Source organism: Actinoplanes sp. NPDC051537, assembly GCF_055586105.1.
This window is the reverse complement of the sequence record NZ_JBVJIU010000017.1, coordinates 169,635-225,311: the sequence shown is the minus strand read 5'-3', so window position 1 is coordinate 225,311 and position 55,677 is coordinate 169,635. Positions and strand designations below refer to the sequence as shown.

Genomic DNA, 55,677 nt, shown 5'->3' with positions numbered 1-55,677 from the left:
CGCCGTTGTCGACCGCCGGCGCCCGGCTCGACTACCGGATGACGCTCACCACCACCGGGCCGGTGACGGTGTCGGCCTACCTGTCGCCACGCAACAACGTGCTGCCCGGCGACGGCCTCAAATACGCGGTGTCGATCGACGGCGAGACGCCGCAGGTGGTCAACATGACCAAGGCGACCGGCGCCAACGACACCACGATGAACCGGCAGTGGGCCCGCAACACCTCGCAGAACATCAACGTCACCAGCACGACCCACACCGTGGACCGGGCCGGCACGCACACGCTGACCTTCTGGGCCGTCGACCCGACCGTGATCGTCCAGCGGCTGGTCGTCGACACCGGCGGCGTGAAGTACAGCTACCTGGGACCGCCCGAGAGCCGGAGGGCCTGACATGCGCCGCAGAACAGTTCTGGGCCTGGGCGGGGCGGCGGTCCCGGCCGCGCTGATCGTCCCCGGACGGGCCGCCGCCCACGGCTCGCGCCGGCGGTGGATGCACACCTGGGTGTCGATGCCGCAGCTCACCGAGCCCGGCAACCTGCCGCCGGCCCCGTTCACCGGCCCGTCGTCGACGCTGGTGGACACCACGCTCCGGCAGACCGTGCACGTGACCGTGGGCGGCTCCCGGCTGCGGGTCCGCTTCTCGAACGCGTTCGGCGGGGCCGCGCTGCCGATCACCTCGGCGGCCGTAGCCCTGCCCGCCGGCGGCAAGGCCGGGGTGCCGGCGATCGTGGCCGGCAGCAGCCGCCCGCTGACCTTCGGCGGCCGGACCTCGGTGGTCGTCCCGGTCGGCGCCCACGTGGTCTCCGACCCGGTCGACCTGCCCGTGCCGTCCGGCGCGAACCTGACGATCAGCACCTACCTGGCGGCCGGGCAGGCGACGCTGAACTTGACCTCGCATCCCGGGTCACGGACCACGACGTACCTCCTGAACGGGAATTTTGTCCTTGCCCCCGATGTGCCGGGTGCCGCGACCGGCGCGCACTGGTATCTGATCAGCGGCGTGGAGGTCCTGGCCAACGCGCCGGCCATCGCGATCGTGGGCGACTCGCTCACCGACGGACGGGGGTCCACGACGGACGGCAACGACCGCTGGCCCGACCAGTTGTTCGCCCGGCGCCCGCGCGCCGCGGTGCTCAACCAGGCGGCCGGCGGCAACCGGATCCTCAACGACGGCCTCGGCCCCAACGTCCTGGCCCGCCTGGACCGCGACGTGCTGGCCACCAGCGGCGTCGACCGGATGCTGATCTTCGAGGGCGTCAACGACATCGGCACCGCCGAGGCGTCGGAGGCCGCCCAGAAGCAGGTGGCCGACGACCTGCTCTTCGCCTTCGAGCAGGTGGCGCTGCGGGCGCACGCCCGCGACATCGTCGCCTACGGCGCCACCATCACGCCGTTCGGCGGCAACACCGGCTACGACGACCCCGGCGGCCTGCGCGAGTCCACCCGCCAGACGGTGAACGCCGCCCTGCGCCACGGCCGGATATTCGACGAAATAGTGGATTTCGACGTGGCGGCGCGCGATCCCGCGAACCCGAGGCAGCTGAACCCGCTCTACGACACCGGCGACCACCTGCACCTCAACCCGGCCGGCTACGGAGTCCTGGCAGCGGCCGTCCCGCTGCGCTGGCTCTCGTAACCGCCGGCCTCGACAGGTCCCGCGCGATCCCCGGGCTTACGCGGACCCGGGGCTCGCGCGGGACCGCCGTCAGCTCTGCTCACCCATGCGCGCGTGGGTCGTGCAGCTCTGCTCACCTATGCGCGCGTCGGTCGTCCAGCTCTGCTCACCTATGCGCGCGTGGGTCGTGCCGCTCTGCTCACCTTTGCGCGCGCGTATCGGTAAGCAGAGCTGCAGGTCCACGCCCCACCACGCGCGTGTCGGTAAGCAGAGCTGCAGGTCCACGCCCCACCACGCGCGTATAGGTGAGCAGAGCGATTCCGCTCTGCTCACCTATGCGTGCGTCGGTGAAGCAGCTCTGCTTACCTATGCGCGCGTCGGTCGTGCAGCTCTGCTCACCTATGCGTGCGGCGTGGCCCTGATTCAGCGGAGATCGAAGGCGGCGCGGAAGGCCGCGATGGTGGTCTCCGGGTCGAGCACCACCGCGTTGTGGATCGTGTCCATCGCGGCCAGCAACGGGTCGTCCTGGCGGGCGGCGATCGTCTCGTGCAGCGCGATCACGGCCGGGTCGATGCGCGGCGGGTCGGGCGGCCCGGGCGGGCCGAAGGAGACGGTCGTCGAGGAGGTGAGGCTTGCGCGCGGGACGTCGCGCCAGCGGGCGAAGGCGGTGCGGAAGTCGGCGAACGAGGGAGTGGGCGGATCACCGCGTTCGAGGGCGGTCAGCTCGGCCTCGACCCAGTCGGCGGCGATCAATCCGGCGCGGGTGCACCAGTAGCGGGCCGCCCACACCGCCATCTCGCGCTGCACCCGGGGGCCGGCCTCGGCGATCCGGTCGACCAGGTCGCGGTCGTGTTCGACCAGGCCGCGGGCGTGCGCCTGCACCTCGGGGTCCAGCAGCCGCTGGTCGGTGGGAACCCGGCCGGCCCACCTGCGTTCCTGATCCTTGCGCCGCCACTCCGCCTCCTGCCGCTCCCGCGCCTCCCGCTTGCGGCGCATGGCGGGCCGCTCGGCCGGCGGCGCGGGCGGCGGCGGAACGGCGACGTCACGCAGCTCCGGGAACTCCCGCCACAGGTCCGCGCGCAGCTCGGCCCACGTCCCGCCGCCGGCGCCGAGGGCCGAGGCGAACTGCCAGCACAGCCGGTCGGTGGCGTGCTTCTGCTCCTTCGGCCACAGCGCCGACCGGACGGCGTTGAGCTGGGCCGCCTCGTCGTTGTTGAAGGGCGGCAACGCCGTACGCAGAAGGGCTTCGGTCCTTTCCCGCACCAGCCGCACGTCGGGCTCGGGCGCCCACTCGCCGCGGTGCATCCGGTCGCGGATGGGGGCGAACCACGGCTCGCCGAGGATCCCGGCCCGCCGGAACGGCCGGTCCTTCGCCCACGCGGTCATCCGGCCGATCAGGTCGGCGGGCGCGTGGGCGATGGCCCGGGCCAGGTCGCGGTCCTCGTCGTAGAGCGACGTCCCGGCCGCGCCGAGCGCCTTGATCTTCCGGTCGGTGACGCCACGCCGGCCCCAGCCGTCCAGGTCGTCGTCGCCCCAGTCGTCCGGGTCGGCCGCGTAGGCCGCCAGCTCCGCGCGGACCTCGGCGTACCAGGGCTCGGCCGTGACCCCGCCGCCGACCCCGGCGCAGCGGAACGTCGCACGCTCGAGGAACGCCGCGTCCCAGCGCACGCCGGTGATCCGCTCCAGCAGGGCGAACGTCCGCTCCCGGAACCGATCGTCGCCGGGGTCGGGCTCGAACCCCAGCTCGGCGAGCGCCGCATCGAGCCGCCCCGGATCGTCGCCGTGCCGCTCGGCCGGATAGCCGGGGTCGAATCCGACCAGGTCCCGGCCGCCGATCGCCCAGGCGAACCGGGGCGTGGTGTTCTCGTTGAAGTAGAACGACGCCATCTCGCCCGCCGCCGACAAGATGCGCACCGCGTCGTCGTCGATGCACCGGAACCCGTTGGGCTCGATCACCATGGTCCAGTCGCCGGCCCGGGTCGCCGCCACGTAGTCCAGCCCGCTCGCGTGGGTCGCCCCGTGCTCGTCGACCCGGTCCGCCACGGCGTCGGCCGCGCCCAGCGCCACCTCGGCCGACACCATCGTGACCGGGTCCGCCCCGCCGAGCCGGGAGATCACCTCGTCCGGCCCGAGGCCCCGGACGAACGAGAGACAGAAGTTCAGGCCGAGGGCGTGCGTCTCCACCGCCCACGCGTAGTCGTCTGCGTCCACCCGCCCAGCCTGCCCTAGATCGCTCCCGGACCGCGGCCGGCTCCGGGAAACGCGCGGTCCTCGTAGCATCAAGGTCATGGGCCGAGACTGGTTTGCCGACGCCGTCCTCTACGAGGTCTACCCCCAGTCGTTCGCCGACTCCGACGGGGACGGCATCGGCGATCTGCGCGGCGTCATCGCGCGCCTCGACCACATCGCCTCGGTCGGGGCGGACGTGATCTGGTTCAACCCGTGCTTCGCGTCGCCGTTCGTCGACGCCGGCTACGACGTCTCGGACTATCTGACGATCGCTCCCCGCTACGGGACCAACGACGACATGGTCGAGCTGGTCGCCAAGGCGGGGGAGCGCGGCATCCGGGTGATGCTCGACCTGGTCGCGGGGCACACCTCGGTCGAGCACGAATGGTTTCGGCGCGAGCTGGCCGCCGACGGGCCCGACCCGGCCGGCGATCGCTACATCTGGTGCGAGGAGCTGCCCGACCGGGCGTGGTCGCGCGACATGCCGGGCACGCCGGCCTGGGTTCGGTCGCCGGGCCCACGCAAGGGCTACTACCTCAAGAACTTCTACGACGAGCAGCCGGCGCTCAACTTCGGGTGGGTGCGGCGGCCGGGGGACGAGCCGTGGCGGGACGCGATCGACGCGCCCGGGCCGCGCCGCAACCGGCAGGCGCTGACCGACATCATCGCCTTCTGGCTCGACCGGGGCGTCGCCGGCTTCCGGGTGGACATGGCGTTCTCGCTGGTCAAGGACGAGCAACTGGTCGAGGGCGTGGCCGCGACGGTGGCGCTGTGGCGGGACATCCGCGAATGGCTGGACGCCGAATATCCGGACGCCGTCCTGATCCCGGAGGGCACGGAACCGCGTACCGGCGGACCGCTCGCCTTCGACGCCGACTTCTTCCTGGTCATCCACGACGAGCACGGCAGCCTCTTCGACAACCACTACGCCGGCCTGCTGCCGTTCCACGAGCCCCGTGATCCGTTCTTCGACGCCGCCGGGGCGGGCACCACCCGCGTCTTCCTCGACGCCTGGGACGCCGCGCGTGCCGTGGACCCGGGCCGGCCGATCGTGATCTCGACCGCCGACCACGATTACGACCGGCTGTGCTGCGGGCCGCGCACCGCCGACCAGCTCGGCGCGGCGCTGACGTTCCTGTTCACCTGGGGCAGCGTGCCCTGCCTGTACTACGGCGACGAGATCGGCATGCGGTTCCTGCCGGGCCTGCCGAACGTGGAGGGATCGGTCTGCAACCCGGCGTACAACCGGGCCGGCTGCCGCACCCCGATGCAGTGGGATGACGGGCCGAACGCGGGCTTCTCCACCGCTGAGGCGGTCCGGCTCTACTTGCCGATCGACCCGTCTCCGGACCGCCCGACGGTGGCCGCGCAGGAGGCCGACCCGTCGTCCACGCTCCACCTGGTGCGCGCCCTGACCGCCCTGCGACGGGCCACCCCGGCCCTGCGCACCCGGGCGACGACCCGCGTCATCAGCGAGGGCTACCCGTTCGCGTACGTCCGCGGCGAGTCCCACCTGGTCGTCGTCAATCCCCGCCGGGAGCCGGCGACCCTGACCGCTCCCGAGGCGGAGGGCGCCACCGCGCTGCTGGCGTCGGGCGTGTCACCGACCGCCGGCGGCCTGTCCGTGGCCGGCTTCGGCTACGGCGTTTTCAAAGCGGTCTGATTCAAAGCGGTCTGATTCAAAGCGGTCTGATTCACCGGGGTCTGATTCAAAAAGGCCTAAAACGGCTACTCGAAGCGCGACACGTCGCCGGCGCCGGCTCGGATGATCTCCGGATCGCCGTCGGAGAGATCGATGACCGTGGTGGGGACGACGCCGCACTCGCCGGAGTCGAGGACCGCGTCGACGGCGTGGTCGAGGGCCTCCTTGATCTCCCAGCCCATCGTCATCGGCTCGTCCTGGCCGGGCAGCAGCAGCGTGCTCGACACCAGCGGCTCGCCCAGCTCGGCCAGCAGCGCCTGCGCCACCACGTGCTCGGGGATGCGTACGCCCACTGTTTTCTTCTTGGGGTGCAGCAGGCGCCGGGGCACCTCCTTGGTGGCCGGCAGGATGAACGTGTACGGGCCCGGGGTCGAGGCCTTCACCAGGCGGAACGACGCGTTGTTGATCTGGACGAACTGGCCCAGCTGGGCGAAGTCGCGGCACATCAGCGTGAAGTGATGGCGGTCGTCGAGGTGGCGAATCTCGCGGATCCGGTCGAGGCCGTCCTTGTTGCCCATCCGGCAACCGAGCGCGAAACAGGAGTCGGTCGGGTACGCGATCAGCCCGTCCTCGCGGATGAGCTCGACCACCTGCCGGATCGCGCGCGGCTGCGGGTTCTCCGGGTGCACGTCGAAATACTTCGCCACCCGAGCAGCCTAGTGAAGGCCACCCGACCGCAACTGGCTGTCCCTCCGGCGTGTCCGCGCTGGCAGGGTGAATCGCGTGCGGAACGTAGCCGTCCTGATGCCGTCCTCCGTTCGCCCGTTCGAGCTGGCCGTCTACGCCGAGGTGTTCGGCGTCGACCGGACCGGCCGGGGCGTGCCGCCGGTCGACTTCGCCATCTGCTCCGAGCGGCCGGGCGTGCCGGTGCCGACGTTCGGCGGCATGCACGTCACGCCGACCGCGGGCCTCGACCGGCTCGCCGCCGCCGACCTGGTCGCGGTGGCCCCGCCGGAGGAGCCGTCCCGCGAGATCGGCCCGGCGACCGAGTGGGCGCTGCACGCGGCGGCGGCGCGGGGCGCCCGGATCGTCGCGGTCTGCACGGGCGTGTTCACCCTCGCCGCGGCCGGCCTGCTCGACGGCCGCACGGTCGCCACCCACGGGATGCACGCCGACCGGATGCGCGACTGGTTCCCGCGGGTGACGGTCGACCCCGGCGTGCTGTACGTGGACGACGACCCGATCTTCACCGCGGCCGGCGCCGCCGCCGCCATCGACCTCTGCCTGCACCTGATCCGCAAGGACCACGGCGCCACCGCGGCCGCCGCCGTCTCCCGGGGGATGGTGCTCGGCCCGCACCGCTCGGCCGGTCACGCCCCGGTGATCGAGGAGCGGCGGGGCCGCGAGGAGGGTCTCGACGAGCTGCTCGCGTGGGCTCTCGGCAACCTGCACGAGGACCTGTCGATCGACGTGCTGGCCCGGCGGGCGTTCCTGTCGACCCGCTCGTTCGCGCGCCGGTTCCGGGCCGCCACCGGCACCACGCCGTACGCGTGGGTGCTGGAGCAACGGATCCGCCTGGCCCAGCAACTGCTCGAGTCCGAGCCCGGCTGCGGGGTCGAGGAGGCCGCGGGTCGGGCCGGGTTCAGCTCGGCGGCGCTGCTGCGGCAGCACTTCCAGCGGCGGCTGGGCTGCTCGCCGAGCCAGTATCGGGAGCGGCACCGCGAACGGTTCGTGCCGTCATCGCGTGGATGACGGCGGCCATGTCGAGCCCGCCGTGGCCGAGCTCCTCGGCCTCGGCGAAGAGCTCCCGGCAGACGTCGAGCAGGGGCGACGCGATGCCCTGCGCGGCGGCGGCGTCGACGATGAGCCGGTTGTTGTAGTGCACGTCCCGGATCGAGGCCTGCACCCCGTAGTCGCCATCGACGATCTTGCCGGCCTTCCCGCGGGACACGTAGCTGGCCATCGGCCCGGCGTCGAGCACGTCGCGCAGCACACCGAGGTCGAGGTCGTGCCGGGCGGCGAAGTGGAAGGCCTCGGCGAGCGCGGTCACCATGCCGATCAGGTAGGTGTTGACCGCCAGCTTCATGCGCAACCCGTTCGGGATCGGCCCGCAGTCGATCACCTCGCGGCACATCGGGGCGAGCAACGGCCGTACGCGCGCCCGATCTTGATCTTGACCGGCCAGCATCGCCACCAGCTGACCGGCCTCGGCCGGGCCGCGTGATCCGGACACCGGCGCCTCGACGTAGCGCCCGCCCGCCGCGACGATGCGCTCCCCGAGATCGGCCGAGTAGTCCGGCGAGGTGGTGCCCATGTGCACGACCGTCCGCCCGGCGACGTAGGGACCGAGCACGCCGTCGATCGCCTCGGCCCCAGCCAGCATGAGAAAGACGATCTCGGTGCGTTCGAAGACCTCGCGCGGATCACCCGCGGACCGGGCGCCCTCCAGCGGCACCCCCGAGCGGGTCCAGACGACCAGCTCATGACCGGCCGCCACCAGGTTCGACGCCATCGGCCGGCCCATCACCCCGAGACCGAGAAAACCCAAGAGCATGCCCATAACGTACGGGTGGGGAAGCGCGCCGGCCGCCGGAAAGCAGCGCCGGATTCCGGCCAACCCGCGAACCGTGGCGCGATCGCTCGACCCGGACCATGCTGGGGTCGTGGAAACTGAACTCTTCATCGGTGGCAAGTGGGTCCCGGCGTCCTCCGGGAACCGTTTCGAGGTGCTCGACCCGGCGACCGGAGACGTGATCGCCTCGGTGGCGGACGGCGGCGAGGCGGACGCGGTCGCGGCGGTCAACGCGGCGGCGGAGGCGGGCGCGGCCTGGGCCAGGACCCCTCCGCGCGTACGCGGTGAAGCCCTGCGCCGCGCGTTCGAGCTGATGACGGAGCGGGCCGGCGAGCTCGCCAAGCTGATCAGCCTGGAGAACGGCAAGGCGCTGGTCGACGCGAAGGGCGAGGTCACGTACGCGGCCGAGTTCTTCCGCTGGTTCGCCGAGGAGGCCGTGCGCGGCGAGGGCATCGTCAGCACCGCGCCGAGCGGCGCCAACCGGATCCTCGTGGTGCGCCAGCCGGTAGGCGTGTGCGTGCTGGTGACGCCGTGGAACTTCCCGGCCGCGATGGCCACCCGCAAGATCGGTCCGGCGCTCGCCGCCGGCTGCACGGTGATCCTCAAGCCGGCCAGCGACACCCCGCTCACCGCCCTCGCGATGGCCGCGATCCTGGCCGAGGCCGGCGTCCCGGACGGGGTCGTCAACGTGCTGCCGTCGCGCAGCTCGGGCAAGGTCGTCTCGAAGATGCTCGCCGACCCGCGGGTCCGCAAGGTGTCCTTCACCGGCTCGACCGAGGTCGGCCGGATCCTGCTCGCCCAGGCCGCCGAGAACGTGGTGAACACGTCGATGGAGCTCGGCGGCAACGCGCCGTTCCTGGTCTTCGCCGACGCCGACCTGGACGCGGCGCTGGACGGCGCGATGATCGCCAAGATGCGCAACGGCGGCGAGGCGTGCACGGCCGCCAACCGCTTCTACGTCGAGGCCTCGGTGGCCGGCGAGTTCTCCCGCCGCCTCGCCGAGCGGATGGCCGGTCTCGTGGTCGGGCCCGGCACCGACGAGAAGACGCAGGTCGGCCCCCTGGTCAACGAGGACACGGTGGCCAAGGTCGACGGTCTCGTGAAGGGCGCGCTCGACGGCGGCGCGACGGCCGTCACCGGCGGCCGCCGTCCGGAGGGGCCGGGCTTCTACTACCCGCCGACCGTTCTCACCGGCGTGCCGGGGGACGCGCCGATCCTGCGCGAGGAGATCTTCGGGCCGGTCGCCCCGATCGTGGAGTTCACGAGCGAGGACGAGGCCGTGCGGTACGCCAACGACACCGAGTTCGGGCTGGTCGCGTACGTCTTCACCAAGGATCTCGCCCGCGGTCTGCGGGTGAGCGAGGCGATCGAGGCCGGCATGGTCGGGCTCAACCGGGGTCTGGTCAGCGACCCGGCGGCGCCGTTCGGCGGGGTCAAGCAGAGCGGCATCGGGCGCGAAGGCGGTCACGAGGGCCTGCTCGAGTACCTGGAATCGAAGTACATCGCCGTCAACTGGTAGTTGGCTGAGAGATGGGCCGGAGGCATTGCCTCCGGCCTCTCTTGTATTGCTATTGTGCTAGGAACCTAGTGGAATAGGGATGGCGATGTTTAGGGGTACACAGTGATCGAGTTCCACCTCGACGCCCGCTCGGGCGTCTCGCCCTACATGCAGCTCATCCAGCAGGTGCGGCACGCCATGCGGCTGGGCCTGCTCAAGGAGGGCGACAAGCTCCCCACCGTCAAGGACGTGGTCGCCCGCGTAGCGATCAACCCGAACACGGTGCTCAAGGCCTACCGCGAGCTGGAGTACGAGGGTCTCGTCCAGCCCCGGCCCGGCCTCGGCACCTTCGTGACCCGCACCCTCGGTGGCGACGCCGAGCTGGCCGCGCACGAGCCGTTGCGCCGCGACCTCGAGGGCTGGCTGGCCAAGGCACGCGACGCCGGCCTCGGCGACGAGAGCATCGAGGCGTTGTTCGTGAACACATTTCGCCGCTTTTCGGCGGACCGAGCGGAACGAGCGGGACGGGGATGACGATGACGAGCGTCGTGGTCACTGACGGCCTCACCAAGCGGTACGGCAGACGGACCGCGTTGTCCGACTGCACCCTCGACGTACCGGCCGGCCACGTCGTCGGCCTGGTCGGACCGAACGGCGCCGGCAAGTCGACGCTGCTCCAGCTGGTCTGCGGCCTGCTCGCGCCGACCGCGGGCGCGCTGTCGGTGCTGGGCGCCCCGCCGGTCAGCGGCTCGCCCCGGATCGGCTTCGTCGCCCAGGACTCGCCGGTCTACGGCGGGCTCACCATCGACGACCACCTGCGCTTCGGCGCGCACCTCAACCCGTCGTGGGACGACGCGCTGGCCCGCGACCGCATCGAGCGGCTCGACCTCGACCCGCGGCAGAAGGCCGGCAAGCTCTCCGGCGGCCAGCGGGCCCAGCTCGCCCTGACCCTGGCCATCGCCAAGCGGCCCGACCTGCTGCTGCTCGACGAGCCGGTGGCCGCCCTCGACCCGCTCGCCCGGCGCGAGTTCCTCCAGGGCCTGATGGAGTACGTGGCCGAGGCCGGCACCAGCGTGGTGATGTCCTCGCACCTGGTCGCCGACCTGGAACGGGTCTGCGACCACATGATCGTGCTGGTCAGGTCCCGGGTCCGGGTCGCCGGCGACGTGGAGGAGCTGCTCGCCACCCACCACCGGCTCACCGGCGCGCGCATCGATCCGGCCACGCTCGGGGGCGGCCGGCAGGTGGTGCACGCCCGGCACACCGACGTGCAGTCGACGCTCGTGGTGCGCAGCTCCGCCCCGATCGAGGACCCGGCGTTCACCGTCGACCGTCTCGACCTCGAGGACCTCGTCCTGGCGTACATGACCGAGGCCGCCGGCGGTGGCCGTGACCGCGTACTGGAGAAGCAGCGATGATCTGGCTCACCTGGCGTCAGTTCCGCATCCAGGCCCTGATCGGGGGCGCGATCGCGGTGGCGGTCGCCGCCACCTTCCTGGCCACCCGGGGCGCGCTGCTCGACCTCGCCCGTGACCTCGGCTACGAGGGCTGCACCAGCAACTGCGAACAGCTCGCGGCCCAGTTCGGCAGGCGGGTCGACGCGAGCATCTACGGCCGGCTGCTGTTCAACGGCACCCTCCTGCTGTTCCTCATGCCCGCCCTGATCGGCCTGTTCTGGGGCGCCCCGCTGGTCGCCCGCGAGCTCGAGACCGGCACCCACCGCCTGGTCTGGAACCAGACGGTGAGCCGGGGCCGGTGGCTGGCCGTCAAGCTGGCCGGGATAGGCCTCGCCACGGTCGCCGTCGCCGGGCTGCTGAGCTGGGCGCTCACCGCCTGGGCCAGCCCGCTCGACCGGGCCCAGGGCTGGATGCTGCCGGAGACGTTCACCGCCCGGGGGCTGGTGCCGATCGGCTATGCGGCGTTCGCGTTCGTGGCCGGCGTGACGATCGGCATGCTGATGCGCCGGACCGTCCCGGCGATGGCGGTCACCCTGGTCGTGGTCGCCGCCGCGATGTTCCTCTCGGTGGCGTTCCTCCGGCCGCACCTGGCCGGGCAGAGCGTCTACCAGGGCGCCCTGACCGCCGACAAGGTCGGCGGGATCAGCCTCAGCATCAACGACCCGAGCCGGGACATGCGGGTCGAGGCCGAGGTGCCGGTGAAGCGGGCGTGGGTGCTCAGTAACGAAGTCGTCACGTCCTCGGGCGCGGAGTTCCACGGCCCGTACGACCCGGCCACGTGCGGCCCGGACGCGGCCGGCGGCCCGCGGGACTGCGAGAAGTGGATTGCTTCGCAGAATCTGCAACAAAAGGTGATCTACCTGGGTCCTGATAAGTTCTGGCCGCTCCAGTGGCGCGAGCTGGGTGTCTTCCTGGTAGCTTCGGTCGCTCTCGGGCTGTTCTGCTTCTGGTGGATCAGGCGCCGGGTGGCGTAGGGTTCGACGGCACTTGGTTGGCGGCACTGTGGGTAGTCGGCCGACGCTTACGCACGGGAGATGAACTATCTTCTCCCGTGCGCCGTACCCCTTGTCGGGCGCATCGCGTGTTGCTCGATACTGGGTCGACGTTTCGGCGGACCACACAGGTCGGGATCCACCTGAGAGGACTTCTCGGAAATGCGCAAGAAGCTGCTGGCGCTCGCGACGATCGGGCTGCTGGCTACGGCCACCATGACAGCGTGTGACGACTCGGATCAGTCGAGTGACGCCAGTGGGGGCAGCAGCGACTCCGGCGGCGGGTCGGGCAAGGCCCGGGTCGGCGTGATCCTGCCGGACACCAAGAGCTCGCAGCGCTGGGGCACCGACGACCCGAAGTTCCTCAAGGCCGCGTTCGACGCGGCCGGCGTCCCGGTCGAGATCAAGAACGCCGAGGGCGACCGGGCCAACTTCGTGAAGATCGGCACCGACTACATCAACAGCGGTGTCAAGGTGCTGATCATGGCGAACCTCGACTCGGACACCGGCAAGGCCGTGATCGACAAGGCCAAGGCCAAGAAGATCCCGGTGATCGACTACGACCGGCTGACGCTCAACGGCGGCGCCGACTTCTACGTCAGCTTCGACAACGAGGCGGTCGGGCGGCTCCAGGCGTACGGGCTGGTCAACTGCCTGACGGCGGACAAGAAGAGCAACCCGATCGTGGCCGAGGTGAACGGCTCGCCGACGGACAACAACGCGACGCTGTTCAAGAACGGGTACGACTCGATCCTGCAGCCCATGTACGACAACGCCCAGTACACCAAGGGCCCGGACCAGTCGGTGCAGGACTGGGACAACGACGAGGGCGGCAAGATCTTCGCCCAGATGCTCGATCAGCAGCCCAAGATCGATGGCGTGCTGGCGGCCAACGACGGCCTCGGCGGCGCCGTGATCAAGGTGCTGCGCAAGAAGGGCCTGAACGGCCGGGTGCCGGTCACCGGTCAGGACGCCACGCTCGAGGGCCTGCAGAACCTCCTGCTCGGCGACCAGTGCGTGACGATCTACAAGGCGATCAAGCCGGAGGCCGAGACCGCGGCGAGCCTCGCGGTGAAGCTGTTCAAGGGCGACAAGCCCACGGTCGGCGGCCAGATCAAGGACCCGGAGTCCGGCGCGTACGTGCCGTTCGCGAGCCTGACCCCGAAGTCGATCACGGTGAACAACATCACCGAGGTCCTGGCCGACGGCTTCGTCGACAAGAAGAAGCTGTGCGCCGGCAAGTTCGCCGCGCTCTGCACGGAGCACGGCATCAAGTAACCCGCGTCTCTCGCGAAGGCCGGGCTCGGACGAGCCCGGCCTTCAGTGTTCCTGAGCCGGTTCGTCCGCCGGGGACTCGAGCCAGGTCCGGATGGCCGCGGTCTCGGTGTCGGACAGGACGACCTCGGCCTCGGCGCGGCTGATCACGTTGCCGACGAACGCGGCGCCGATCTCGGCCGCGGTCGGGGCCGGCTGCCGGTGCAGCGGGGCGCCGCCGTACGAGGTGCCGCGCACCACGAACGCGACGGCGCCGCGGGGAACCGGGAACCCCTCCTCGTGCAGCCGGTCGCGAGCCCAGCTCGTGCACTGGGTCAGGTTGAAGGCGTGGGTCTGCGCGTACTCGCCCAGGACCTGGTAGATCATCGGCCACCACCCCTGCGGCAGCCGCGGCACGTTGAGCTGGTCGGCGAGGCGCTCCACCGGCGCCGGCAGCGTGATCCGGCGCGACGTGCTCTCGGACGTGCTCGGCGGGGTGTGCCGGCTCTCGTCGAAGAGGAAGTGCTGGGCGACGCGCAGGTGCGGGAGCTTGAGGCTGTCGACGGCGCGGGCGAAGCTCCCGAAGCCGAACCAGTCGCTGTCGCTGACCGCCTGGCCGAGCTGCCCGCGGAGCCGGTGGGCGAGCGACGCCATGTTCAGCGGCTCGGACGCCTTCTCGTACTCGCCGGTCATCAGCGACCGGAACGTCTCGTACGCCTCGGTCCGGTCGCCCTCGGCGTCCTCGACGTCGCCGGTCTCGAGCGACTCGTCGTCCACGTCCACCGGCTCGCCCTGCACCAGGGCCAGCACCCGCTGGCTGTCGAGCACCTGGTCGGCGATCGAGGTGAACGCCTCGGCCGCGTCGGCCGGCGAGACGATCATGGTCCGCCGGTCGGCCCGCCGCAGCCGCTGGAGCAGCGGGGTCATGTCGGAGTCGCCGGAGGCGATCACGAACTCGTCGTAGCGGGTGTCGTCGGACAGGGCGTCGAGGGCGTCGACGACGATCCGGATGTCGGCCGCGTTCTTCGTCCCGCCGTAGCGCGGGCAGTCGATCACCTCGAAGCCGGCGCGGACGAACCGCGGCCGGTACTTGGAGAAGTACAGTCGGGTCTGCTCGCCGGTGGGCTCCGGGTGGAACACCCAGCCCGCGGGGTTGAGGTAGCAGCGCAGCACCAGCCAGCGCCGCGGCGCGTCCATGGTCAGGGTCGTGGACAGGCGCTGGAGCCAGCTGCCGGGCTCGTTCGCGAACTCGACGGCGACCTCGGGATCGAGCTTGTAGAGGCCGCTGAAGACGTTGTCGAAGTCGAGGTAGAGCGCGGCGCGGACGTGGCCCATCAGCCCGCCAGCCGGATGCGGACCCGGCGGTTCTGGCGGCCCTTGCTCTCGACCTTGACCACCTCGACCCGGCCGACCTGGGCGGTGGAGGCCACGTGGGTGCCGCCGTCGGCCTGGACGTCGAGGCCGACGATGTCGATGACGCGGATCTCCGGCTGCTCCAGCGGCGGCAGGGCGTCCTGGGTGCGCACCAGAGTCGGTATCCGCAGGGCCTCCTCGCGGGGGAGGATCCGGGCGACGATCTTGCGGTCGGCCGCGATCTCGGCGTTCACGGCGTCCTCCAGGGACTGCTTGAAGCCGGGCGGGACCTCGGGCAGGTTGAAGTCCATCCGGGCCTCGCCGGGCTGCATGTTGCCGCCGGTGACCAGGGCGCCGAAGTCGCGGAACACCGTGCCGCAGAGGATGTGCAGGCCGGAGTGGGTGCGCATGAGCGTGCTGCGGCGGTCGTCGTCGATCGCGCCGCGCACCGAGGCGCCGACCGGGGGGACCGGGTCGCCGGGGGCCGGGATCAGATGGAAGTCCTCGCCCTTGCGCGTGTCGACGATCCGGGTCTGCACGCCCTGCCAGAGCAGCACCCCGTGGTCGGGCGGCTGCCCGCCGCCGCCCGGGTAGAAGGCGGACCGGTCGAGCACGATGCCGGCCTCGGGATCGGCGGGATCGGACCACACCACGGTGCAGTCCCACTCGCGCAGCGTCGGGTCGGTCCAGTCCAGGCGGGCGCTCATGCCAGCAGCTCCTTCACTCGCGGCACGACCTGGGTGGCGTACCCCTCGATGGCCTTGATCTGCAGCTCGTGCGGCAGGGTGCCGGCCGAGTACTTGAGGTCGAAGCGCTGGATGCCCAGGTCCTTGATGGTCGTCGCGATCTTCTGAGCGACGGTCTCGGGGGAGCCGGCGTGCCAGGCGCCCTCGTGGATGTCGGCCTCGAAGCGGTCGCGGGTCAGCGGGGGCCAGCCGCGCTCGCGGCCGATCCGGTTCATCATCACGCGCACGTGCGGCCAGAGCTGCTCGGCGGCCTCGGCGTCGGTCTCGGCCACGAAGCCGGGGGCGTGCACGGCGACCGGCAGGTCCTCGGGCTGCTCGAACTCCTTGAGCGCGCGCCGGTAGAGGTCGACGTAGGGCGCGAACCGGGCCGGGGCGCCACCGATGATCGCGAGCACGAGCGGGAAGCCGTACTCGGCGCAGCGGATCACCGACTCGGGACTGCCGCCCACGCCGATCCAGGTACGGATGCGGCCGGACTCGGTCTTGGGGTAGACCTGCTGCTCCCGGAGGGCGGCCCGGACCTTCCCCTCCCAGGTCACCGGGCCCTCGCCGAGCAGCTTGGCCATCAGGTCGACCTTCTCCGCGAACAGCTGGTCGTAATCGGTGAGGTCGAAGCCGAACAGCGGGAACGACTCGGTGAACGAGCCCCGCCCGAGGGTGATCTCGGCCCGCCCGCCCGACACCGCGTCGAGGGTGGCGAACCGCTCGAAGACCCGGACCGGGTCGTCGGAGCTGAGCACGGTGACCGCGGTGCCCAGCTTGATGCGCTCGGTGCGGCTCGCGATCGCGGCCAGCACGATCTCGGGGGCCGAGACCGCGAAGTCGTCGCGGTGGTGCTCGCCGAGGCCGAACGCGTCGATGCCGAGCCGGTCGGCGAGCGTGGCCTGCTCGACCACGTTGCGGATGACCTGGGCGTAGGGGAGGCGCTTGCCGTCGGGGCCGGCGGTGACGTCGCCGAAGGTGTCGAGACCGAATTCCACCATGATCACCTTACCCGCGGCCCTTGAGGCGGCGGCCCATCTCGCGGGCGATCTCCTTCTGGGCGTCCCGCTCGGCCATGACCTGCCGCTTGTCGTACGACCGGAGGCCGCGCGCCAGGCCCAGCTCGACCTTGGCCCAGCCGTCGCTGAAGTACATCGACAACGGGACCAGGGTGAGCCCGTTGCCGTCGCGCAGCTGGCTCAGGATCTTCGCGATCTCGATCCGGTGCAGCAGCAGCTTGCGGGTGCGGCGCGGGACGTGGTTGGTCCAGCTGCCGTAGCCGTACTCGGCGATGTGCAGGCCGTAGAGCAGGATCTCGCCCTCGTACTCCTGCGCGAACGCGTCGACGAGCGATGCCCGGCCCTCGCGCAGCGACTTCACCTCGGTGCCGGCCAGCACCAGGCCCGCCTCGTAGGTCTTGAGGATCGCGTAGTCGTGCCGCGCCTTCTTGTTCGAGGCGATCAGCTTGCGACCTGTCTCTTTTGCCACGCCTCAGCCTAGGGCATCGCCCGGTCACGGCAGGGCGCGAGCCCTACGGGACCGGCCTCCGCATCGAGTAGGAGACGCTGCTCAGCCGGTGTGGCTCGCCCACCACGTGGATGGCGTTGCGGGCGTACGCCTGCCAGCCGGCCGCCCCGGCCCGGTTGAGGTGGCGCAGGTCGTCGAAGCGCTCGTCGGTGCCCCACCGCAGCACGCCGCCGGGGTGGTGGAAGGTGGCCGTCCAGTCCATGTATCGGTCGGTGCCGAGCGTGCCGGCGGCGCGGTACTCCAACCGCGCATACTCCCAATTGGTCACCCATTCGATTATGCCGTGACCGCGATGAGGTCGCTGTCCGATCCCGACAGGGGAAGTCTGACGTTTAGCCGCCGAATGTGACCTGTACGACTCTTCCCTGAGATAACCCTGAGCTTGGCGAATATGGGGTTGGGCCGCGCCATGTGCCCGGCATACCCTTCGCCCGTCAAAGGGCTTACGTCTCGGGGGGAGACGACGGGATGGCTACGGGTGGGATAGCAAGGCTGGTCTGCGGCCGATGGTCTAAATGGATCGTGCTCGGCATGTGGGTCGTGGTGCTGGCGATCGCCGCGCCGCTCGCGGGCAAGCTGACCGGTGTCCAGAAGAACGACAACTCGGCCTGGCTGCCGGGTGGGGCCGAGTCGACCGCGGTGATGGACCTGCAGAAGCAGTTCCAGCCGGACGACATCGTCCCGGCGATCATCGTCTACGAGCGCACGGGTGGCATCACCCAGGCCGACGTCGACAAGGCCACCGCCGACGCGAAGGCGTTCGCGGGGGTGCCGGGCGTCGTCGGCGACGTGACCGGCCCGATTCCGTCGCAGGACAAGCAGGCCCTGTCGACGTTGGTGAACGTCAAGGTCGACGAGGACGGCTGGGACAAGATCGTCGATGTCGTCGACAGCCTCAAGGCGATATCCGGTACGGGTGGTGGCGGGCTCGCGGTCTACCTGACCGGTCCGGCCGGAAACGCCGCCGACTCGGCCGGAGCATTCGAGGGCATCGACGGGACGCTGCTCTACACGACACTGATCGTGGTCGCGGTGATCCTGCTCATCACGTACCGGAGCCCGGTTCTCTGGCTCTTCCCGATCATCACGGCGGGCGTGGCATTGACCAGTGCCCAGGCCGTGATCTACCTGCTCGCGAAGCACGCGGGTCTGGTGGTGAACGGCCAGAGTGCCGGCATCTTAACCGTGCTGGTCTTCGGCGCGGGCACCGACTACGCGCTGCTGCTGGTCGCGCGCTACCGCGAGGAGCTGCGCAAACACGAGGACCGGCACGAGGCCATGGCGATGGCGCTGCACCGGGCCGGCCCGGCGATCATCGCGAGCGCCGCGACCGTCGCGATCGGCATGTCGATCCTCACGCTCGCCGAGCTCAACTCGACCGCGGGCCTCGGCCCGGTGGCGGCGATCGGCATCGTGGTCGGCCTGTTCGCGATGATCACGCTGCTCCCGGCCATGCTGGTGATCTGCGGCCGCTGGCTGTTCTGGCCGGTCAAGCCGAAGTTCGGCACGGCCGAGCCGACCGCGACCGGCTTCTACGCCCGGCTCGGCAACCGCATCGCCCGCCGGCCGCGCGCGGTCTGGATCGGCACGGCGCTCGCGCTCGGTGTGATGGCGCTCGGCCTGATCCAGCTCAAGGCGGACGGTCTGACCACCGCCGACAGCTTCACCACCAAGCAGCCCTCGGTCACCGGCGAGGAGGCGCTGGCCCGGCACTTCCCGGCCGGTGGCGGCCAGCCGGTCACCGTGATCGCCAACGCCGACCAGGCCGACCAGGTGAAGCAGGTCTTCGCCGGGGTGCCGGGGATCAGCTCGGTCGCCGATCCGGTGGTCAAGAACGGCCTGGTCCAGCTGGACGGCACGCTTTCCACGGCGCCGGACAGCCAAGCCGCGCAGGCCACGGTCGAACGGGTGCGCGACGCCGTGCACGCGGTGCCGGGCGCGAACGCCAAGGTCGGCGGCGCGACCGCGATGGTGGTCGACATCAACGCGGCCAACCGGCACGACAACCGGTTGATCATCCCGCTCGTGCTGCTGGTCGTGCTCGTGATCCTCGCCGCGCTGCTGCGGGCGATCATCGCGCCGGTGATCCTGATCCTCACCGTGGTGCTGTCGTTCGCGGCGGCGCTGGGCGTGAGCGCGCTGGTCTTCCGGCACGTGTTCGGCTGGCCCGGCGAGGACACGTCGTTCCCGCTGTTCGTCTTCGTGTTCCTGGTCGCGCTCGGCATCGACTACAACATCTTCCTGATGACCCGGGTGCGCGAGGAGGCGCGGGCGCACGGCACCAAGCGGGGCGCGGTGATCGGACTCGCCGCGACCGGCGGCGTGATCACCTCGGCCGGCATCGTGCTGGCCGGCACGTTCGCGGCGCTCGGCAGCCTGCCGCTGGTCGCGTTCGCCGAGATCGGCTTCGCGGTCGCGTTCGGCGTCCTGCTCGACACGCTGATCGTGCGGTCGGTGCTGGTGACCGCGCTCAACCTGGACGTCGGCCGGTGGATGTGGTGGCCGAGCAAGCTCGCCCAGGTGCACGACGAGCCGGTCGAGCCCGGCCCGCGGGAGGAGCCGTTGTCATCATCTGAACCCGAACTTACGCACTGAGTCCCGTTCCTTGCAGGGTCGGGGGACCACCGACCCTGCAAGGAGGCGAGATGAAGGCCGTCCGGGTCCACTCCTACGGAAAGCGCCCTTCTGTCGACGAGATCCCCGAGCCTCGGGTGTCCGGTCCCCTCGATGTTCTGGTTCAGGTCGGCGCGGCCGGGTTGTGCCGCACCGACCTGCACATCGTCGAGGGCCAGTGGGCCGAGAAGTCGGGTGTGCAACTCCCGTACGTGATCGGTCATGAGAACGCCGGCTGGGTACGCGAGGTGGGCAGCGCCGTCACCAACGTCGCCGTCGGCGACGCCGTGATCCTGCATCCGCTGGTGACCTGCGGGCTGTGCCGGCCATGCCGCTCCGGCGACGACGTGCACTGCGAGAACTCGCGGTTCCCCGGCATCGACAGCGACGGCGGCATGGCCGAGCTGCTGCTCACCACCGCCCGCTCGGTCGTCAAGCTCGCCGACGGGCTCGAGCCGGCCGCCGTGGCCGCGCTCGCCGACGCCGGCCTCACCGCCTACCACGCCGTCCGCAAGGCGGTGCCGCTGCTCTACCCGGGCACCACCTGCGTCGTCATCGGCGCCGGCGGCCTCGGTCACATCGGCATCCAGTGCCTGGTCGCGATGACCGCCACGCGGGTCGTCGTGGTCGACCCCAACCCGGCCGCCCAGGAGCTCGCCCGTTCGCTGGGCGCGCACGAGGTCACCGACCGCACCGACGACCTGGCCGACAGCGCGCACGTGGTGCTCGACTTCGTCGGCGAGAGCGGCGCCGAGAAGCAGGGCCTGGCCATGACCCGCCGGGCCGGCAGCTACTTCGTGATCGGCTACGGCGGCACGATCGACATCCCGACCATCGACCTGATCTCGACCGAGCGCAACATCATCGGCAACCTCGTGGGGTCGTACAACGACCTGTCCGAGCTGATGACGCTCGCCGCCCAGGGCCAGGTCACGCTGCACACGCGGACCTATCCACTGGCCGCGGTCAACGAGGCGATGGACGATCTGGAGGCCGGCCGGCTGCAAGGGCGCGGGATCCTGGTGCCCTGATGTACTCCCGGGACGGCGAGAGGTATTTCGTGGTCGACGGGCACGCGCATTTCTGGGACGGCAGCCCCGCCAACCAGAAGAACCGGTACGGCGAGGGGTACATCAACTGCCTGCACGGCTATCACACGAATCTCTCGCCGCCCGCGTACCGGTGGCCGCTGGAACGGTTCGAGCGCTGTTCCGACGACCGGATCGTCGGCGACCTGTTCGACGCGGGATATGCCGACGTGGCGATCCTCCAGTCGACGCACCTGACCGACTGGTTCGTCAACGGCTTCAACACGACCGAGCAGAACGGGGAGCTGGCCGAGCGCTATCCGGGGCGGTTCATCGTCAACGGCAGCTTCGACCCGCGCGAAGGAGAGGCGGGGCTGGAGGACCTGGAGCGGCTGCACGAGCGGTGGCAGCTCCAGGGGGTGGCGCTGTGCACGGCGGAGTGGCGGGGTGACAGCAAGGGCTGGAAGCTCAGCGACCCGTGGGCGTACCGATATCTCGAAAAATGCCTTTCGCTCGGCATTCTCAACATTCACGTGCACAAGGGACCGACGGTCTACCCGATGAACCGCGACGCCTTCGACGTGGCCGATGTCGACGACGCGGCCACCGCCTTTCCCGGGCTGCGGTTCATCGTCGAGCACGTCGGGCTGCCCCGGCTCGAGGACTTCTGCTGGATCGCCACCCAGGAGCCCAATGTCTACGGCGGGCTGGCGATGGCGATGCCGTTCCTGCATTCGCGGCCGCGCTATTTCGCCCAGATCATCGGGGAGCTGCTGTACTGGCTCGACGAGGACCGCCTGCTGTTCGGCAGCGACTACGCCGTCTGGCACCCTCGCTGGCTGGTCGAGATGTTCGCGGCCTTTCAAATTCCACCGGACATGCAGGGTGAGTACGGCGTTCTGACCCCCACGATCAAACGCAAGATCCTGGGCTTGAACGCCGCACGCCTCTACGACCTCAAGGTCCCCTATTTGACGGCTAGCTCGCCCAGCTCCGACCAGTCGTCCTGATCGATCGACTGGCTGATGATTTTCGGGGTGGCGACGAGGTACTGCGGAAGGTCCTGCTGGGCCTGCTTGAAGTGGGCCGAGCCGACGTGGGCCGCACCCGCGTCGCCGTCGCGGAACGCCTCGACCAGCACGTACTCCTGCGGGTTGTCGAGGCTTCGGGACCAGTCGAACCACATGCAGCCGGCCTCGCCGCGGGTCGCCCGGGTGAACGGACCGGCGATCTCCGGCCACTGCTCGGCGTGCTCCGGCTTGATCAGGAACTTGGCGGTAATGAAGATCATCTCGGTTGACCTTTCGCGCGATCAGCCATCGGGGTTCCCTCCTCGACGGCGTGGACGGACGCTGGGTGCATGAGCGGCAAGGGCGCCGGCCTCCTTCAGTCGGTCGAGCGGGCGATGCGGGTCCTCGATTACATCGCCGCCTCGTCCGGACCGGTCGCGGCCCGGGACGTCGCCGCGTCACTCGGCTTGACCCTCCCTACCACCTACCACCTGCTGACGACTTTGGTCACGGGCGGATATCTTGTTCATCTTCCTGAGGAAAAGGCGTACGCGCTGGGGCATCGCGTGGACGACCTGGCGCGCGGGCTGCACCGGCAGATCGCGGTGCCGCCGGAGGTGCGGCGGGTCGCCGCGGTCGTGCACCAGCAGGCGCAGGCGGCGGCCTACTACGCGGCGCTGCGGGACGCCGAGATGATCGTCGCGCACGTCGAGGAATGCCCGACGCATCCCCGGATCCAGCCGCTTGACGTCGGATTCCACCAGGCCCCGCACGCGACGGCCTTCGGCAAGCTGATGCTGTCGGTGCTGTCGCCGGACGAGCGCTCGGCGCTGCTGGATCACACCGGGATACCGTCGGTGACCGCGTCGACGGTCACCGATCGTGCGGTGCTGTTCCGGCAGTTGCGCCAGGTGCAGGGGACCGGGCTGGCGGTCGAGGTCGACGAGTTCCAGGCCGGGCTGAGCTGCATGGCGGCGCCGGTGACCGACGCGGCCGGCCGGTTCGTCGGCGCGGTGGCGATCTCGATGCCGACGGCCCGGTTGCGGTCGGACCGCTGGACCGCCGAGCGGGCCGTGCGGCTGGGCGCCGTGCGGGCGACCCGGGTGGTGGCCCTGACGGCGGCGGCCCGGTCCGGCCGGCTGAGCTGACTTCTCCTCGCTCATCCCCCCGGCATGATGTCCCGCCGGGGTTGGTCTCCGAGACTCTCGGCATGGGCCTGTATGGATTTGTCCGGCCGTTGCTGGCGACGGTGGCCGTGGCCGGGGTGGTCGGCCTCGCTGCCGCCTGCGACGCCGACGGGGGTGGGGTGGCGTTGCCCTCGTCGTTGCCGTCCATCACGCGGACCGTCGACCGGGAGGCGACCACCTCGGCATCTCCCTCGGCTTCTCCCTCGGATAAGCCCACCGCCTCGGAGAAGCCCACCACCAACGCGCCGCCTCCGCCCACCACCAAGCCGGTGAAGACCACGGAGCCGGCCGCGCCACCTCCGCCGACCACCACCGCGGCCGCTCCTACGTCCTCCGCGGCCGCTCCTACGTCCTCGGCGGCCGCTCCTACGTCCTCGGCGGCCGCTCCTACGTCCTCCGCGGCCGCTCCTACGTCCTCCGCGGCCGCTCCGAAGACGTCGTCCGCCTCGCCGACCCCGGTGGCGGCCACGACCGAGGACACCGGCATGGGCGCTCTCGGCTGGCTGCTGCTCCTGCTGATCCTGGGGCTCGCGATCCTCGTACCGGTGCTGCTGGTCAACCGGTCCCGCCGCGCCGCCGCCTGGCAGAACGAGGCGGTCGTCCTCGCGACCGACGGCCGGAACCTGATCGCCACCCGGCTTCCGCAGGTGCTCAGCGCGCGGGAGGCCGCGGCGCGGGCCCTGGCCTGGCCGCCGGTGCGGGCCGAGATCACCGAGATGTCCGCGCGATGGGCGGACCTGGCCGGGCGGGCCACCGACGACTACCACCGCGACTCGGCCGGGCGGCTGAGCATCATGGCGCAGGACCTGGTGACCGGCATCGACGCCGAGAACGAGGCCCTGGCCACCGGCCGCGACTGGCGCCGGATCAGCTCGCGGGTCGACCAGATCGTCCGGGCCCTGGACGAGGCGCTGGCCGCCCTGGAGATCCCGCAACCGGAGCCGACGACGGGCGGGGCCGACCCGTACCCGGCGTGATCTTTCAGCTTGGTGGGTGTTCCATCCACACCGTCTCGGGCCAGCCCTCGCGCTCGCCCGGCTCCCGGCGCAGCTCGACGAACCCGCGCCGCCGGTAGAAGCGCGCCGCCCGGTCGTTGCCGTCGACGTACTCCAGTCGCACCGGCCGGCCGGGCGCCCGCGCCAGCAGCGCCGCCATCAGCGCCTGGCCGGCGCCGGTGCCCTGGGACTCGGGCAGCACATAGAGCTTCCAGATGATCGGCACGTCGCCGCGCAGGTCGATGTTGCCGACGCCGACGAGCTCCGGCCCGTCGGCGGCGACCAGCATCGTGGTGTCGCGCAGGCTGCGCTCGACGGCCTCGGCCGACCACCAGGTGGCGAGGCCGTTCCGCACGTACTCGTCGCCCGCGAAGCCATAGGCCGACGGCCAGGTGCGATGCCCGATGCCGACGATCGCCTCAAGGTCGCCGCTCGCGGCGTCTCTGATCTCCACACCTGGAATTCTGCATGGTTCATGGAGGGAGCGTCGCCCCCTCCATGAACGCGCCGGTGTCAGCCGGTGAAGGCCGCGTCCGACCGGGCGGGCGCTGGCTCGTCGCCGCTCTCGGCCTCGGCCTCGGCCGCACCCGGCTCACGGTGCGCGACCATGCGCTCGGCCGCGATCGCGATGACGGCCCCCGTCAGCGTGGCGGCGATCGCCGTGATCGCAATGGTCCGCCCCACCCGGCGAGCGTCCTGGCCGCGCATGATCTGCATGGCCATTCCCGCCCGATTGGCGTAGACCGGCACGAGCTGCCGGAACTCCCCGCCACTGACCCGAGCGGCGGCGAGCGCGTTGTCCACCACGTCCCGCAGCTCCATCTCACGTCGTCTCATCGGTCTTCCCTTCGCCGTACGAATGTGCGAGGTACGAAAAGTCAGGTGCCGAGAAGCCGCCCTTTGGCCGCGGCGAACTCCTCATCGGTGAGAACGCCCTCGGCGTGCAGCGCCGCGAGCCGCTCGATCTGCGAGGCCAGATCGACCGCGGGCGAGGTTCGCCCGGCAGCCGCCTTCGGCCCGTTGGGTGCGTTCGGCCCGTTGGGTGCGTTCGGCCCGTTGGGTGCGTTCGGCCCGTGGGGTGCGTTCGGCCCGCTGGGCGCGACCGGGGCGTTGGGCGCGGTTTGCGCGACGGCCGCGTTGGGGGCGGTTTGCGCGACGGGCTTGATTTGCCCGACGGGCGCGGTTTGAGCGGCGGCCGCGTTGGGCGCAGTTTCCGCGACGGGCTTGATCTGCGCGACGGGCTTGATCTGCGCGACGGGCGCGGTTTGCGCGACGGGCGCGGCCGAGGCGGCGGGCGCCGCGGATATCGGCTTCGGGCGGTAGATCGGCTGCGCCTCGTAGCGGGACTGCGTCTCGTCGCCGGGCTCCGGCTCATAGGCGGCTTGCGTCTCGTAGCGGTCCGGCGAGTCGTAGTCGGCCGGCGACTCATACGCGGTCGGCTCGTCGTAGTCCGGCTGCATCTCGTAGCCGGGCGGTTCGTCGCGATCCGGCGGCATCTCGAAGCCGGCCGGCCCGGCGTCGGCGGGGCCCGATTCGTAGCCGGGCGCTTGGTCGTAGCCCCGCTCCGAGTCATCGACGGAAGCATCGTCGGCGCCTCGCGCGAGTCTGCCCCGCAGCAGCGGCGCACCCCGGCGCATGACTCCCGAACGGCGGAACACGACGCCTCCTCTCAGCGCCCGGCCACGGCCTCGGCCGCGTGCTCGGCCGGAATGGGCGCCGAGGCGATCAGCACCCCGTCCTCGCCGGCGATCCGTTCGGCCAGGTCGGCCGACCACCGATGCTCGACCAGAAGAGCGAGCGCGTCCTCTCCCGAGGCCACCGCGGCGGCGATCTCCCGCATGTCCTCTTCGGAGATGAGCCCCTCGATCGGCGCGTCCCACCCGGCCGGAAGACCGTCGAGCCCCGGCAGATCGGCAAGCTCGACCGCGGAGACGGCGCCATCGGGATCCGTTCGCACCACAAGGGCATCAATCAGCCGTACGTCCGCGGAAGTCGCCAGCCGATCAAGCGCAACCGAGACGCCGGCCGGAAGTCGCGCGGGTGGAAAGGTCAACACGACAAGCTCCAGCGGTCCCCAGCTCATGCCGCAACCCTCCCGAACCCCACCCCGAACCCGCCTCACCCCACCCGGATGAAACCGGCGCCCGCCCTCCCGTCGGCCAAGCGGCGCCGCAGCAGGCCCCCAAAGCGGGTCATTCCGGCCGCGAGAGCTTGCGGCGCTGGTCGCGATGGCGCTGCTCGCGATGGCGCCGGCCGCGGGAGCTTGCGGCACTGGTCGCGATGGCGCTGCTCGCGATGGCGCCGGCCGCGGGAGCTTGCGGCACTGGTCGCGATGGCGCTGCTCGCGATGGCGCCAGCCGCGAGACCGTGCCGCACCGGTCTCGATGGCGCTGGTCGCGATGGCGCCGGTCGCGATGGCGCCGGCCGCGGGAGCTTGCGGCACCGGTCGCGATGGTGCCGGCCGCGGGAGCTTGCGGCGCTGATCTCGTTGGCGCCGGTCGCGCGCGTTCTCGGCGGCCGGCGCGATCAGCCGACCGACCAGGCCCGCAAGACGTCGACGAACTCGGCCGTGGCCGCCGCCTCCAATGCCAAGCAAGTGATGCCCACGCCGGCCAGCAAGGTCAGCTGCCAGCGGGCCGAATCCGGCTCGGGCGCCTGCAACGCCTGCACCCGGCGGACGATCGCGCCGCCGTGCACCCCCAGGGCCGCGGCGGGGGTGGTGTAACCGGCGGTGGCCAGGGCGGCCCGGGCCACCGCGCGGGCGACCAGGTCGCGGTCGCCTACGCCGGAGGCGGCCTCCTCGTCGGCCCAGCGTTCGACCAGATAGGTCACCGCCTCGCGGGCCGGGCGGAGCAACGGGTTCACCGCGGCGGCGGCGCTGGTCAGCAGGACGGCCATGTGGTGACGGTGGGCCAGGTGGGCGCGCTCGTGGGCCAGGACGGCGCGGCGCTCCGAGGCGTCCAGCACCTTGAGCATGCCGGTGGTCAGCAGAATCTCGCCGGGGCGGCCGGGGACGGCCACGGCCAGGGGCTCGTCCCAGTCGGCGACGACGACTCCGCCCGCGTTCGGGCCGGCGTTGCGCAACCGGCGGGCGGCCGTGCGGCGGAAATGGACCTCGCGGCCGAGACTGATCAGGACCAGGCCGAGGACGACGGACGCGGTGACGGCCACCCCGTCGGGGACCGGCTCGGGCAGGTGCATGCCGGGGCGCGAGCTCAGCGCGACCATCGCGGGCAGGTCGTCGAACAGGGTCAGGACCAGCAGCAGCAGCGACCAGATCGAGGCGGCGGCGGTGAGCACGGCGGCGGCGACCAGGCCGGGGACCGCGGCCGGCGGGCGGGCGTGGTCGGTGGCGTAGCGGGCCGCCCACGCGACCAGCGCCGGGAGCAGCAGCGGGAGGTAGACGGCGAACGTCATGACTCACGGTCCGCGAGCAGGGCGCGCAGGGTCTCGACGTCGTCCTCGGCGAGGCCGGCCGCGAACTGCTGCAGCACGGCCCGGCGGTCGGGGCGCCCCTCGAGCGTGGCGCGCATGCGGGTGGCGGCGTGGGTGGCGGCGTCCTGGGCGGGCCAGTACGCATGACCCCGCCCGCGATCGGCCGGGCCCCGGCGGACCAGCTCCTTCTCCAGCAGGCGGGTGAGGATGGTCTGCACGGTGTTGTACGCCAGGTTGTCGCCCAGCACCGACTGCACCCCGGCCGGGGTCAGCGGCTCGCCGGCCGCCCAGAGCGCGGCCATCACCTCGGACTCGAGCTCACCCCGGGCCCGCCGCCGACCGGCCTCGTCGTCCGTCATGCCTCACCTCGCTCCGATGACCCGTCGAGAAGAGCGCCCGTCGAGAAGAGCGCCCGTCGGGAAGAACACCCGTCGAGAAGAGCGCCCGTCGAGAAGGACACCCAGAGGCTATCGTCCGGGTCCGACAAGTTCCGGCACCCGATCCCGACATGCGGTCATCGCCACCGGAACCGGTGACCCGGGCGGCTACCATCGCCTGATGCCGCGCACGATCATCTCCCCGCCCCGCTCCTGAGCGGGACGGCCTCACACGCTCCGGCCACACGGCCCGGCGCGGGATGACGCGCGCGCGTCCGGCTGATCCCGCTTCCGCGAAGTTCTCACTCGTCGCGAAAGCTGGAGCTAACCAACCGTGCATACAAAGCTGAACAACGGCATTTCCCTGCTCGTCACCGCCGGCATTCTGTGGGGCGCCGGCGGCCTCACCGGCAGCCTCCTCGCCCGCCATACCGGTCTCGATCCGTCGGCCGTCGCGGCGTACCGTCTCGGGCTCGGTGGTTTGATTCTTGTTCTGTTCTGCCTGCTCGGACGCCGTCCGGTGCCGCGCGGGCGCCGCGCCTGGACCCGGATCGTCGTGCTCGGGCTGCTCGCCGCCGGGTTCCAGGCCAGCTATTTCGCGAGCGTCGGCCGCATCTCGGTCAGCCTCGCCACGCTGCTCACGATCGGGGTGGCGCCCGTGCTGGTGCTGTTCGCCGAGGGAGCGCTGGGCCGCCGCCGCGTCGACGGTCGCGCGCTGAGCACGGTGGCGGTCGCCGTCGGGGGGCTCGTGCTGCTCATCGGCGTACCGGAAAGTGGGCGCAACCTAACCACCATGCTGGTCGGTGGGGGTTATGCCGTGCTCGCCGCGGCGGGGTTCGGCACGATGACCATCGTCGGGAGCCGGCCGGTCGAGGGGCTCGATGATCTCGCGGGCACGGGGCTCGCCTTCACGCTGGGCGCGGTCGTGCTCGCGCCGCTCGCTTCCGCCGGCGGCGGGCTGGGATTCACCCCGAGTTGGCCGGGCTTGGGCCTTTTGCTCGCGCTGGGCGTCGGACCGACGGCGATCGCGTACGCGGCTTACTTCCGAGGCCTGCGTACGTCGGAGGCCGGCACAGCGGCCCTCATGGCGCTGCTGGAGCCGCTCGTCGGGACCGCGTTGTCGATCGTCATCCTCGGTGATCGCCTGGGCCCGGCGGGCGTCGCCGGTGCGGTGCTGTTGATCGTCGCGCTGTTCCTGGAGGCCCGCCGCAGCGCCGCGGGCGGCAGGGCGGGGGCGCTGCGGGAGGAGGCGGGGGCGGGAGTCGCCGCTGTGGATGTCGCGCGAGAAATGTCATAGGGCGGTCGTAGAGTCCGCCCCCACCCAGTGCCGGGGTGGGGGCGGCGTAACCGCGGATCGGGGACGCCTTCCGCGTGGGGCGACTTCCGCGTGGGGCGACTTCCGCGTGGGGCGACTTCCGCGTGGGGCGACTTCCGCGTGGATGCGACCTCCGCGTGGATGCGACCTCCGCGTGGGCGTGACCTCCCGCGCGGGCGGCGAAACGACGGTCGCGGACCGCGAAAGCGATCGCGGCAGAGTGGTGGGTCCCGCGCGTAGAGGTGAGCAGAGCGGGACCGGGTGGCGCGGAGGTGGGCGGCGCGGACCGGGGCGCGCCTATAGGTGAGCAGAGCGGGCCCGAGGAGGCGCGCGGGGGTGAGCAGAGCAGGCCCGGGGTGGTGCGCCGGGGTGAGCAGAGCGGGCCCGGGGTGGTGCGCGGGGGTAAGCAGAGCGGGCCCGGGGTGGTGCGCGGGGGTAAGCAGAGCGGGCCCGGGGCGGTCCGCGGGGGTGAGCAGAGCGGGCCGGGCGGCGCGCGGGGGTGCCCAGAACGAGACCGGGCGGCGCGCGTATAGGTGAGCAGAGCAAAGGGCTCAAACGCGAGCCACCTGGAACTGGTCGACGATCTCCTGCAGCTCGCGCGACATGACCTCCAAGTGCTCCGCCGTCTGCTGGGCCTCGACCACGCCCTCGGCGGTCACCTGCGCGGACGTCGCGACGCCCGAGACGCTCTCGGCTATCTCGTTCGAGCCGGTTGCGGCCTCGACGATGTTGCGGCTCATCTCGGCCGTCGTGGCGGTCTGTTCCTCCACGGCGGCGGCGATCGTGGTCGAGTGCTCGTTCACCTGGCCGATGATGCCGGTGATGCGGTCGATCGCGGTGATCGCGGCGGTGGTGTCGTTCTGGATGGCCTGCACCCGGGCGGCGATGTCCTCGGTGGCCTTGGCCGTCTCCTGGGCCAGGTCCTTGACCTCGGAGGCGACCACGGCGAAGCCCTTGCCGGCCTCCCCGGCGCGGGCCGCCTCGATGGTGGCGTTCAGGGCCAGCAGGTTGGTCTGCTCGGCGATCGACGTGATCAGCTTGATGACCTCGCCGATCTCGGCGCTCGAGCGGCCCAGCTGGCCGATCGTCTCGCCGGCCACGCGGGCGCTGTCGACGCCCGTCGCGGCCACGCCGGCGGCCATCGAGGCGCTGCCGGAGATCTCGCGGATGGCGGCGTTCATCTGCTCGGTGCCGGCCGCCACGGTCTGGACGCTGCGGGACACCTCCTCGGCGGCCGACGCCACCCGCTCGGACTGGCCGGACGCGTCGCCCGCGGCCTCGGCTATGCGGCCCGAGGCCATGGTCAGCTCGTGCGAGGCGCCGGCCAAGGTCTTGCTGTGGTCGCTGATCCGGCCGAACGTGGTCAGCAGGACCTCCACCGTGCCGTTGACCGCGCGGCCCATCGTGCCCAGCTCGTCGCGGCCCTCGGCCGGCGCCCGGACGGTGAGGTCCTTGTCGGCGACCCGGCGCAGCGTGGCCACGGTCCGGCCGAGCGGGAGCGTGATGCTGCGGGTCACCAGCACGGCCAGCAGCGCGGCCAGGCAGAGGCTCAGCGCGCCCGCGACGAGCATCAGCGTGCGGGACGTGGTGGCCGCCGACCGGGCGTCGGCCTGGGCCGATGCGGCGTCGGCGCTGGTGAGGTCGCTGAGCTTCTGGATGGCGTCGACGATCTTGCCCATCTCGGCGATGGCGGCGCCGGAGACCAGCTTGCCCGCCTGCGCGAGGCCGGCGGCGGTGCCGGTGCGGAACGCGGCGATGATCTGGTCGTCGAGCGCCATGAACGCGTCGAACGCGTCCGACGCGGCGGCGAGGGCGGCCCGCTCGTCGGACGACAGCCCCTTGGCCTCCAGCACGGCCAGGTCGTCGCGGAACGCGGCCGTCGACTCGAGGAAGCTCTTGCGCTGCCCGACGGTGTCGGAGGTGGCGTTGTCGACGCCGCGCTGGATGTCGAACGCGTACCCGTTCTGCCAGCCGTTGAAGTCAGCCGTGCGGAGCTTGGCGGTGAGGGCGTCCCGCCGCAGGTCGCCGGCGATCGCGAGGCGGGCCGTGGTCGTGTCCGACTCGTGCTGGCCCCAGAGGCCGACGCCGACGGCGATCACGAGGCAGAGGCAGACGCCGGTGAACGCTCCGGCCAGGCGCATCCCGATCTTGATGTTGCCGAACAGCCGCATCGGTTACCCCGCAGAAAGAAGGAACGTCAAACCCGGAACCGGGCGACGACCGTACGTAACTCGTCGGCGACCTGGGTGAGCTCGGCGACCGACTGATCGGCCTCGCCGAGCGCGCTGGTCTGTGCCTGCACCGCGTCGGCGACCGCGTTGATGTTCCCGGCGATGTTGGAGCTGCCGTGGGCGGCGTCGCCGATGCTGCGGCTCATCTCGTTCGTGGTGGCGGTCTGCTCCTCGACCGCGGACGCGATCGTCACCTGGTAGTCGTTGATCTCCGAGATGATCCGGGAGATCTCGCCGATCGCCTCGACCGCGCTGCTCGTGTCGGCCTGGATGGCCTCGACGCGCCGGGAGATGTCCTCGGTGGCCTTGGCCGTCTCCTGCGCCAGGTCCTTGACCTCGGTGGCGACGACCGCGAAGCCCTTCCCGGCCTCGCCGGCGCGGGCCGCCTCGATCGTCGCGTTCAGGGCCAGCAGGTTGGTCTGCTCGGCGATCTGGGTGATCACCTTGACCACGTTGCCGATCTCCTCGGACGAGGTGCCGAGCTTGGCCACGGTGTCGTTGGTGGACTGGGCGACGCCGACCGCGCTCGAGGCGACCTGGGCGGCGTTGTTGGCGTTCTCGGCGATCTCGCGGATCGAGGCGCCCATCTGGTCGGAGCCCGCGGCCACCGACTGCACGCTCGACGAGACGTCGCCGGCGCCGGCCGCGACCACGCCGGCCTGCTCGGCCGCCGAGCGGGCGCCCTCGGCCAGCCGGGCGGTGACGCTGGTCAGCCGCTGGGTGCCGTCGCCCAGGGTCTCGGCGCCGTGGGTCAGCGCCGACACGGTCGTCCGCAGCCCGTCGCGGGCCCGGTTGACGGCGGCCGCCATCGCGCCGAGCTCGTCGCGGGAGCGGACCTCGGCGGCGACGGTCAGGTCGCCCTCGGCCACCGCGTCGAGGGCGGAGGAGACAGTCGTGAGCTGCCGGCGGATCAGGCCGATCACCATTACGCAGATGGCGGCGGCCAGGACGATGCCGATGCCGAGGGCGACCAGCAGGACCACCCGGGCATGGTCGTACGCCGAGGTCCCCGCCGCCGCCATGGCATCGGACTCCTGGTCCTCGACGCTCTGCATGGTGCGGACCGCCTCGGCGATCGCGTTCTCGAGCCCGACGAACTCGGCGGAGATCTTGTCGGGGGCCGGCACGGTGTAGCCGCCGACCATCGGCTCGCGGAACAGGATCGTGTTGCGCAGCGCCCGGTAGTGGTTGATCCCCTCGGTGAACCTGGCCAGGGCGGCCTGCCGGTCGGGGGAGCTCGCCGTGATCGCGTTGTACCGGGACAGCGCTGCGTCCATCGTGTCGTCGGCGGTCTGGACGGCGTCCCGCGAGTTCTTCAACAGCGTGGCGTCGCCGTTGGCCGTGTAGTAGACGAGCATGTTGCGGAACATCGCCGCCATCTCGCCGCGGATGTTCGCGACCTCCTGGAGGCTGTCGACGTGCTGCGTCTTCATCTCGCGCAGGTCGGCGTTCAGCGCCGACATCCGGGTGATCGACAGGACGCTGACGACGATGGCCACGATCGCCACGCAGGCGGCCGCGGTGACCGTCTTGAGGGTGAGGCTGCGGTCGCCGAGGATCTTCTCGAGGACGGTGCGCTGCACCGTGATCGCCGTGTCCCCGTCCTGCACCCGCATGGCTCCCCCCGAAGCACGACCGCGCCGAATGCGACCAACTTTAGAATTCGTTTCGCCTTTGGGGGATGAATCATGAAAAAAGGGGGATGCCGGTCTGCTTCCGCCTACTATCCGCGCGGGATGAGGCCCCGGCGCTCCCGACGCGATTGGCTGCGGTCACCACGAAGGCCACGACAAGGCCACCACGAAGGTCACCACAAGGCCACCACGAAGGGGAAGCCGCATGTCCATGGACCAGGATTTCGGCGACGCGATGCGCGAGCTGTCGCAGGGCGGCGGGCCGGTGCTCGAGGCGCTGGCCAAGCAGTCCGAGGGCGCCCTGCAGAACGCCGGGCTCGACCCGCAGACCGCGCTGCTCGTCCGGATCGCCGCGCTCGTCGCGCTCGACGCCGCGCCCGCGTCGTACCTCATTCACCTCGGCATCGCCGACAGCGGCGGGATGAAGGCCGAGGCGATCGAGGCGACCCTCATCGAGCTCGCGCCGCTGGTCGGCAGCGCCCGGATCGTCTCGGCCGCCGGCAAGATCAATCAGGCTTTGCGGGAGCTTGCGAATCGGTGACCGGCGCGGGCGGGGGGCTGCCGCCGGACAGCAGGGGATTGATCCAGCGGGTCGCGGGGTCGATGTCCACCAGCAGCCCCTTCGCCAGCAGGCTCAGCGGGATGGCGAGCAGCGCGCCCAGTGGTCCCAGCACCCAGGCCCAGAAGATCAGTGACAGGAACGAGATCGTGGCCGACAGCCCGACGGCGTTCCCGACGATCTTCGGCTGGATGATCGACTGGATCACGAAGTTCACGGCGCAGTACAGGACGATGACCCAGATCATCTGCTCGACGCCGCCCTGGAGCAGGCCGAGAAGCGCCGGCGGGATCACGCCGATGACGAAGCCGATGTTGGGGATGTAGTTGGTGATGAAGGCGAGCAGCCCCCAGAGGAACGGCAGCGGGATGCCCATCGCCCACAGCACGAGCGTGTCGATCACCGCGACGATCAGCCCGAAGACCGTGGTCACCCACAGGTAGCGGCGGGTGCCCTGGGCGAACTCGCGCAGCGCGCCGATCACCTGCGGCCGCTGGGCGCCGCTGGCCGCGAGCCGGGCCGGGTAGCCGAGCGCGTCGACGCACATGAACAGCAGTACGGCCAGCAGGAACACGGTGTTGGACAGCGCCGCCGTGATGCCCCCGAAGACCCAGCCGATCACGTCGACGACCTGGGCCGGGTTGGTGGCCTTCTCCAGCGCCGCGAGCACCTGACTCTGGTCGACTCCCAGGCCGGCGAGCGTGCTGGTCAGGTCGGTCCGCAGGTCGTCGAACTGTTGCTGGTACTGCGGCAGCAGGTCGACCAGCCGGGCCAGCGACAGGACCATCGCCGCCCCGAGGGCGACCAGCAGCAGGTAGACCACCAGCACGTTGGCGATCATGGCGAGCCACAGCGGCATGCCCTTGCGGCGCATCCACAACGCGATCGGGCTGATCGTGACGGTCAGCATGAGAGCCAGGAACACCGGGCCCAGCAGGTCGGCGGTGACCCGCATGCCGCCGACCACGATCACGAGGCTGGCGGTCCCGAGCAGCACGATCACACCGCGTGGCAGGCCGGCGCCCGGGACCCCGTACGCCGGCCGGACCCGCGGCGGTCGCTCAGTACTGGACCTCACGGCCGTGCACGGCGAGCGCGTAGATCGCGAGCACGTCGAGCGCGATGACGATCGTCGACCAGATCGGGTATGCGGGCAGGAACGCGATGTTGGCCAGCGCGCTCAGCGACGCGATGATGATGCCGGTGACCCGGGCCCAGGTCTGCCCGACCAGGACGCCGATGCCGGTGCCCACGGCGATCAGGCCGAGGATCAGGTGAACCCAGCCCCAGACGGTGAAGTCCATGGTGAGCAGCAGCCCGCTGCGGGTGACGAGGTAGTAGTCGTCGCGGAAGATGGCGACGAGACCCTGGATCGCCTGGAATCCGCCGAGCATCATGAGCATGACGCCGGCGAAGACCACGTACCCGACCCAGCCGGTCGCCTGGGGACGGCGCGGTGTGTAGTGGGTGTCGGAGGCCACCGGCCTCGCTTGCGTTTCGGACATGCTTCACTCCTCGTTCGAGCGAGAGTTGTCACGGTCGGTCGATGCCACGCTCGTCCCTTCCGGCGGGGCGGGGGCCATCCCGGGCGAATGAGATTTGTCCCGCCACCCCTTCGGGCTCCACACGTTGACGACCTTCGCGACGGCCGTGACCAGGAACAGCTGGCCGAGCAGGGCCTCGAGCACGGCGAGCGTGCGGCCGGGGTTGCCGGCCGGCACGAGATCGCCGTAGCCGGTCGTGGTGAGCGTGACGAAGCTGTAGAACAGGTCGTCGGCCAGCGTCCCGTCGCCCTGCTGGCCGTAGAACGGCGCGGTCTGGAACGCGGCGATGCACCGGTAGGCGAAGGCAAAGGCCATGCCGAGCATCAGGTACGTGGCCAGCGCCCCCAGCATGAGCTCACGGTCCACGTGCCGCCGGCGGCCGAGGTCGCCGAGGATCGAGAGCGGCGCCACCAGGTACAGGACGCTGCCGGCGAAGAAGACCAGCCCGATCAGCGCCCGCCCGTGGGTGAAGAGGTTCCACCCGCCGGCGATCAGCGACAGCGTGAAGATCAGCGCGGCCAGCAGGCGCAGGCTGGTGTGCGCCCGGGAGATCCGCAGCGCGTACCAGACCGTCCCGATCTGGGCGAACAACAGCAGCGAGATCGTCCACCGCTGGCTGGCGACGGTCCCGATCACATAGGTGACGGCGATCAGCAGCATCAGCGGGCCGTAGCTGTCGGCCGACCAGATCGGGGTGCGCCGGCGCCGGACCCTCACGGATTGGCGCCGTCGCCGCCCGGCAGCCGCCGGATCTCGATCAGCCGCAGGCCCATGCCGTGCATCCGGGAGATCAGGCCGAACAGCGCGGACTGATCCGGAAGCTCTCCATACAGGACGGTCTCCGGCGGCTCCACCGAGATAGTCATGTCGGACAACTCCTCCAGCAGCTCGCTCGGGATCGTGCCGGAGACCCGTACCTGGTAGTTCGTCGCGGTCATGACCATCCTTTCCGCGTCGTCTCGACCAGGTCCGGTGCAATGCGCGCCGAGCCGGCCGCGGTTGGTTGGACCTTCAAGACTTGACCTGTCCCTGGCCTGCGTCGTCACCCCGGGCAGATGAGGCGGCCGGTCCGGGGAAAAGGTGTGCTCTGGAGAAAGTGAGGAGGCACGCCGTGATCGATCCCGAGACACGCGCCGCACAGGGCCGGGATGCCCGCAAACGGGTCCCGCCGGAGAGCCACGCCGGTTACCGGAGCGCGAAGCGCGACCCGGTGGCGATCCTTCAGAAGCAGGACGCCGACCGCCTGCCGGAGCTGGTGCCGATCCGGCACGGCCGGATGGGCCTGTCGCCGTTCACCTTCCTGCGCGGGGCCGCCGCCGTGATGGCCGCCGACCTCGCCGCCGGCCCGGACAGCGGGCTGACCGTCCAGCTCTGCGGCGACGCGCACCTGATGAACTTCGGCGTCTTCGGGTCGCCCGAGCGCCGGCTGGTCTTCGACATCAACGACTTCGACGAGACCTACCCCGGGCCGTGGGAGTGGGACGTCAAGCGCCTGGCCGCGAGTCTGGCCGTGGCCGGCCGGGAGAACGGCTTCGGCCGCAAGGCCCGCCGCGGCGTCACGCTGGCGATGGCGGCCACCTACCGGCGGGCGATGGCCGAGTTCGCGGGCATGCGCGACCTCGACGTCTGGTACGTCCGGGCGGACGTGGACGACGTGATGGCCATGCTCGGCGACCAGCTCGACAAGGCGCGCCGCAAGCAGATCGAAAAGACCAAGGCGAAGGCGATGACCCGCGACAGCCTCCAGGCGTACCGGAAGCTCACCACCAAGGTCGACGGGGAGCGGCGGATCGCCGCCGACCCGCCCCTGATCGTGCCGGTGCGCGACCTGCTGCCCGAGATGGAGTGGCAGGAGCTCGCCGCCGACCTGCGGAAGCTGCTCGGCGGCTACCGGGAAAGCCTTGCCGACGACCGGCGGCACCTGTTCGACCGGTACGAGTTCGTCGACCTGGCCCGCAAGGTGGTCGGCGTGGGCAGCGTCGGCACCCGCTGCTGGATCGTGCTGCTGGCCGGCCGCGACGCCAACGACCCGCTGCTGCTGCAGGTCAAGGAGGCCGGGCCGGCCGTCGTCGCCGCCCACGTGCCGGGCGAGCCGCAATACGACCATGAGGGCCGCCGGGTGGTCGCCGGGCAGCGGCTCATGCAGACCGCCAGCGACATCTTCCTGGGCTGGCACCGGGCGCCCGGCTTCGACGGCCGCACCCGCGACTTCTACGTGCGCCAGCTGCGCGACTGGAAGGGTGCGGTGCTGGTCGAGGCGATGGACCCGGTCGGCCTGCGCGCCTACGCCACGATCTGCGGCTGGACGCTGGCCCGCGCCCACGCCCGCACCGGCGACCGGATCGCGATCGCCGCCTACCTGGGTGAGGACGAGGCGTTCGACAACGCGATCGCCGACTTCGCCGAGCTGTACGCCGACCAGACCGAGCGCGACCACGCCGCGCTGACCGCCGCGGTGAAGGAGGGCCGGGTCGAGGCGCGGACCGGCATCTGAGACGGCTAGCCCGAGACGGCGTCGAGGTAGACCACCTCGACGCCGGCGTTGTCGAGCCGGTCGAGCAGCCGCTCGAGCTCCTCGGTCGACAGCTTCCCGCGGATCGTGCTCTGCCGGGGGAGGATCTCGCAGGCCAGGTCCTTGAACCGGCTGCGAAGCAGCGGCCCCAGCAGGCCGTGGATCCGGATCTCGTACCGTTCCTTCATGCTCATAACGGTGCCGGATCCGGTGGCGGGGCCACCTCATCACGGGAGAGTGATCGCGCGATCAGGGTCACCCCGACCTCGTAGACGGCCAGCACGATCAGCACGATGAGCAGCGACGTCCAGGACGACAGCACCAGCGCCAGGATGCCGGCCACCACCAGCCCGCCGATGCGCAGCAGGTCGAGGTGGGCCGCGATCCAGGCCGGCGAGTTGGCGCCCAGCCACCGGCCGCCGCGCGCGGTGCCACGGCCGGCCGCCACCGCGCCGACCCGCACCTTGTCGCGCACCCAGACGGCGCCGCGGCCGGGACCGACGAGGTAGAAGACCACGGCCAGGATCGCGCCGATCCAGATGATCTGCGTGCCACGCGTGCGCAGCAGGCTGAACACGCTGGTAACCGCCGCGGCGACGCCGTCGCGGTAGACCCCGTCGGGCACCTCGTTCAGCAACTGGTCGCGGATCCCGCGCAGCACGGCACTGACCGCCACCGCGGCCACCACCAGCCACAACCCGAGCTGGACCAGGGTCCGCCGCCGCCAGGGCGAGACGACCAGGGCGATCAGCAGCAGCACGACCGTGCCGGTCACGAACAGCGCGAGGTAGCGCTTCGCCGCCGCCACCGACTCCTGTACGGCCTTGAGCTGCCCGTTGTCGTAGACGGTGAACTGCGCGAAGTTGGCCGGCAGCGAAACGCCGATCGCGTCCTCCACCCGTACCCGCAAATTGTCGGGAATCGCGCCGCTGGACAGGTCCGGCAGCGTGATCTGCCGGCCGAACAGCGTCGGCAGCTGCGCGCTCAGGTCGCGCAGGACCTGGTTGATCAGTGGCAGCAGGTCGATCTGCACGCTCTCGTCGCCGGCGGTGATCACCTGGCTCCGGCCGTCGACGATGGTCATCACGCGGTCGTGCACGCGCCGGTTGAGCTCCACCCAGATCTTCTGGAACTGGTCGCTCTGCATGACGTTGACGACCGTGTTGCGGATCTGGGTGCGCAGCTGCGCGGTGATCGGGCCGGCCACGAAGGCGGCCTGCTGCGGCAGCACGTTCTCGATCCGCTGCTGCACGTCGAGCGCGCCGAACAGCTGCGCGGTCGAATATTCGGCCACCGCCGCCGCGATCTGCGGGTCCTTCGGCAGCGGCGCCACCGTCGACACCCACCGGTCGGTGCTCAGCACCGTGGTCGCGGCCCACACCCCGACCACGCTGGCGACCAGCGCGAACGCGGTGATCATGATGAAGACGGCGGCGGCCACCCGGCGCAGCGCCAGCAGGGCGAACTGCCGCCGCCGGCGATCGTCGAGCCGGGTCTGGAGGACGGAGACCTCCGCCCGCAGCCGCGCCAGCTCTTCGGGATCCATTTCGTCGTGCGGGCGTACGTCCGCGTCCGAGGTCATCGCCTGCTCCCCTCACCGTGGCGCACGGGTGCAGACCGACGCTCGCCGACCGCGGCGGACGGCGCACCATCCGGTGCGAATGAACGGTCCGCGGTGATCCGGGCGGTCTCGCGGCGGATCTTGCCGGTTCATTCCCCTGGTATGAGGAAGCGGCCGCCCGGGTGTGACTGACTGAGCGTCACGTACGAACACGAAGGGACGTAACCATGTCAACTCTGGTCGCCATCGGATACCCCGACGAGACCACGGCGACGTCGGCGGGGCTGGAGGCCGAACGTCTCGCGAAGGACCTGATCATCCAGCCCGACGCCATCGCGGTCATCCGGCGGGACACCGAGGGCAAGTACCACGTGACGACCAACCACCACGCGGTCGGTGGCGGCGCCACCTGGGGCATGTTCTGGGGCCTGCTGTTCGGTCTGCTGTTCTTCATCCCGGTGATCGGCATGGCGGTCGGCGCCGGCCTGGGCGCGCTGATGGGCAAGTTCACCAAGGGCGCGATCAACAAGGAGTTCCAGGAGCAGGTACGCGATCTGGTCCAGCCCGGCACGTCGGCGCTGTTCCTCATCGTCGAGGCCGTCACCCCGGACAAGGCCGTCGACGCCCTCAAGCAGTACGGCGGCACGGTGCTCAAGTCCTCGCTGTCCAAGGAGGCCGAGGCCCAGCTGCAGGACGCGCTGCACGGGACCGGCGAGCCGCAGCAGACGGGCCGCTGAGACCCGCGCGGACGAGACCCCCGGCGCGCCCAGCGCCGGGGGCTTTCTCATCCCCGTCGAATGACGTGACGTTGGAGTGCCGCGCGAAACATGAGGGCCATGACGAGCGCGGAACAGCAGCGTCTGAGCGACGCCGACACGTCGGCTGCCCCCTGGCGGCGGTGGGGTCCCTACCTCAGCGAGCGGCAGTGGGGCTCGGTGCGGGAGGACTACAGCCCGGGCGGCGACGCCTGGAACTATCTCAGCCACGACCAGGCGCGATCCCGGGCGTACCGGTGGGGCGAGGACGGCATCGCCGGCTTCAGCGACGAGCACCAGCAGCTCTGCCTGGCCCTGGCCATGTGGAACGGCCGCGACCCGATCCTCAAGGAACGCTTCTTCGGGGTCACCAACTCCGAGGGCAACCACGGCGAGGACGTCAAGGAGTACTACTTCTACGTCGACGGGACGCCCACCCACTCGTACATGCGGATGCTCTACAAATATCCGCAGGCCGAGTACCCGTACAACGACCTCGTGCAGACCAACCGCGGCCGGGGGCGGGACCAGTTCGAGTACGAGCTGCTGGACACCGGGGTCCTCGACGAGGAGCGCTACTTCGACGTCCAGGTCGAGTACGCGAAGGCCGGCACCGACGACATCCTGTGCCGGGTCACCGTGACCAACCGCGGCCCCGACCCGGCCACCCTGCACCTGCTGCCGACGCTGTGGTTCCGCAACACGTGGAACGGCACGCCGGACGGGCGGCCCGGCCTGTTCCAGATGCCCGGCGTCGACGGCGCCGCGCTGGTCGAGGCGCGCCATCCCGGGCTGGGCCGGCGCTGGCTGCTGGTGCACGGCGACCACCCGGTGCTGTTCACCGACAACGAGACCAACGAGGAGCGCTTCGGCGGCGGGCCCAACGTCTCGCCGTACGTGAAGGACGGCATCGGCCGGTTCGTGGTGGACGGCGAGAAGGAGGCGGTCAACCCCGCGCTGACCGGCACCAAGGCGGCCGCCGACATCACCCTCGAGCTGGCCGCGGGCGAATCGGGCGTGGTGCGGCTGCGGCTGACCGACGAGCCGGTGCCGCCCGAGGCGGTCCGCGACCGGCTGGGCCCGATCTTCGAGGAGACCGTCGAGCAGCGCCGCCGGGAGGCTGACGAGTTCTATCAGGAGCGGCTGCCGTCGGGCCTGAGCGACCCGGAACGGCAGGTGGCGCGGCAGGCGCTGGCCGGCATGCTGTGGAGCAAGCAGTACTTCGGGTACGACGTGGAGAAGTGGCTGACCGGGCACGGTCTCGACCCGCTCGACGCCGGCGACATCCGCAACGGGCGCTGGTACCACCTGGTGGCCGACGACATCATCTCGATGCCGGACGCCTGGGAGTACCCGTGGTTCGCCGCCTGGGACCTCGCCTTCCACACGGTCGCGTTCAGCCTCATCGACCTCGGGTTCGCCAAGAGCCAGCTCGACCTGCTGCTGAGCCGCCGCTATCTGCATCCCAACGGACAGATTCCGGCGTACGAGTGGAACTTCTCCGACGTCAACCCGCCGGTGCACGCCTGGGCCACCTATCTCGTCTACGAGCTGGACAAGTCCCGCCGCGGCGGGTCCGGCGACCGGGACTGGCTGGCCACCGCCTTCCACCGGCTGGCCAAGAACTTCACCTGGTGGGTCAACCGCAAGGACGCCGACGGCAACAACGTGTTCCAGGGCGGCTTCCTCGGCCTCGACAACATCGGAGTGTTCGACCGGTCGGCGCCGATGCCCACCGGCGGTCACCTGGACCAGGCCGACGGCACCGCGTGGATGGCGCTCTACTGCCAGAACATGCTCCAGATCGCGCTCGAGCTGGCCCAGGACGACGACACCTACGTCGAGCAGGCGCAGACCTACGTCGAGCACTTCGCCTGGATCGCGGCCGCGGTCAACCACCCGGGCCGGGCGTCGATGTGGGACGAGGACGACGGGTTCTTCTACGACCTGCTGCGGTTGCCGGACGGGGGAGCGGTGCGGCTCAAGGTGCGCTCGATGGTCGGGCTGCTGCCGCTCGCCGCGGCGACCGTTTTCGATCCGGCGGTGAGCTCGCGCTACCCGCAGATCATCGACGACGCGAACGCGTTCCTCGACGCGCACCCGAGCGTGCGGCACGCGTTGCCCGAGGGCCGGTTCACCGGGCGGCCGGGCAGCCACCTGCTCGCCCTGTTCGACGAGGAGCGGCTGCGGCGGATCCTGGCGCGCCTGCTCGACGAGGAGGAGTTCCTCAGCCCGTACGGGATCAGAAGCGTCTCGAAGTTCCACGGCGCCAACCCGTTCGAGTTCGACGTCGGTGGCCAGCAGTACCGGGTGGACTACGCGCCGGCCGAGTCGAACAGCGGGATGTTCGGCGGCAACTCCAACTGGCGCGGGCCGATCTGGTTCCCGGTCAACGCCCTGATGATCCGGGCCCTGCTCAACCTGTACGCCGGCTACGGCGACGACTTCACCGTCGAGTGCCCGACCGGTTCCGGGGTGCGGATGAACCTGTTCGAGGTGGCCCGGGAGATCTCCGGCCGGCTGACCGGGATCTTCCTGCCGGGACCGGACGGCCGGCGGCCGTGCTACGGCGGGACCGATGTCTTCGCCACCCCGAACTGGCGGGATCTGATCACCTTCAACGAGTACTTCCACGGCGACAACGGCGCCGGGTTGGGCGCCAGCCACCAGACCGGCTGGACCGGGCTGGTCGCGGTCTTCCCGGCGCTGTTCGCCCGCCTCTCCGGGCCGGCGCTGCTGGCCGACGGCATGACCGGCGTCTTCCGGTCGATCGAGGAGGAGGAACGGCGATGACCGGCTGGCCGACCGCGCCCGTGATCTACGAGATCGACACCTGGCCCTGGCTCACCGGGGTCGCCGCGAAGCGGGGCCACCCGGTGACGCTCGCCGACGTGCCGGCCGAGGTCTGGGACGAGACGATCCCGCCCGGCGCCGACGCGGTGTGGCTCATGGGGGTCTGGGAGCGCAGCTCGGCCGGCCTGGTCGTGGCCCGCGCCAACGAGGACCTGCAACGCTCGTTCCACCAGGCGCTGCCCGACCTCAGGCCCGCCGACCTGGTCGGGTCGCCCTACTGCGTGCGGCGCTACCGGGTGGACGAGCACCTCGGCGGCCCGGCCGCGCTGGCCACCGCCCGGGCCGAGCTCGCCCGCCGCGGTGTGCGGCTGGTGCTCGACTACGTGCCCAACCACGTGGCGCCCGACCACCCGGCGATCGTCGAGGAGCCGTCCTGGTTCGTGGCCGGCGACGACGCCGACGAGGCCAAGGATCCGGACGGCTGGTTCCGGGCGGCCGGGCGCATCCTCGCCCACGGCCGCGACCCGTACTTCCCGGCCTGGCCCGACGTCGCCCAGCTCAACGCGTTCGACCCGGGGCTGCGCGCGGCGACCGCGCGGGCGCTCGGCGACATCGCCGCCCAGTGCGACGGCGTCCGCTGCGACATGGCGATGCTGCTGACCAACGACGTGTTCGCCCGCACCTGGGGCGCGCACGTCGGACCGGCGCCGGAGCAGGAGTTCTGGCCGCAGGTGATCGGCGCGCTGCGGCAGAGCCATCCGGGCGTGGTGCTGATCGCCGAGGCGTACTGGGACATGGAGTGGACGCTGCAGCAGCAGGGCTTCGACTTCTGCTACGACAAGCGGCTCTACGACCGGCTCGCGCACGAGAGCGCCGCCTCGGTCCGCGGGCACCTCTCGGCCGGCCGCGACTACCAGGACAAGCTCATCCGGTTCATCGAGAACCACGACGAGCCGCGGGCGGCCGAGGCGCTGCCCGGCGGCCGCGACCGGGCCGCCGCCGTGGCGATCGCGACCCTGCCGGGCGCCACTCTCTGGCACGACGGCGAGTTCGAGGGCCGGCACGTGCACCTGCCGGTCTTCCTCGGCCGCTTCCCGGACGAGCCGGCCGACGAGAACCTGGCGGCCTTCTACCGGCGGCTGCTGGCCGTGGTCGGCGGGATGCGGCGCGGCGACTGGCGGGTGCTCGACGTCGGCGGCTGGGCCGACAACCCGACCCACGACGACGTGCTCGCCTGGGCCTGGTACGACCGGACCCCGCACCACGTGGTCGCGGTGAACCTCTCCGATCATCCGGCCCAGGGCCGGATCGCGCTGCCCTGGCCCGACCTGGCCGGGCACAGCCGGCTGGTCGACCTGCTCGACGGCCGGGTCTTCGAGCGCGACCGGCTCTCCGAGGAGGGTCTCTACGTCGACCTGCCGCCCTGGGGACAGCACCTGCTGGCGGTCACGACGTCATGACCGCGACGAGGTCGACGGCCTCCGCGGCCCGTGCCATGGTGCTGCCGCTCGCGCTCGCGCAGTTCATCGCGAGCTATGCGGCCAGCAACATGAACGTCGCGATCACCACCATCGCCGACGACATCGGCACCACGGTGGCCGGCATCCAGACCACCATCACGTTCTTCACGCTGACCATGGCCGCCCTGATGATCCCGGGCAGCAAGCTGTCCGACATCTGGGGACGCAAGCGCTGCTTCAACCTCGGCATGGTCATCTACGGCGCCGGGGCGCTGATCGCCTCGTTCGCCCAGGGCCTGCCCCTGATGCTGATCGGCTACTCGCTGCTGGAGGGCATCGGCTCGGCCCTGATGATCCCGCCCATCTACATCCTGATCACGGTCGCCTTCGACGACATGGCCACCCGCGGCAAGTACTTCGGCATCGTCAGCGGGGCGGCCGGGCTCGGCTCGGCCTCCGGCCCGCTGATCGGCGGCCTGGTCACCAGCTGGCTCGGCTGGCGGGCCTCGTTCCTGCTCCAGTTCGCCGTGGTCGTGCTGATCCTCGCGCTCGGCCGCAAGATCCACGAACCGGCCCGGACCGCGCGGCCGCCACGCTTCGACTACGGCGGAGCGGTGCTGTCGGCCGGCGGCCTGTTCCTGGTCGTCGGCGGCATCCTGTTCTCCTCCTCGTACGGGATGATCTCCTGGCAGGTCTTCCTGCCGGTGCTCGCCGGCCTGGCCGTGCTGCTGTACTTCCTGCGCTACCTGGCCACCCGCGAGCGCGCCGGACGCGAGCCGCTGATCTCGCCCCGGCTGTTCCGCAACAAGACCTCGAACCTCGGCCTGTCCACCCAGCTCATCCAGTGGCTGATCATGCAGGGCTCGTTCTTCGTGATCTCGGTCTACATCCAGCAGGTCCGGCACTACGACGCGATCCACACCGGACTGCTGCTCACCCCGGCGACCGTCGGCGTGCTGCTGGCCTCGGCCGTCGCCGGCCGGATGGCGAGCCGCCGCCCGCAGGCCCTGCTGGTGCGGGGCGGCTTCGTGCTCACCACGATCGGCATGATCCTGGTGCCGGCGCTGGTCCGCGAGGACTCGGCGGTCTGGACGTTCATCCCGGGCCTGTTCCTGATGGGCTTCGGCGTCGGCGTGATGCTGACCGCGTCGGTCAACGTCGTGCAGTCCGCGTTCGGCGACGAGGACCAGGCGGACATCTCCGGGCTGTCCCGCAGCCTCTCCAACCTCGGCTCGTCGCTGGGCGTGGCGATCGCCGGCTCGATCCTGGTGGCCGCCCAGGGGCAGCGCCTGGGAACCCCGTTCGCGGTCGCCCTCGTCCTGCTCGCCGGCATCTCCCTGCTCGGCCTGCTGGCCGCGGCGTTCCTCCCGAAACGACCCCCGCCCCTCTCATCCGTCACGGGTGAGGCGGCGGCCTGACCGGCGCGCGCATGCTGAGTTCCATGGCACTGGGTCCGCTGGAGCTCATCGTCCTGTCCTTTCCCGCGGCACGACTCAACGACGGCGTCCTGGCCACTCTCGAACGACTGGACGGCGCATCCGGCATGCGGGTGGTGGACGTCCTGGTCGTCCGGACCGACGCGGTGGGCGGCGCCTGCCCGGTCGAGCTCAGTGAGCTGACCGGACTCGGCGGCGATCCTTCGCTCCGCCGCCTGGCCACCGGCTTGATCACCGAGACCGACATCGACGAGGTCGGCGAGCTCGTCGATGAGCAGACAGACGCTCTCGCCGTACTGGTCGAGCACCTGTGGGTGAACGACCTCGCCAGCGAGGTGGCGTCGACCGACGGCACCGTCCTCGCCCTCATGCACATCCCGAACGCCCTCGCAGCCGTGGGCGGAACGTGAAAGGGAGCCCACATGGACGATCTTGAAGACCTCCAGGAGATGGGACCGGTCGACTACCTCTGCATCGAGTTCCCGCCGGGCAGTCATCCCGGCGAGGGGCTGCCGCACATCGTGAGCCTCGTCGACCGCGGCATCATCCGGGTCCTCGACCTGCGGTTCCTGCGCAAGACGGAGGACGGCAAGGTCAGCGAGATGATCGGCGAGCAGATCGACGACGGGCTGGCCCTGTTCCAGGGCGCGGCCTCCGGCATGCTCGGCGGCGACGACCTCGAGGACGCGGCCCAGGTGCTGGCGCCCGGGAGCGCCGCGGCGCTGATCGTGTACGAGAACGTCTGGGCCGCGCCGTTCGCGATCAGCGTGCGGCGGGCCGGCGGCCAGGTCATCGCCGGCGGCCGGATCCCGGTGCAGTCCCTGCTGGCGGCGCTGGACGCGTCCGAGCCCAACTACGCGAGGAGCTGAGATGGGACTTCTCCGAGGAGTGGCCCGCACCGCGGTGATCGCGGGCACGGCCACCGCCGTCTCCAACCGGGTCTCCCGGCGACAGGCCGGGCGCTGGGCCGCCCAGTCCGAGCAGGAGCAGGCCGAGCAGTACGAGCAGCAGCAGGCGGCTCAGCCCGAGCCCTCTCCGGCCGACGACATGCAGTCGAAGCTGGACGCGCTCAAGCAGCTGGGCGAGCTCAAGACCCAGGGCGTGCTGAGCGAGCAGGAGTTCCAGCAGCAGAAGGCCAAGATTCTCGGTACTTGATCCGGGGGTGAAATGGCGCCGGCCGCCGATGGTGGGAGACCATCGGCGGCCGTCGTCCGTGCCGTCACCCGCCGTGCCATCACCCGCCGTGTCGGCCCCGCGCCGCACGCCGGCGGGATGAACCGGACCCGGCCGGATGGGCCAACCTGGGCCGATGCGTGAGATCACCCCATGCTCGATGTTGCGTTTCGGCTGCATTCTGTGTTGGGCTTTGCGCGGGGACGCATGACAAGTACGACGGCATCACTCTCCGTCACCCGCGAGTCTCGGTCATTCCTATGAGGACCGCGACGAATCGGCGGCGTGGGTGGCAGTGCGTGAAAGTGATCGTCGTCGCCCGGAGTTTCGGCTCCGGCGCCCACGGCCGTGTCCGCGAAACAGCGGCCACCGGGCGCCGGCCGTTCGTGGCACGCCCGTGCGGGCGTTGCCGTCCGGGCAGCTACCTCGCGGGCAGATGCGGGTGCCCGTAGCGAGGAGGTAATGCCGCCGGCGGTACAACCGCGGGGGTGGTTACTGAGTGAGACACACCGAGAAGACCAAACCACCGGGCGACGCGGCCATCCGCGGCAGGCTCGGCCGCCCGGCGATACGTCAGCCTCTGGTCCAGCGTGGCCGGTTGGCCGAGATGCTGGACGCCGGGGTGCGCCGGGCGGTGACCCTGGTCTGCGCCGGGCCGGGCTGGGGCAAGAGCACCCTGGTCGCCGGCTGGGCCGAGGCGCGGGCCGGTTCCGGCCCGATCGCCTGGCTCACCCTCGGCCCGCAGCACAACGACCCCCGCGCGTTCTGGTCCGATTTCGTGATGGCGCTGCGGATGGCCGGCGCCCTGCCCTGCGGCAACCCGCTGGAACATGCCGAGCTCGGCGACCGGACCACCGTGCGGCAGGTGATCGGCGGCCTCGACGCGCTGGCCTCGCCCGTGGTGGTCGTGCTCGACGACTTCCACGAGGTCGACGACCGGCGGGTGGTCGGCGGGCTGGCCGAGGTGCTGCACAACCCGCCGCCGGCGCTGCGGCTGGTGCTGGTCGGGCGCAGCGAGCCGAGCCTGCCGCTGCACCGCTTCCGGGCCGCCGGCGACCTCACCGAGATCCGGGCCCGCCACCTCGCCTTCCGCGCGCCCGAGGCGGCCGAGCTGCCGGTCGTGCTCCGCCAGCGGCTGCCCGTCGACGAGCTGACCGGACTGGTCGGCCGCACCGAGGGCTGGGTCGTCGGCCTCCAGCTGCTCGGCGAGACGCTGGCCGAGCACGGGGCCGTGGAGAACGGCGAGGTCCGGGCCGTCACCGACTACCTGCTGCGCGAGGTCGTGTCCGGATTGCCGGCCAAGATGCGCCAGTTCCTGGTGCGCACCAGCGTCACCGAGGGGGTGAACGGCGCCCTCGCCGACGCGCTCACCGGCGAGTCGCACAGCCGTCGCCTGCTCGAACGGCTGGAGACCGCGAACGCCTTCGTCACCCGCGACGAGAACCGGCCCGGCTGGTTCCGCTACCACCCGCTGCTGCGCGACGCCCTGCGGCACGAGCTCGACCTCGACCGTCCCGGCGCCGAGCCCGAGCTCAACCTGCTCGCCGCCCAGTGGTACGCCCGCGAGCAGCTCACCATCGACGCGCTGCGGCACGCGATCGCGGCCCGGGACTGGCACTACGCGGGCCGGCTCGCCGTCGAGCGGGCCATGGTCCGGGTGCTGTCGCAGGCCCGCCTCCCGTTCGTCGAGCTGCTCCTGCAGATCCCGGCCGACCAGTACGCGGTCTCCCCGGAGCTGGCCCTCTGCGGCGTCGCGGTGCGCTACGCCGCCGGCGACCGGTCCGGGGTCGCGAGCATGCTGCGGCTGGCCCGCACGCTCGCCGCCGACCGGTCCGCCATCTCGCCGGCCACCGACATGACGCTGCGGCTCATGGAGGCCGGCATCTTGCACTGGCGCCGCGGCGCGATGGCGGAGCTGGTCGCGATGTCGTCCGACACGCTCAAGCGGCTCACCGCGTTCCGCCTCGACCAGCTGCCCTCGCTGCTGCAGTACCGGGCCGTGGCGCTCAACGAGAAGGGCGCCGGCCTGCTCTGGCTGGACCGGGCCGACCACGCCGACCGCTACCTGTGGGCGGCGTCGACGGCGGCCCGCAGCGTCGGCGCGGCGGTCCCCGAGATCAGCGCGCTCACCCACCTCGCGCTGCTGGTCTACCTGCAGGGCTCGCTGCACGAGGCCGACGAGTTCGCGAACGCCGCCCTCGACCTGGCCCGCCGGGAAGGCTTCGAGACCTCGTCGCAGGGCGCGATGTCCTACCTGGTCCGCGCGCTGATCGAGATCGAGCGGGACCGGATCGCCGAGGCCCACGAGTGCCTGCGCCAGGGACTGCACGCGGGCGGCGACGAGCCGGCCGCCGTGCAGTCGGTGCTGGCCGTTCTCGTACGCGCCCAGATCCTGCTCGCCTCGGGCGAGCCGACCGCCTGCCGCTCGCTGCTGCGGCAGTCCCGCGACGAGATGCCGCCCGGCCTGGTGTCGCCGGTGCTCGACCGCTGGCTGCGGCTCACGCTGTCGGAGGCCGACCTGGCCACCGGCTTCTACCGCGACGTGGTGGCCCGCTACGAGCCGCCCGCCACCCGCGGCATCCTCTCCCCGTCCGAGCAGGTCGTGCTGGCCCGCGCCTACCTGGCGATGGGTGAGCACGCGGCGGCCGAGCGGCTGCTGGCCCGGGTCCGCGGCGGCGCCGACCACATCGCCGCCGTCACCGCCTGGCTCGCCACCGCGTTCGCGGCCGACGCCGAGGGGCACGGCAACCGCTCGATCGACGCGTTGTCGCAGGCGGTGGCCGCCGCCGACCGCGAGGACATCCGCCGGCCGTTCCGCAAGTTCGACCAGCGGCGGCTGGCCGTGCTGCTCGACCGCCGGCGCTGGGTCGAGGAGCGGACCGTGCCCCGGGCCGAGACGAACATCGTCGAGGGAGCCGCCGACGCGCTCAGCGAGCGGGAGCGCGACGTGCTGCGCTACCTGCCCACGGTGCTCACCGCCGGGGAGATCGCGGCCAACCTCAACATCTCGATCAACACGGTGAAGGCGCACATGCGGTCGATCTACCGCAAGCTCGGTGCGGCCCGCCGGCGGGAGGCGGTGGTCCGGGCGCGCCAGCTCGGCCTGCTGTGATCGGTCCGCGGTGATCGTTCTGGGTGCACGAGACATCCCCCGGGGATGAGGCCGGGCGGCCCGCCGTCGCCGATGCTGGCGGCATGACCGAGACCCGCGAGTGGCACGGCGTCGCCGCCGAGGTCCGCTCCCAGAACTTTCCCTGGTGGAGCCTGCTGATCACCGGCCTGCTCGGCGTCGTGTTCGGCATCGCCGTGCTGGCCTGGCCGGACATCTCGCTGCGCATCATGGCCGCGCTCGCCGGCATCTGGCTGTTCATCGCCGGCTGCGCCCGCATCATCGGCGCGTTCCTGCCCAGCGGCAGCATCGTGCGCAACGTGCTGTCCGGGATCGTCGGCATCATTGTGCTGATCGCCGGCGTCATCTGCCTGCGCAACGTGGTGACCCGCCTCGCCCTGCTGGCCCTGCTGTTCGCGATCACCTGGATCCTCAGCGGGCTCACCGCGCTGATCGCCGGGCTCCAGCGCGAGGGCACCGAACGGGTCGGGCTGATCATCCTCGGCGTCATCTCGCTGATCGCCGGCGGCGTGTTCGTCTTCGCGCCCGGCCTCTCGCTCGCCACGCTGGTCGTGCTGACCGGCATCAGCAGCATCGTGGTCGGCGCCGCCGAGGTCGGCCTCGCCTTCGTGGTTCGTCGCGCGGCATGATCCTCGCGGTCCCTCTCGTCGGCTGGGCGGCGCTCGCCCTCACCATCTGGCTGCTGCCTGGCATCACCGCCGACTCCGCCTGGTCGGTGCTGGCGGGGGCGGTGCTGCTCGGCCTCTTCGGGGTGGCCGTACGCCCCCTCGTGGCCCGCCTGATGACCTGGATCGGCTGGATCGGGGTGGTGGCCGGATGGCTGTTCGCCCAGGCGGCGCTGGTCTACGTGGCCCTGCTCCTGGTGCCCGGCATCCACGTCCATGACTTCTGGAGCGCGTTCTGGGCGTCCTGGATCTACGCGGCCATCGTCAGCGTCGCGCTCTGGGTGGTGACCGCCGGCCGCACCGACGCGGTCACCCGGCACCTGCTGTGGGTCAACCGCCGGTTCCGCGGCAAGGTCCCGCGCAGCGACGTGCCGGGCGTGGTCTTCGTGCAGATCGACGGGCTCTCGGCGCCGCTGGCCCGCTGGGCGCTCGACACCGGCAACCTGCCCACGCTCGGCCGCTGGCTGCGCACCGGGAGCCACCTGCTCACCGAGTGGCACGCGCAGCTGCCGGCGACGACGCCGGCCAGCCAGGCCGGGCTGCTGCACGGCGCGAGCGACCGGGTGCCGGCCTTCCGGTGGTACGAGAAGGAGAACGGCCGCCTCGTGGTCACCAACCAGCCGGCCGACGCGGCGCTGGTCGAGACCCGGCTCAGCGACGGCAACGGCCTGCTGGCCGACGGCGGTGTCTCGCTGTCCAACGTCTTCTCCGGGGACGCGCCGACCAGCCTGCTGACGATGAGCACCGCGCGCTCGGGTCGTGGGCCGGCCCACTACCTCAGCACGTACCTGCTGGATCCGTTCGGTCTGACCCGCTCACTGGTCCTGACCGTGGGGGAGATCGTCAAGGAGCTCTACCAGGCACGCCGGCAGCGGCTGCACCGGGTCGAGCCGCGGATCAAGCGCGAGCCGTCCTACGTGCTGTTGCGGGGCGTGACGAACGTGCTGCTGCGGCACCTCAACGTGACGGTGCTGGCCGAGCACCTGATGCGGGGGACGCCGTCGATCTACTGCGACTTCGTCGACTACGACGAGATCGCGCACCATGCCGGGCCGGCCCGGCCGGAGTCGCTCGCGGCGCTCGAGGGGATCGACTCGGTGCTGGCCAACCTCGAGGAGGTCGCGGCGGCGGCGCCCCGGCCGTACGAGTTCGTGGTGCTCTCCGACCATGGCCAGAGTCAGGGAGCGACGTTCCGGCAGCGGTACGGGATCGGGCTGGAGGACCTCGTGCGGGGCGGGTCGGTGCTGTCCACCTCGGACGACGAGCAGGCCGGGCGGGCGTCCACCCTGCGCGCGAGCCTGATGCCGACGCCCGAGTCGTCCTCCGCCGGAAAGGTCGACACGCCCGAGTTCGTGGTCGTCGCGTCGGGCAACCTCGGGCTGGTCTACCTGCCACGGCTTCCCGGGCGGCTCACCTGCGAAGTGATCGAGAAGCACCACCCCGGCCTCGTCGACCGGATCGCCACCCACCCCGGGGTCGGCTGGGTGATGGTGCGCTCGGAGTCGGACGGGCCGGTCGTGCTCGGCGCCGGCGGCCGCCGCCGGCTCGACGACGACCACGTCGAGGGGGACGACCCGCTCGCCGCCTTCGGCCCGCACGCGGCGAGCGACCTGCGCCGCCACGACCGCCTCGAGCACACCCCCGACATCCTCGTGAACAGCCTGCACGACCCGGTCACCGGCGAGGTGGCGGCCTTCGAGGAGCTGGTCGGCTGCCACGGCGGTCTCGGCGGCTGGCAGGACCGGCCGGTGCTCATTCATCCCCGTACCTGGGAAATCGCCGTGGAACTGTCGAGCGCCGACGCCGTGCACGCGCAGCTCAAGCGGTGGCTCGCCGAAATCTCTGGGAGATAGCTATGTGTCGATGGCTGGCGTATTCCGGAACACCCATCTCGCTGGACGAGCTCCTCTACAAGCCCCGGTTCTCGCTGATCGACCAGAGCATGCACTCGCGGCTCGGCGTCGAGACCACCAACGGCGACGGCGTCGGGGTCGGCTGGTACGGCGCCGACGACGTGCCCGCCCTGTTCCGCGGCGTGGGCCCGGCCTGGGGCGACGTCAACCTGCGCGAGCTGGCCCGGGTCACCCGCTCCGGCCTGTTCCTCGCGCACATCCGGGCCAGCACCGGCACCCCCGTGCAGCAGAGCAACTGCCATCCGTTCCGGTACGGGCGATGGCTGTGGTGCCACAACGGAGCGATCCACAATTTCCGGGAGCTGAAGCGCGACCTGATCCTGGCGGTCGACCCCGAGCTGTACCCGAGCATCTCCGGCTCCACCGACTCGGAGGTGATGTTCTACCTCGCGCTCACCTTCGGCCTGCGTGAGGACCCGGTGCGCGCGGTCGAGCGGATGGCCGGCCTCGTCGAGCAGACCGCGAAGGCGCACGGCGTCACCGCGCCGCTGCAGATGACGGTCGGCACCACCGACGGCGACCGGGTGTGGGCCTTCCGCTATTCGAGCGAGGGCAAGAGCCGGACGTTGTTCTTCAGCACCGAGCTCAACGCGCTGCGGGCCCTGCACCCCGACTTCGCGCTGATCCAGGGCCTCTCCGAGGAGACCCGCCTGATCGTCTCCGAGCCGCTGGGCGAGCTGCAGGGCGCCTGGCAGCCGGTGCCGGAGTCCAGCTACGGCGTCATCCAGAAGGGCGCCGACGAGCTGGGGAGCTTCACGCCGCGATAGGGTTCTGTGCTGTGAACCGGACCGGCTATACGCCACGCACGGATCGGTGACCCGGTGGACGACTGAGCCGCCCGGCCGATCTGGCGCGTGGGCCTCCCTGGCATCTGTTGCCCGGAAGCCCATCGTCGCCTTTTCGGAATTGAGGTTCGCTCCATGCCCGTCAGCTTCAACCACACCATCGTCGCGTCGCGGGATCGCGAGGAGTCGGCTCGGTTCTACCGCGAGCTCCTCGAAGTGCCGGCGGCGCCGTCGTGGGGTGTGTTCACCAATGTCCAGCTCGGGGACGGCGTGCTGCTCCAGTTCGCCGAGCCGCCGGTCGAGATCCAGATGCAGCACTACGCGTTCCTGGTCGACGACGAGCTGTTCGACCGGGCGTACGCGCGCCTGCTCGAGTGGAACGTCGTGCACTGGGCCGATCCGCAGATGCGCCGGCCCGGTGAGATCAACCATGAGCACGGAGGTCGCGGGGTCTACTTCAAGGACCCGTCGGGCCACGCGATCGAGGTGCTCACCCGGCCGTACGTCTGATCTGCCAGGATCGGCGCGTGAAAAGACTGTCATCAATGATCGTGGTCGTCGTGCTCGCCCTCGCGGGCGGGTGCGGCGGCAACGCGTCGGGCGGCGCGTCGTGGGTCGGGCCGTCGTCGGCCGGGCCGGTCGAAAAGTTCACGCAGGGCGGCGGCAGCATGGAACCCGGGATCAAGCCCGGCCAGGTCATTGCCGCGCGCCGGGTCGCCGGCTACCGCGCGAAGCGTGGTGACGTCGTGCTGTTCCACCCGCCCGGGAACTGGACGGTGACGGACGGGCCGATGCTCAAGCGGGTCGTCGCCATCGGCGGCGAGACCGTCGCCTGCTGCACCGGCGGCAAGGTGACCGTGGACGGCGCCGCGATCGACGAGCCGTACGTGGCCGAGGACGGCCCGCTCGACGAGAAGCCGAGTCCCGGCTCGTGCCTGGCGCGCCGCTTCGGGCCGGTGGCCGTGCCGGAGGGCAGCGTGTTCGTCGCCGGCGACCACCGCATCGCGTCGAACGACTCCCGGTGTCTCGGCCCGATCGCGGCCTCGTCGGTGTTCGCGGTCGTCGACGATGCGTGAGTTCGTCAATCAAGCACTTGATTGATAAGCTGGGTCCGTGAACCTTGACGGACCCAAGACCTGCGACGCCAGCGGGATGATCGAGATCCACCGCATGCTCCGGACGTCGTTCGGCGAGGCATCCGCCCTCGTCGGCGGCGTCCGGGCGGGCGACCTCGAGCACGCCGCGGTCGTCGCCACCCAGCTGCACCTGATCTCGAACGCGCTGCACGCCCACCACGAGGGCGAGGACTCGCGCCTCTGGGACATGATCGATCAGCGGGCGCCGGCCTGCTTCCTGCACGTGGAACGGATGAAGGCCCAGCACGCCGCGATGCTCGTACACCTGGAGGACCTCGACGCCGCTTTGCCGGCCTGGCGCGCCTCGGCCGCGCCGGCCGGCGCCGTTCCGATCCTCGCCGCCCTCGAGGGCGTCTCCGCCGCCCTCGCCGCCCATTTCCCCGACGAGGAGGCGACGATCGTCCCGGTCATCGAGCACGTCGTCACCCGGCGCGAGGAGAAGTGGTTCGGCGAGCACGGCCGCCACGCCACGCCGAAGGGCCAGGCCTGGAACATGCTCGGTCCGATCCTCGCCGCGCAGCCCGACGGCGGCGCCGCCTGGCTGCGCAAGCACATGCCCGGGCCGGCCGGGCTGATCTGGCGCTTCGTCGGCGCGCCGCGCTACGCCCGGTTCCGCGCCGCGCTGGAGGGACGTGGGAGCATCTGACCGACCGACAGGGGAGGGCCCGATGCCGGCAGGCAGGCGCGCGGGCGCCGACGGCGAGCAGCGCCGCGCGCAGATCGTCGAGGCGGCCCAGCAGGCGATCGCCACGCTCGGCTTCGAGGGCCTGCGCGTCCGCGACGTCGCCGCCCAGGCCGGCATCAACATCGCCACGCTGCACTACTACTTCCCGACCAAGGAGGCGCTGGTCGCCGCCGTGGTCCAGCGCATCGTCGGCGGCCTCGACCGGGTGCCGCCGAACGGCCCCGAGCGCGACCCGAGGGCGGTGCTGACCGCGCACCTCGACCACGTGCTGGGCCGGTTCGAGGCCGACCCCGCCGAGTTCGTGGTGCTCAACGAGCTCTACGCCCGGGCCGGCCGCGACCCGGAGCTGCGGGCGACGCTGCTGGCCAACGACACGGCGTGGGCCGGTTTCCTGCGGCCGCTCTTCGAGGCCGGCCGCGACGGCGGCCAGTTCCGCGCCGACCTCGACCCGGACGCGGCGGCCGTGCTGGTGATCGGGTTCCTGAAGAGCCTGCTGTCGCAGTTCGACCTGACGCCGGAGCGCACCCGCCGCGCGGCCGACGAGCTGCTGCGCGCGGTGAGCGCCTAGGCGCGGACCACCAGGGTGCGGGCCAGCTTGTCGTGGATGGCCTGGTGCCGGCGGTCGACCAGCAGCCAGAGCGAGCCGATCGGGAAGTAGGCCAGCAGGACCCCGCGGAGCAGGGCGGGCCACCAGCGCACCCGGTTGCGGGACATGTTGACCACGCGGACGCCGACCAGGTACATGCCGGGGGTTCGGCCGGTCAGGCCCCAGAACGCCGTGCAGTAGAGGGCGAACACCGCGGGCAGGCCGATCAGGAAGGCCGCGGTCAGGGTGCGGGCCAGGTCGCGGGCCTCGGTGCCGATCACCGAGGCGAT

56 protein-coding genes (2 of these 56 running past the window's edge) are annotated in these 55,677 nt (G+C 71.4%); 32 read left to right on the top strand and 24 right to left on the bottom strand.

Going from position 1 to position 55,677, the window contains the following annotated elements:
* Positions 1–392, top strand: partial view of a glycosyl hydrolase 115 family protein gene (locus ACZ6TB_RS36250; RefSeq protein ID WP_465562317.1) — the end only. Its footprint begins 2,563 nt before the window's first position; only the last 392 of its 2,955 coding nucleotides appear in the window; its start codon lies beyond the left edge, outside the window; its stop codon occupies positions 390–392.
* A 1-nt stretch (position 393) separates the two neighbouring features.
* A complete protein-coding gene (locus ACZ6TB_RS36245) occupies positions 394–1,638 on the top strand; it encodes an SGNH/GDSL hydrolase family protein (RefSeq protein ID WP_465562314.1) in 1,245 nt (414 codons plus the stop codon).
* Between the two features lie 402 nt (positions 1,639–2,040).
* Here ACZ6TB_RS36245 and ACZ6TB_RS36240 read toward each other — a convergent pair whose 3' ends face one another.
* Complete coding sequence (locus ACZ6TB_RS36240; RefSeq protein WP_465562312.1) at positions 2,041–3,828, bottom strand: DUF6461 domain-containing protein; 1,788 nt, start codon at positions 3,826–3,828, stop codon at positions 2,041–2,043.
* Between the two features lie 76 nt (positions 3,829–3,904).
* On the opposite strand from ACZ6TB_RS36240, the gene ACZ6TB_RS36235 reads away from it, so the two are divergent.
* On the top strand, positions 3,905–5,509 hold the full coding sequence (locus ACZ6TB_RS36235) for an alpha-amylase family glycosyl hydrolase (RefSeq protein ID WP_465562310.1): 1,605 nt from the start codon (positions 3,905–3,907) through the stop codon (positions 5,507–5,509).
* 65 nt (positions 5,510–5,574) lie between these two features.
* Here the strand turns inward: ACZ6TB_RS36235 and ACZ6TB_RS36230 are convergent, their stop codons facing one another.
* A complete protein-coding gene (locus tag ACZ6TB_RS36230) occupies positions 5,575–6,195 on the bottom strand; it encodes an L-threonylcarbamoyladenylate synthase (RefSeq protein WP_465562308.1) in 621 nt (206 codons plus the stop codon).
* Between the two features lie 76 nt (positions 6,196–6,271).
* Between ACZ6TB_RS36230 and ACZ6TB_RS36225 the strand changes: the two genes are divergently transcribed.
* Positions 6,272–7,240, top strand: coding sequence for a GlxA family transcriptional regulator (locus ACZ6TB_RS36225; RefSeq protein WP_465562307.1), 969 nt, complete (start codon positions 6,272–6,274; stop codon positions 7,238–7,240).
* Here ACZ6TB_RS36225 and ACZ6TB_RS36220 read toward each other — a convergent pair.
* Positions 7,131–8,042: an NAD(P)-dependent oxidoreductase gene (locus tag ACZ6TB_RS36220; RefSeq protein WP_465562305.1), complete on the bottom strand. Its 912-nt coding sequence runs from the start codon at positions 8,040–8,042 to the stop codon at positions 7,131–7,133. The two genes, ACZ6TB_RS36225 and ACZ6TB_RS36220, sit on opposite strands and share 110 nt — an antisense overlap.
* Positions 8,043–8,151: 109 nt before the next feature.
* On the opposite strand from ACZ6TB_RS36220, the gene ACZ6TB_RS36215 reads away from it, so the two are divergent.
* The 5 genes from ACZ6TB_RS36215 (at position 8,152) to ACZ6TB_RS36195 (ending at position 13,285) form a co-directional block, all read left to right on the top strand.
* Positions 8,152–9,579: an NAD-dependent succinate-semialdehyde dehydrogenase gene (locus ACZ6TB_RS36215; protein ID WP_465562304.1), complete on the top strand. Its 1,428-nt coding sequence runs from the start codon at positions 8,152–8,154 to the stop codon at positions 9,577–9,579.
* A 102-nt stretch (positions 9,580–9,681) separates the two neighbouring features.
* On the top strand, positions 9,682–10,092 hold the full coding sequence (locus tag ACZ6TB_RS36210; RefSeq protein ID WP_465562302.1) for a GntR family transcriptional regulator: 411 nt from the start codon (positions 9,682–9,684) through the stop codon (positions 10,090–10,092).
* Positions 10,093–10,094: 2 nt separating this feature from the next.
* Positions 10,095–10,976: an ABC transporter ATP-binding protein gene (locus ACZ6TB_RS36205; protein WP_465562377.1), complete on the top strand. Its 882-nt coding sequence runs from the start codon at positions 10,095–10,097 to the stop codon at positions 10,974–10,976.
* Positions 10,973–11,989 (top strand): ABC transporter permease subunit, encoded by a 1,017-nt coding sequence (locus ACZ6TB_RS36200; RefSeq protein WP_465562300.1) that lies wholly within the window; start codon positions 10,973–10,975, stop codon positions 11,987–11,989. Before ACZ6TB_RS36205 ends, ACZ6TB_RS36200 begins: the two co-directional genes overlap by 4 nt.
* A 180-nt stretch (positions 11,990–12,169) precedes the next feature.
* On the top strand, positions 12,170–13,285 hold the full coding sequence (locus tag ACZ6TB_RS36195) for a sugar ABC transporter substrate-binding protein (protein WP_465562298.1): 1,116 nt from the start codon (positions 12,170–12,172) through the stop codon (positions 13,283–13,285).
* A gap of 42 nt (positions 13,286–13,327) precedes the next feature.
* Here ACZ6TB_RS36195 and ACZ6TB_RS36190 read toward each other — a convergent pair whose 3' ends face one another.
* From ACZ6TB_RS36190 to ACZ6TB_RS36170, 5 genes are read right to left on the bottom strand one after another with little or no spacing between them, the layout of a single operon-like run.
* Entirely contained in the window at positions 13,328–14,596 is a 1,269-nt protein-coding gene (locus tag ACZ6TB_RS36190) for an NYN domain-containing protein (protein WP_465562296.1), read from the bottom strand.
* Positions 14,596–15,321 (bottom strand): alanyl-tRNA editing protein, encoded by a 726-nt coding sequence (locus ACZ6TB_RS36185; RefSeq protein WP_465562294.1) that lies wholly within the window; start codon positions 15,319–15,321, stop codon positions 14,596–14,598. The genes ACZ6TB_RS36190 and ACZ6TB_RS36185 overlap by 1 nt, the downstream gene beginning before the upstream one ends.
* Positions 15,318–16,343: an LLM class flavin-dependent oxidoreductase gene (locus ACZ6TB_RS36180; protein ID WP_465562292.1), complete on the bottom strand. Its 1,026-nt coding sequence runs from the start codon at positions 16,341–16,343 to the stop codon at positions 15,318–15,320. Before ACZ6TB_RS36180 ends, ACZ6TB_RS36185 begins: the two co-directional genes overlap by 4 nt.
* 7 nt (positions 16,344–16,350) lie before the next feature.
* The gene (gene smpB / locus ACZ6TB_RS36175; protein WP_465562290.1) at positions 16,351–16,830 is read right to left on the bottom strand and encodes an SsrA-binding protein SmpB; all 480 of its coding nucleotides are present in this window, start codon (positions 16,828–16,830) and stop codon (positions 16,351–16,353) included.
* A 43-nt stretch (positions 16,831–16,873) separates the two neighbouring features.
* Positions 16,874–17,137 (bottom strand): hypothetical protein, encoded by a 264-nt coding sequence (locus tag ACZ6TB_RS36170; protein WP_433291860.1) that lies wholly within the window; start codon positions 17,135–17,137, stop codon positions 16,874–16,876.
* 263 nt (positions 17,138–17,400) lie between these two features.
* On the opposite strand from ACZ6TB_RS36170, the gene ACZ6TB_RS36165 reads away from it, so the two are divergent.
* The 3 genes from ACZ6TB_RS36165 to ACZ6TB_RS36155 are packed head-to-tail and all read left to right on the top strand — an operon-like array spanning position 17,401 to position 21,520.
* Complete coding sequence (locus ACZ6TB_RS36165; protein WP_465562288.1) at positions 17,401–19,464, top strand: MMPL family transporter; 2,064 nt, start codon at positions 17,401–17,403, stop codon at positions 19,462–19,464.
* A gap of 50 nt (positions 19,465–19,514) precedes the next feature.
* Complete coding sequence (locus tag ACZ6TB_RS36160; protein WP_465562286.1) at positions 19,515–20,513, top strand: NAD(P)-dependent alcohol dehydrogenase; 999 nt, start codon at positions 19,515–19,517, stop codon at positions 20,511–20,513.
* Positions 20,513–21,520 (top strand): amidohydrolase family protein, encoded by a 1,008-nt coding sequence (locus ACZ6TB_RS36155; protein ID WP_465562284.1) that lies wholly within the window; start codon positions 20,513–20,515, stop codon positions 21,518–21,520. Before ACZ6TB_RS36160 ends, ACZ6TB_RS36155 begins: the two co-directional genes overlap by 1 nt.
* Here the strand turns inward: ACZ6TB_RS36155 and ACZ6TB_RS36150 are convergent.
* The gene (locus ACZ6TB_RS36150) at positions 21,478–21,801 is read right to left on the bottom strand and encodes a putative quinol monooxygenase (RefSeq protein WP_465562282.1); all 324 of its coding nucleotides are present in this window, start codon (positions 21,799–21,801) and stop codon (positions 21,478–21,480) included. The two genes, ACZ6TB_RS36155 and ACZ6TB_RS36150, sit on opposite strands and share 43 nt — an antisense overlap.
* 69 nt (positions 21,802–21,870) lie before the next feature.
* Between ACZ6TB_RS36150 and ACZ6TB_RS36145 the strand changes: the two genes are divergently transcribed.
* A complete protein-coding gene (locus ACZ6TB_RS36145; RefSeq protein WP_465562281.1) occupies positions 21,871–22,668 on the top strand; it encodes an IclR family transcriptional regulator in 798 nt (265 codons plus the stop codon).
* 62 nt (positions 22,669–22,730) lie between these two features.
* Positions 22,731–23,684: a hypothetical protein gene (locus ACZ6TB_RS36140; protein ID WP_465562279.1), complete on the top strand. Its 954-nt coding sequence runs from the start codon at positions 22,731–22,733 to the stop codon at positions 23,682–23,684.
* Between the two features lie 4 nt (positions 23,685–23,688).
* Here ACZ6TB_RS36140 and ACZ6TB_RS36135 read toward each other — a convergent pair whose 3' ends face one another.
* From ACZ6TB_RS36135 to ACZ6TB_RS36110, 6 genes are all read right to left on the bottom strand, one after another.
* Positions 23,689–24,156: a GNAT family N-acetyltransferase gene (locus ACZ6TB_RS36135; RefSeq protein WP_465562277.1), complete on the bottom strand. Its 468-nt coding sequence runs from the start codon at positions 24,154–24,156 to the stop codon at positions 23,689–23,691.
* Between the two features lie 59 nt (positions 24,157–24,215).
* A complete protein-coding gene (locus ACZ6TB_RS36130; protein ID WP_465562275.1) occupies positions 24,216–24,539 on the bottom strand; it encodes a hypothetical protein in 324 nt (107 codons plus the stop codon).
* Between the two features lie 41 nt (positions 24,540–24,580).
* A complete protein-coding gene (locus tag ACZ6TB_RS36125) occupies positions 24,581–25,360 on the bottom strand; it encodes an SHOCT domain-containing protein (RefSeq protein ID WP_465562273.1) in 780 nt (259 codons plus the stop codon).
* Between the two features lie 11 nt (positions 25,361–25,371).
* Positions 25,372–25,785, bottom strand: a complete 414-nt coding sequence (locus tag ACZ6TB_RS36120; protein ID WP_465562271.1) for a DUF6325 family protein — start codon at positions 25,783–25,785, stop codon at positions 25,372–25,374.
* Between the two features lie 443 nt (positions 25,786–26,228).
* Positions 26,229–27,119: a M56 family metallopeptidase gene (locus ACZ6TB_RS36115; RefSeq protein ID WP_465562269.1), complete on the bottom strand. Its 891-nt coding sequence runs from the start codon at positions 27,117–27,119 to the stop codon at positions 26,229–26,231.
* Positions 27,116–27,496, bottom strand: a complete 381-nt coding sequence (locus ACZ6TB_RS36110; protein ID WP_465562267.1) for a BlaI/MecI/CopY family transcriptional regulator — start codon at positions 27,494–27,496, stop codon at positions 27,116–27,118. The genes ACZ6TB_RS36115 and ACZ6TB_RS36110 overlap by 4 nt, the downstream gene beginning before the upstream one ends.
* A gap of 352 nt (positions 27,497–27,848) precedes the next feature.
* Between ACZ6TB_RS36110 and ACZ6TB_RS36105 the strand changes: the two genes are divergently transcribed.
* Positions 27,849–28,811, top strand: a complete 963-nt coding sequence (locus ACZ6TB_RS36105) for a DMT family transporter (protein ID WP_465562265.1) — start codon at positions 27,849–27,851, stop codon at positions 28,809–28,811.
* Positions 28,812–29,380: 569 nt separating this feature from the next.
* Here ACZ6TB_RS36105 and ACZ6TB_RS36100 read toward each other — a convergent pair.
* Positions 29,381–31,000 (bottom strand): methyl-accepting chemotaxis protein, encoded by a 1,620-nt coding sequence (locus tag ACZ6TB_RS36100; RefSeq protein WP_465562263.1) that lies wholly within the window; start codon positions 30,998–31,000, stop codon positions 29,381–29,383.
* Between the two features lie 26 nt (positions 31,001–31,026).
* The gene (locus ACZ6TB_RS36095; RefSeq protein WP_465562261.1) at positions 31,027–32,676 is read right to left on the bottom strand and encodes a methyl-accepting chemotaxis protein; all 1,650 of its coding nucleotides are present in this window, start codon (positions 32,674–32,676) and stop codon (positions 31,027–31,029) included.
* A gap of 223 nt (positions 32,677–32,899) precedes the next feature.
* On the opposite strand from ACZ6TB_RS36095, the gene ACZ6TB_RS36090 reads away from it, so the two are divergent.
* Positions 32,900–33,235 (top strand): carboxymuconolactone decarboxylase family protein, encoded by a 336-nt coding sequence (locus ACZ6TB_RS36090; protein ID WP_465562259.1) that lies wholly within the window; start codon positions 32,900–32,902, stop codon positions 33,233–33,235.
* On the opposite strand, the gene ACZ6TB_RS36085 is transcribed toward ACZ6TB_RS36090, so the two are convergent.
* The 4 genes from ACZ6TB_RS36085 to ACZ6TB_RS36070 form a co-directional block, all read right to left on the bottom strand.
* Positions 33,201–34,250: an AI-2E family transporter gene (locus ACZ6TB_RS36085; protein WP_465562257.1), complete on the bottom strand. Its 1,050-nt coding sequence runs from the start codon at positions 34,248–34,250 to the stop codon at positions 33,201–33,203. The two genes, ACZ6TB_RS36090 and ACZ6TB_RS36085, sit on opposite strands and share 35 nt — an antisense overlap.
* A 64-nt stretch (positions 34,251–34,314) precedes the next feature.
* Entirely contained in the window at positions 34,315–34,758 is a 444-nt protein-coding gene (locus ACZ6TB_RS36080) for a DUF7144 family membrane protein (RefSeq protein WP_465562255.1), read from the bottom strand.
* A 3-nt stretch (positions 34,759–34,761) separates the two neighbouring features.
* Positions 34,762–35,514 carry a potassium channel family protein gene (locus ACZ6TB_RS36075; RefSeq protein ID WP_465562253.1) on the bottom strand — a complete coding sequence of 251 codons (753 nt, stop codon included), beginning with the start codon at positions 35,512–35,514 and terminating at the stop codon, positions 34,762–34,764.
* On the bottom strand, positions 35,511–35,735 hold the full coding sequence (locus tag ACZ6TB_RS36070; protein WP_465562251.1) for a hypothetical protein: 225 nt from the start codon (positions 35,733–35,735) through the stop codon (positions 35,511–35,513). Before ACZ6TB_RS36070 ends, ACZ6TB_RS36075 begins: the two co-directional genes overlap by 4 nt.
* Before the next feature lie 173 nt (positions 35,736–35,908).
* On the opposite strand from ACZ6TB_RS36070, the gene ACZ6TB_RS36065 reads away from it, so the two are divergent.
* Entirely contained in the window at positions 35,909–37,291 is a 1,383-nt protein-coding gene (locus tag ACZ6TB_RS36065; protein ID WP_465562249.1) for a DUF2252 domain-containing protein, read from the top strand.
* Between the two features lie 5 nt (positions 37,292–37,296).
* Here ACZ6TB_RS36065 and ACZ6TB_RS36060 read toward each other — a convergent pair whose 3' ends face one another.
* On the bottom strand, positions 37,297–37,497 hold the full coding sequence (locus tag ACZ6TB_RS36060) for a hypothetical protein (RefSeq protein ID WP_465562247.1): 201 nt from the start codon (positions 37,495–37,497) through the stop codon (positions 37,297–37,299).
* Positions 37,498–37,499: 2 nt separating this feature from the next.
* A complete protein-coding gene (locus tag ACZ6TB_RS36055; RefSeq protein WP_465562245.1) occupies positions 37,500–38,891 on the bottom strand; it encodes a hypothetical protein in 1,392 nt (463 codons plus the stop codon).
* A 206-nt stretch (positions 38,892–39,097) separates the two neighbouring features.
* Here ACZ6TB_RS36055 and ACZ6TB_RS36050 point away from each other — a divergent pair, with 206 nt between their 5' ends.
* The 15 genes from ACZ6TB_RS36050 to ACZ6TB_RS35980 all read left to right on the top strand — a co-directional run bounded on the left by ACZ6TB_RS36050 (position 39,098) and on the right by ACZ6TB_RS35980 (position 55,369).
* A complete protein-coding gene (locus tag ACZ6TB_RS36050) occupies positions 39,098–39,607 on the top strand; it encodes a DUF1269 domain-containing protein (protein ID WP_465562243.1) in 510 nt (169 codons plus the stop codon).
* Between the two features lie 99 nt (positions 39,608–39,706).
* Positions 39,707–42,418 (top strand): MGH1-like glycoside hydrolase domain-containing protein, encoded by a 2,712-nt coding sequence (locus tag ACZ6TB_RS36045; protein ID WP_465562242.1) that lies wholly within the window; start codon positions 39,707–39,709, stop codon positions 42,416–42,418.
* A complete protein-coding gene (locus ACZ6TB_RS36040; protein ID WP_465562240.1) occupies positions 42,415–43,878 on the top strand; it encodes an alpha-amylase in 1,464 nt (487 codons plus the stop codon). Before ACZ6TB_RS36045 ends, ACZ6TB_RS36040 begins: the two co-directional genes overlap by 4 nt.
* On the top strand, positions 43,875–45,296 hold the full coding sequence (locus ACZ6TB_RS36035) for an MFS transporter (protein ID WP_465562238.1): 1,422 nt from the start codon (positions 43,875–43,877) through the stop codon (positions 45,294–45,296). The genes ACZ6TB_RS36040 and ACZ6TB_RS36035 overlap by 4 nt, the downstream gene beginning before the upstream one ends.
* Positions 45,297–45,319: 23 nt before the next feature.
* Complete coding sequence (locus ACZ6TB_RS36030) at positions 45,320–45,724, top strand: DUF6325 family protein (RefSeq protein ID WP_465562237.1); 405 nt, start codon at positions 45,320–45,322, stop codon at positions 45,722–45,724.
* A gap of 12 nt (positions 45,725–45,736) precedes the next feature.
* Positions 45,737–46,183: a DUF6325 family protein gene (locus ACZ6TB_RS36025; protein WP_465562235.1), complete on the top strand. Its 447-nt coding sequence runs from the start codon at positions 45,737–45,739 to the stop codon at positions 46,181–46,183.
* Between the two features lies 1 nt (position 46,184).
* Complete coding sequence (locus tag ACZ6TB_RS36020) at positions 46,185–46,469, top strand: SHOCT domain-containing protein (protein WP_465562234.1); 285 nt, start codon at positions 46,185–46,187, stop codon at positions 46,467–46,469.
* Between the two features lie 517 nt (positions 46,470–46,986).
* Positions 46,987–49,599, top strand: a complete 2,613-nt coding sequence (locus ACZ6TB_RS36015; RefSeq protein ID WP_465562233.1) for a winged helix-turn-helix domain-containing protein — start codon at positions 46,987–46,989, stop codon at positions 49,597–49,599.
* 83 nt (positions 49,600–49,682) lie between these two features.
* A complete protein-coding gene (locus tag ACZ6TB_RS36010) occupies positions 49,683–50,246 on the top strand; it encodes an HdeD family acid-resistance protein (protein ID WP_465562231.1) in 564 nt (187 codons plus the stop codon).
* Positions 50,243–52,135, top strand: coding sequence for a phage holin family protein (locus ACZ6TB_RS36005; RefSeq protein ID WP_465562230.1), 1,893 nt, complete (start codon positions 50,243–50,245; stop codon positions 52,133–52,135). The genes ACZ6TB_RS36010 and ACZ6TB_RS36005 overlap by 4 nt, the downstream gene beginning before the upstream one ends.
* Before the next feature lie 2 nt (positions 52,136–52,137).
* Positions 52,138–52,962 carry a class II glutamine amidotransferase gene (locus tag ACZ6TB_RS36000; protein WP_465562228.1) on the top strand — a complete coding sequence of 275 codons (825 nt, stop codon included), beginning with the start codon at positions 52,138–52,140 and terminating at the stop codon, positions 52,960–52,962.
* Between the two features lie 153 nt (positions 52,963–53,115).
* Positions 53,116–53,490 (top strand): VOC family protein, encoded by a 375-nt coding sequence (locus ACZ6TB_RS35995; protein WP_465562226.1) that lies wholly within the window; start codon positions 53,116–53,118, stop codon positions 53,488–53,490.
* 35 nt (positions 53,491–53,525) lie between these two features.
* Positions 53,526–54,056 (top strand): signal peptidase I, encoded by a 531-nt coding sequence (gene lepB / locus ACZ6TB_RS35990; protein WP_465562225.1) that lies wholly within the window; start codon positions 53,526–53,528, stop codon positions 54,054–54,056.
* 37 nt (positions 54,057–54,093) lie between these two features.
* Positions 54,094–54,762 carry a hemerythrin domain-containing protein gene (locus ACZ6TB_RS35985; protein WP_465562223.1) on the top strand — a complete coding sequence of 223 codons (669 nt, stop codon included), beginning with the start codon at positions 54,094–54,096 and terminating at the stop codon, positions 54,760–54,762.
* A gap of 22 nt (positions 54,763–54,784) precedes the next feature.
* The gene (locus tag ACZ6TB_RS35980) at positions 54,785–55,369 is read left to right on the top strand and encodes a TetR/AcrR family transcriptional regulator (protein ID WP_465562222.1); all 585 of its coding nucleotides are present in this window, start codon (positions 54,785–54,787) and stop codon (positions 55,367–55,369) included.
* On the opposite strand, the gene ACZ6TB_RS35975 is transcribed toward ACZ6TB_RS35980, so the two are convergent.
* Positions 55,366–55,677: the 3' portion of an RDD family protein gene (locus ACZ6TB_RS35975; RefSeq protein WP_465562221.1), read on the bottom strand. Its footprint extends 147 nt past the window's final position; only the last 312 of its 459 coding nucleotides appear in the window; its start codon lies beyond the right edge, outside the window — the gene reads right to left on this strand; the stop codon is at positions 55,366–55,368. The two genes, ACZ6TB_RS35980 and ACZ6TB_RS35975, sit on opposite strands and share 4 nt — an antisense overlap.

Coding starts and splice junctions, on each gene's coding strand:
- ACZ6TB_RS36245 (WP_465562314.1), top strand. CDS start 394: ATGCGCCGCAGAACAGTTCTGGGCCTGGGCGGGGCGGCGGTCCCGGCC.
- ACZ6TB_RS36235 (WP_465562310.1), top strand. CDS start 3,905: ATGGGCCGAGACTGGTTTGCCGACGCCGTCCTCTACGAGGTCTACCCC.
- ACZ6TB_RS36220 (WP_465562305.1), bottom strand. CDS start 8,042: ATGCTCTTGGGTTTTCTCGGTCTCGGGGTGATGGGCCGGCCGATGGCG.
- ACZ6TB_RS36205 (WP_465562377.1), top strand. CDS start 10,095: ATGACGAGCGTCGTGGTCACTGACGGCCTCACCAAGCGGTACGGCAGA.
- ACZ6TB_RS36200 (WP_465562300.1), top strand. CDS start 10,973: ATGATCTGGCTCACCTGGCGTCAGTTCCGCATCCAGGCCCTGATCGGG.
- ACZ6TB_RS36195 (WP_465562298.1), top strand. CDS start 12,170: ATGCGCAAGAAGCTGCTGGCGCTCGCGACGATCGGGCTGCTGGCTACG.
- ACZ6TB_RS36190 (WP_465562296.1), bottom strand. CDS start 14,596: ATGGGCCACGTCCGCGCCGCGCTCTACCTCGACTTCGACAACGTCTTC.
- ACZ6TB_RS36185 (WP_465562294.1), bottom strand. CDS start 15,321: ATGAGCGCCCGCCTGGACTGGACCGACCCGACGCTGCGCGAGTGGGAC.
- ACZ6TB_RS36180 (WP_465562292.1), bottom strand. CDS start 16,343: ATGGTGGAATTCGGTCTCGACACCTTCGGCGACGTCACCGCCGGCCCC.
- ACZ6TB_RS36165 (WP_465562288.1), top strand. CDS start 17,401: ATGTGGGTCGTGGTGCTGGCGATCGCCGCGCCGCTCGCGGGCAAGCTG.
- ACZ6TB_RS36160 (WP_465562286.1), top strand. CDS start 19,515: ATGAAGGCCGTCCGGGTCCACTCCTACGGAAAGCGCCCTTCTGTCGAC.
- ACZ6TB_RS36155 (WP_465562284.1), top strand. CDS start 20,513: ATGTACTCCCGGGACGGCGAGAGGTATTTCGTGGTCGACGGGCACGCG.
- ACZ6TB_RS36150 (WP_465562282.1), bottom strand. CDS start 21,801: ATGATCTTCATTACCGCCAAGTTCCTGATCAAGCCGGAGCACGCCGAG.
- ACZ6TB_RS36145 (WP_465562281.1), top strand. CDS start 21,871: ATGAGCGGCAAGGGCGCCGGCCTCCTTCAGTCGGTCGAGCGGGCGATG.
- ACZ6TB_RS36140 (WP_465562279.1), top strand. CDS start 22,731: ATGGGCCTGTATGGATTTGTCCGGCCGTTGCTGGCGACGGTGGCCGTG.
- ACZ6TB_RS36130 (WP_465562275.1), bottom strand. CDS start 24,539: ATGAGACGACGTGAGATGGAGCTGCGGGACGTGGTGGACAACGCGCTC.
- ACZ6TB_RS36120 (WP_465562271.1), bottom strand. CDS start 25,785: ATGAGCTGGGGACCGCTGGAGCTTGTCGTGTTGACCTTTCCACCCGCG.
- ACZ6TB_RS36115 (WP_465562269.1), bottom strand. CDS start 27,119: ATGACGTTCGCCGTCTACCTCCCGCTGCTGCTCCCGGCGCTGGTCGCG.
- ACZ6TB_RS36110 (WP_465562267.1), bottom strand. CDS start 27,496: ATGACGGACGACGAGGCCGGTCGGCGGCGGGCCCGGGGTGAGCTCGAG.
- ACZ6TB_RS36100 (WP_465562263.1), bottom strand. CDS start 31,000: ATGCGGCTGTTCGGCAACATCAAGATCGGGATGCGCCTGGCCGGAGCG.
- ACZ6TB_RS36095 (WP_465562261.1), bottom strand. CDS start 32,676: ATGCGGGTGCAGGACGGGGACACGGCGATCACGGTGCAGCGCACCGTC.
- ACZ6TB_RS36090 (WP_465562259.1), top strand. CDS start 32,900: ATGTCCATGGACCAGGATTTCGGCGACGCGATGCGCGAGCTGTCGCAG.
- ACZ6TB_RS36080 (WP_465562255.1), bottom strand. CDS start 34,758: ATGTCCGAAACGCAAGCGAGGCCGGTGGCCTCCGACACCCACTACACA.
- ACZ6TB_RS36070 (WP_465562251.1), bottom strand. CDS start 35,735: ATGACCGCGACGAACTACCAGGTACGGGTCTCCGGCACGATCCCGAGC.
- ACZ6TB_RS36060 (WP_465562247.1), bottom strand. CDS start 37,497: ATGAAGGAACGGTACGAGATCCGGATCCACGGCCTGCTGGGGCCGCTG.
- ACZ6TB_RS36055 (WP_465562245.1), bottom strand. CDS start 38,891: ATGACCTCGGACGCGGACGTACGCCCGCACGACGAAATGGATCCCGAA.
- ACZ6TB_RS36050 (WP_465562243.1), top strand. CDS start 39,098: ATGTCAACTCTGGTCGCCATCGGATACCCCGACGAGACCACGGCGACG.
- ACZ6TB_RS36045 (WP_465562242.1), top strand. CDS start 39,707: ATGACGAGCGCGGAACAGCAGCGTCTGAGCGACGCCGACACGTCGGCT.
- ACZ6TB_RS36040 (WP_465562240.1), top strand. CDS start 42,415: ATGACCGGCTGGCCGACCGCGCCCGTGATCTACGAGATCGACACCTGG.
- ACZ6TB_RS36035 (WP_465562238.1), top strand. CDS start 43,875: ATGACCGCGACGAGGTCGACGGCCTCCGCGGCCCGTGCCATGGTGCTG.
- ACZ6TB_RS36030 (WP_465562237.1), top strand. CDS start 45,320: ATGGCACTGGGTCCGCTGGAGCTCATCGTCCTGTCCTTTCCCGCGGCA.
- ACZ6TB_RS36025 (WP_465562235.1), top strand. CDS start 45,737: ATGGACGATCTTGAAGACCTCCAGGAGATGGGACCGGTCGACTACCTC.
- ACZ6TB_RS36020 (WP_465562234.1), top strand. CDS start 46,185: ATGGGACTTCTCCGAGGAGTGGCCCGCACCGCGGTGATCGCGGGCACG.
- ACZ6TB_RS36010 (WP_465562231.1), top strand. CDS start 49,683: ATGACCGAGACCCGCGAGTGGCACGGCGTCGCCGCCGAGGTCCGCTCC.
- ACZ6TB_RS36005 (WP_465562230.1), top strand. CDS start 50,243: ATGATCCTCGCGGTCCCTCTCGTCGGCTGGGCGGCGCTCGCCCTCACC.
- ACZ6TB_RS36000 (WP_465562228.1), top strand. CDS start 52,138: ATGTGTCGATGGCTGGCGTATTCCGGAACACCCATCTCGCTGGACGAG.
- ACZ6TB_RS35995 (WP_465562226.1), top strand. CDS start 53,116: ATGCCCGTCAGCTTCAACCACACCATCGTCGCGTCGCGGGATCGCGAG.
- lepB (WP_465562225.1), top strand. CDS start 53,526: ATGATCGTGGTCGTCGTGCTCGCCCTCGCGGGCGGGTGCGGCGGCAAC.
- ACZ6TB_RS35980 (WP_465562222.1), top strand. CDS start 54,785: ATGCCGGCAGGCAGGCGCGCGGGCGCCGACGGCGAGCAGCGCCGCGCG.